53 protein-coding genes, 4 tRNA genes and 2 rRNA genes (1 of these 59 running past the window's edge) are annotated in these 46345 nt (G+C 52.5%); 11 read left to right on the forward strand and 48 right to left on the reverse strand.

Going from position 1 to position 46345, the window contains the following annotated elements:
• The 4 genes from CPA50_RS18910 to CPA50_RS18925 all read left to right on the forward strand — a co-directional run.
• Positions 1-102: the 3' portion of a glycosyltransferase family 9 protein gene (locus tag CPA50_RS18910; RefSeq protein ID WP_096784108.1), read on the forward strand. Its footprint begins 945 nt before the window's first position; 102 of the gene's 1047 nt are visible here — the last part of the coding sequence; the start codon falls outside the window, past its left edge; the stop codon is at positions 100-102.
• Complete coding sequence (locus CPA50_RS18915) at positions 99-1487, forward strand: O-antigen ligase family protein (RefSeq protein WP_096784109.1); 1389 nt, start codon at positions 99-101, stop codon at positions 1485-1487. The genes CPA50_RS18910 and CPA50_RS18915 overlap by 4 nt, the downstream gene beginning before the upstream one ends.
• Positions 1488-1596: 109 nt before the next feature.
• Positions 1597-2532: a glycosyltransferase family 8 protein gene (locus tag CPA50_RS18920; RefSeq protein WP_096784110.1), complete on the forward strand. Its 936-nt coding sequence runs from the start codon at positions 1597-1599 to the stop codon at positions 2530-2532.
• Positions 2529-3503: a glycosyltransferase family 8 protein gene (locus CPA50_RS18925; protein ID WP_096784111.1), complete on the forward strand. Its 975-nt coding sequence runs from the start codon at positions 2529-2531 to the stop codon at positions 3501-3503. The genes CPA50_RS18920 and CPA50_RS18925 overlap by 4 nt, the downstream gene beginning before the upstream one ends.
• Before the next feature lie 209 nt (positions 3504-3712).
• Here CPA50_RS18925 and CPA50_RS18930 read toward each other — a convergent pair whose 3' ends face one another.
• The 3 genes from CPA50_RS18930 to glnE all read right to left on the reverse strand — a co-directional run bounded on the left by CPA50_RS18930 (position 3713) and on the right by glnE (position 8116).
• Complete coding sequence (locus CPA50_RS18930; RefSeq protein WP_096784112.1) at positions 3713-4117, reverse strand: DUF6165 family protein; 405 nt, start codon at positions 4115-4117, stop codon at positions 3713-3715.
• A gap of 89 nt (positions 4118-4206) precedes the next feature.
• Positions 4207-5133 carry a branched-chain amino acid transaminase gene (locus tag CPA50_RS18935; RefSeq protein ID WP_096784113.1) on the reverse strand — a complete coding sequence of 309 codons (927 nt, stop codon included), beginning with the start codon at positions 5131-5133 and terminating at the stop codon, positions 4207-4209.
• 79 nt (positions 5134-5212) lie between these two features.
• On the reverse strand, positions 5213-8116 hold the full coding sequence (gene glnE / locus CPA50_RS18940) for a bifunctional [glutamate--ammonia ligase]-adenylyl-L-tyrosine phosphorylase/[glutamate--ammonia-ligase] adenylyltransferase (RefSeq protein WP_096784114.1): 2904 nt from the start codon (positions 8114-8116) through the stop codon (positions 5213-5215).
• Positions 8117-8194: 78 nt separating this feature from the next.
• Here glnE and CPA50_RS19825 point away from each other — a divergent pair, with 78 nt between their 5' ends.
• Complete coding sequence (locus tag CPA50_RS19825; RefSeq protein WP_096784115.1) at positions 8195-9364, forward strand: potassium channel family protein; 1170 nt, start codon at positions 8195-8197, stop codon at positions 9362-9364.
• 73 nt (positions 9365-9437) lie between these two features.
• Here the strand turns inward: CPA50_RS19825 and CPA50_RS18950 are convergent, their stop codons facing one another.
• The 5 genes from CPA50_RS18950 to typA form a co-directional block, all read right to left on the reverse strand.
• The gene (locus tag CPA50_RS18950; RefSeq protein ID WP_096784116.1) at positions 9438-10328 is read right to left on the reverse strand and encodes a CYTH domain-containing protein; all 891 of its coding nucleotides are present in this window, start codon (positions 10326-10328) and stop codon (positions 9438-9440) included.
• Positions 10329-10424: 96 nt separating this feature from the next.
• Positions 10425-11402 carry a porin gene (locus CPA50_RS18955; protein WP_096784117.1) on the reverse strand — a complete coding sequence of 326 codons (978 nt, stop codon included), beginning with the start codon at positions 11400-11402 and terminating at the stop codon, positions 10425-10427.
• A gap of 358 nt (positions 11403-11760) precedes the next feature.
• The gene (gene dtd, locus CPA50_RS18960; protein WP_096784118.1) at positions 11761-12222 is read right to left on the reverse strand and encodes a D-aminoacyl-tRNA deacylase; all 462 of its coding nucleotides are present in this window, start codon (positions 12220-12222) and stop codon (positions 11761-11763) included.
• 97 nt (positions 12223-12319) lie between these two features.
• A complete protein-coding gene (gene pip / locus CPA50_RS18965; RefSeq protein WP_096784119.1) occupies positions 12320-13282 on the reverse strand; it encodes a prolyl aminopeptidase in 963 nt (320 codons plus the stop codon).
• Between the two features lie 131 nt (positions 13283-13413).
• Positions 13414-15225 (reverse strand): translational GTPase TypA, encoded by a 1812-nt coding sequence (gene typA, locus CPA50_RS18970; protein WP_096784120.1) that lies wholly within the window; start codon positions 15223-15225, stop codon positions 13414-13416.
• 621 nt (positions 15226-15846) lie between these two features.
• Between typA and glnA the strand changes: the two genes are divergently transcribed.
• From glnA to CPA50_RS18995, 5 genes are all read left to right on the forward strand, one after another.
• A complete protein-coding gene (gene glnA / locus CPA50_RS18975; protein WP_096784121.1) occupies positions 15847-17250 on the forward strand; it encodes a glutamate--ammonia ligase in 1404 nt (467 codons plus the stop codon).
• 194 nt (positions 17251-17444) lie between these two features.
• Positions 17445-17969 carry a DUF4124 domain-containing protein gene (locus tag CPA50_RS18980; RefSeq protein WP_096784122.1) on the forward strand — a complete coding sequence of 175 codons (525 nt, stop codon included), beginning with the start codon at positions 17445-17447 and terminating at the stop codon, positions 17967-17969.
• 280 nt (positions 17970-18249) lie between these two features.
• Entirely contained in the window at positions 18250-19347 is a 1098-nt protein-coding gene (gene glnL, locus CPA50_RS18985; RefSeq protein ID WP_096784123.1) for a nitrogen regulation protein NR(II), read from the forward strand.
• Positions 19344-20768 (forward strand): nitrogen regulation protein NR(I), encoded by a 1425-nt coding sequence (gene glnG / locus CPA50_RS18990; RefSeq protein WP_096784124.1) that lies wholly within the window; start codon positions 19344-19346, stop codon positions 20766-20768. Before glnL ends, glnG begins: the two co-directional genes overlap by 4 nt.
• Positions 20769-20809: 41 nt before the next feature.
• Complete coding sequence (locus tag CPA50_RS18995; protein ID WP_096784125.1) at positions 20810-21556, forward strand: ParA family protein; 747 nt, start codon at positions 20810-20812, stop codon at positions 21554-21556.
• Positions 21557-21689: 133 nt separating this feature from the next.
• On the opposite strand, the gene ssb is transcribed toward CPA50_RS18995, so the two are convergent.
• Positions 21690-22244 (reverse strand): single-stranded DNA-binding protein, encoded by a 555-nt coding sequence (gene ssb / locus CPA50_RS19000; protein ID WP_096784126.1) that lies wholly within the window; start codon positions 22242-22244, stop codon positions 21690-21692.
• Between the two features lie 57 nt (positions 22245-22301).
• The gene (locus CPA50_RS19005; RefSeq protein WP_096784127.1) at positions 22302-23672 is read right to left on the reverse strand and encodes an MFS transporter; all 1371 of its coding nucleotides are present in this window, start codon (positions 23670-23672) and stop codon (positions 22302-22304) included.
• 177 nt (positions 23673-23849) lie between these two features.
• Here CPA50_RS19005 and uvrA point away from each other — a divergent pair, with 177 nt between their 5' ends.
• Positions 23850-26684: an excinuclease ABC subunit UvrA gene (gene uvrA, locus CPA50_RS19010; RefSeq protein WP_096784128.1), complete on the forward strand. Its 2835-nt coding sequence runs from the start codon at positions 23850-23852 to the stop codon at positions 26682-26684.
• A 58-nt stretch (positions 26685-26742) separates the two neighbouring features.
• Here the strand turns inward: uvrA and rplQ are convergent, their stop codons facing one another.
• From rplQ to CPA50_RS19200, 38 genes are all read right to left on the reverse strand, one after another.
• Positions 26743-27141, reverse strand: coding sequence for a 50S ribosomal protein L17 (gene rplQ / locus CPA50_RS19015; protein WP_096784129.1), 399 nt, complete (start codon positions 27139-27141; stop codon positions 26743-26745).
• Between the two features lie 33 nt (positions 27142-27174).
• Entirely contained in the window at positions 27175-28179 is a 1005-nt protein-coding gene (locus CPA50_RS19020; protein WP_096784130.1) for a DNA-directed RNA polymerase subunit alpha, read from the reverse strand.
• A gap of 35 nt (positions 28180-28214) precedes the next feature.
• Entirely contained in the window at positions 28215-28835 is a 621-nt protein-coding gene (rpsD, locus tag CPA50_RS19025; protein WP_096784131.1) for a 30S ribosomal protein S4, read from the reverse strand.
• An 18-nt stretch (positions 28836-28853) separates the two neighbouring features.
• Positions 28854-29243: a 30S ribosomal protein S11 gene (gene rpsK, locus CPA50_RS19030; RefSeq protein ID WP_044387623.1), complete on the reverse strand. Its 390-nt coding sequence runs from the start codon at positions 29241-29243 to the stop codon at positions 28854-28856.
• A gap of 13 nt (positions 29244-29256) precedes the next feature.
• Positions 29257-29613 carry a 30S ribosomal protein S13 gene (rpsM, locus tag CPA50_RS19035; protein ID WP_096784132.1) on the reverse strand — a complete coding sequence of 119 codons (357 nt, stop codon included), beginning with the start codon at positions 29611-29613 and terminating at the stop codon, positions 29257-29259.
• A 142-nt stretch (positions 29614-29755) separates the two neighbouring features.
• Positions 29756-29869, reverse strand: coding sequence for a 50S ribosomal protein L36 (gene rpmJ / locus CPA50_RS19040; protein WP_008174902.1), 114 nt, complete (start codon positions 29867-29869; stop codon positions 29756-29758).
• 30 nt (positions 29870-29899) lie between these two features.
• Positions 29900-31222: a preprotein translocase subunit SecY gene (gene secY, locus CPA50_RS19045; protein ID WP_096784133.1), complete on the reverse strand. Its 1323-nt coding sequence runs from the start codon at positions 31220-31222 to the stop codon at positions 29900-29902.
• Between the two features lie 17 nt (positions 31223-31239).
• The gene (gene rplO, locus CPA50_RS19050) at positions 31240-31674 is read right to left on the reverse strand and encodes a 50S ribosomal protein L15 (protein WP_096784134.1); all 435 of its coding nucleotides are present in this window, start codon (positions 31672-31674) and stop codon (positions 31240-31242) included.
• 1 nt (position 31675) lies between these two features.
• Entirely contained in the window at positions 31676-31864 is a 189-nt protein-coding gene (gene rpmD, locus CPA50_RS19055; RefSeq protein WP_012139786.1) for a 50S ribosomal protein L30, read from the reverse strand.
• A gap of 4 nt (positions 31865-31868) precedes the next feature.
• Positions 31869-32369 (reverse strand): 30S ribosomal protein S5, encoded by a 501-nt coding sequence (gene rpsE / locus CPA50_RS19060; RefSeq protein ID WP_096784135.1) that lies wholly within the window; start codon positions 32367-32369, stop codon positions 31869-31871.
• A 12-nt stretch (positions 32370-32381) separates the two neighbouring features.
• On the reverse strand, positions 32382-32729 hold the full coding sequence (gene rplR / locus CPA50_RS19065; protein ID WP_096784136.1) for a 50S ribosomal protein L18: 348 nt from the start codon (positions 32727-32729) through the stop codon (positions 32382-32384).
• Between the two features lie 9 nt (positions 32730-32738).
• Positions 32739-33272: a 50S ribosomal protein L6 gene (rplF, locus tag CPA50_RS19070; protein WP_096784137.1), complete on the reverse strand. Its 534-nt coding sequence runs from the start codon at positions 33270-33272 to the stop codon at positions 32739-32741.
• 9 nt (positions 33273-33281) lie between these two features.
• Complete coding sequence (gene rpsH / locus CPA50_RS19075; RefSeq protein ID WP_096784138.1) at positions 33282-33674, reverse strand: 30S ribosomal protein S8; 393 nt, start codon at positions 33672-33674, stop codon at positions 33282-33284.
• Positions 33675-33763: 89 nt separating this feature from the next.
• A complete protein-coding gene (gene rpsN / locus CPA50_RS19080; protein WP_048497748.1) occupies positions 33764-34069 on the reverse strand; it encodes a 30S ribosomal protein S14 in 306 nt (101 codons plus the stop codon).
• A gap of 13 nt (positions 34070-34082) precedes the next feature.
• Positions 34083-34622, reverse strand: coding sequence for a 50S ribosomal protein L5 (gene rplE / locus CPA50_RS19085; protein ID WP_096784139.1), 540 nt, complete (start codon positions 34620-34622; stop codon positions 34083-34085).
• Positions 34623-34637: 15 nt separating this feature from the next.
• A complete protein-coding gene (gene rplX, locus CPA50_RS19090; RefSeq protein WP_096784140.1) occupies positions 34638-34958 on the reverse strand; it encodes a 50S ribosomal protein L24 in 321 nt (106 codons plus the stop codon).
• A 17-nt stretch (positions 34959-34975) separates the two neighbouring features.
• Positions 34976-35344, reverse strand: coding sequence for a 50S ribosomal protein L14 (rplN, locus tag CPA50_RS19095; protein WP_012139776.1), 369 nt, complete (start codon positions 35342-35344; stop codon positions 34976-34978).
• 18 nt (positions 35345-35362) lie between these two features.
• The gene (gene rpsQ / locus CPA50_RS19100; protein WP_096784141.1) at positions 35363-35629 is read right to left on the reverse strand and encodes a 30S ribosomal protein S17; all 267 of its coding nucleotides are present in this window, start codon (positions 35627-35629) and stop codon (positions 35363-35365) included.
• Position 35630: 1 nt separating this feature from the next.
• Positions 35631-35822: a 50S ribosomal protein L29 gene (gene rpmC, locus CPA50_RS19105; RefSeq protein WP_096784142.1), complete on the reverse strand. Its 192-nt coding sequence runs from the start codon at positions 35820-35822 to the stop codon at positions 35631-35633.
• Complete coding sequence (gene rplP, locus CPA50_RS19110; protein WP_072799767.1) at positions 35822-36235, reverse strand: 50S ribosomal protein L16; 414 nt, start codon at positions 36233-36235, stop codon at positions 35822-35824. The genes rpmC and rplP overlap by 1 nt, the downstream gene beginning before the upstream one ends.
• 12 nt (positions 36236-36247) lie before the next feature.
• Positions 36248-36931, reverse strand: coding sequence for a 30S ribosomal protein S3 (gene rpsC, locus CPA50_RS19115; protein ID WP_096784143.1), 684 nt, complete (start codon positions 36929-36931; stop codon positions 36248-36250).
• A gap of 11 nt (positions 36932-36942) precedes the next feature.
• Positions 36943-37275, reverse strand: a complete 333-nt coding sequence (gene rplV, locus CPA50_RS19120) for a 50S ribosomal protein L22 (protein ID WP_096784144.1) — start codon at positions 37273-37275, stop codon at positions 36943-36945.
• 17 nt (positions 37276-37292) lie between these two features.
• The gene (gene rpsS / locus CPA50_RS19125; protein ID WP_096784145.1) at positions 37293-37568 is read right to left on the reverse strand and encodes a 30S ribosomal protein S19; all 276 of its coding nucleotides are present in this window, start codon (positions 37566-37568) and stop codon (positions 37293-37295) included.
• 23 nt (positions 37569-37591) lie between these two features.
• The gene (gene rplB / locus CPA50_RS19130; protein ID WP_096784146.1) at positions 37592-38419 is read right to left on the reverse strand and encodes a 50S ribosomal protein L2; all 828 of its coding nucleotides are present in this window, start codon (positions 38417-38419) and stop codon (positions 37592-37594) included.
• Positions 38420-38436: 17 nt separating this feature from the next.
• Positions 38437-38730: a 50S ribosomal protein L23 gene (gene rplW / locus CPA50_RS19135; RefSeq protein ID WP_096784147.1), complete on the reverse strand. Its 294-nt coding sequence runs from the start codon at positions 38728-38730 to the stop codon at positions 38437-38439.
• On the reverse strand, positions 38727-39332 hold the full coding sequence (gene rplD / locus CPA50_RS19140; RefSeq protein ID WP_096784148.1) for a 50S ribosomal protein L4: 606 nt from the start codon (positions 39330-39332) through the stop codon (positions 38727-38729). The genes rplW and rplD overlap by 4 nt, the downstream gene beginning before the upstream one ends.
• Before the next feature lie 11 nt (positions 39333-39343).
• Entirely contained in the window at positions 39344-39982 is a 639-nt protein-coding gene (gene rplC, locus CPA50_RS19145; RefSeq protein WP_096784149.1) for a 50S ribosomal protein L3, read from the reverse strand.
• 75 nt (positions 39983-40057) lie between these two features.
• Positions 40058-40369: a 30S ribosomal protein S10 gene (gene rpsJ, locus CPA50_RS19150; protein WP_007350503.1), complete on the reverse strand. Its 312-nt coding sequence runs from the start codon at positions 40367-40369 to the stop codon at positions 40058-40060.
• Positions 40370-40556: 187 nt separating this feature from the next.
• Positions 40557-41753 (reverse strand): elongation factor Tu, encoded by a 1197-nt coding sequence (gene tuf / locus CPA50_RS19155; RefSeq protein WP_096784150.1) that lies wholly within the window; start codon positions 41751-41753, stop codon positions 40557-40559.
• A gap of 51 nt (positions 41754-41804) precedes the next feature.
• Positions 41805-41880, reverse strand: a tRNA-Thr gene (locus CPA50_RS19160).
• Between the two features lie 14 nt (positions 41881-41894).
• Positions 41895-41969, reverse strand: a tRNA-Gly gene (locus CPA50_RS19165).
• Positions 41970-41980: 11 nt separating this feature from the next.
• Positions 41981-42064 (reverse strand) — tRNA-Tyr (locus CPA50_RS19170).
• Between the two features lie 40 nt (positions 42065-42104).
• Positions 42105-42180 (reverse strand) — tRNA-Thr (locus CPA50_RS19175).
• Between the two features lie 31 nt (positions 42181-42211).
• Positions 42212-42907, reverse strand: a complete 696-nt coding sequence (locus CPA50_RS19180) for a hypothetical protein (protein WP_096784151.1) — start codon at positions 42905-42907, stop codon at positions 42212-42214.
• Complete coding sequence (locus CPA50_RS19185; RefSeq protein ID WP_096784152.1) at positions 42904-43638, reverse strand: type III pantothenate kinase; 735 nt, start codon at positions 43636-43638, stop codon at positions 42904-42906. The genes CPA50_RS19180 and CPA50_RS19185 overlap by 4 nt, the downstream gene beginning before the upstream one ends.
• Positions 43635-44600 carry a biotin--[acetyl-CoA-carboxylase] ligase gene (locus tag CPA50_RS19190; protein ID WP_096784153.1) on the reverse strand — a complete coding sequence of 322 codons (966 nt, stop codon included), beginning with the start codon at positions 44598-44600 and terminating at the stop codon, positions 43635-43637. Before CPA50_RS19190 ends, CPA50_RS19185 begins: the two co-directional genes overlap by 4 nt.
• A gap of 112 nt (positions 44601-44712) precedes the next feature.
• Positions 44713-44827 (reverse strand): 5S ribosomal RNA (gene rrf / locus CPA50_RS19195).
• An 84-nt stretch (positions 44828-44911) separates the two neighbouring features.
• A 23S ribosomal RNA gene (locus CPA50_RS19200) occupies positions 44912-46345 on the reverse strand; the annotation flags it as partial.

Below are 46345 nucleotides of genomic sequence, written 5' to 3' on the forward strand. Positions count from 1 at the left end.
AAAGCAGAATTTGAAGGCGCCATGGATCTGATCTCGGCGGATGAAGTCTGTGCAAAGCTTGACGAGTGGATAGCCCAGCGGAGCTGCGGAAACATCCAATGACCAGCGTCGCGCCGACATCAACATTCAGGGCCTGGCTGTCCCTGAAGAGCCGCGCCGAAATGCTGTTCATCGCAGCCCTTGTGACCTATATATTCTGCTACCTCCCGGTCCTGGCAGCATACAGAGGCGCAGAGAGTGTAATGATTCTGACCTTTATCTGGCTGGTTTTCATTTCAGGCAGAAAAACAGGTTTGAGATCCCGTGTTATCCATGATCCTCTGTTCCTCTCATGCACAGTGATGCTGGGATTCCTCGGTCTTGCAAGGCTATGGTATTCCTACACTTTACCGCCGGGCATCGATCCGGGAATTCGTGAAACACGGTATTTCCTGAAGCCGGCAATGGTATTTCTCGTCGCCTTAGGTATGGGAGTGCTTGCGCGTCCTTATCGCTGGCACCTTCTGCTACTGAGTATGTCAGGGCTTGCTACCTACTTACTGACAACCGTTGGAACTGGCTACTGGACTCAAGCCTGGGAAGGAAAACGGACGGACTTTGGCATTCACAATGCCCAGCACACCGCCATGTTCCTGGGAACAGCCTTGATAGCCATGGTTTGTTTCACATCCCGGCTCGTTAAAACCTGCCCACCTCGTGGGCTCCGTACAGTGGCATTAGCTCTTGTTGTTATCACGTTTGCCATAGCGGCTTTCGTGTTTATCAGCACCCAGACTCGCGCAGCCTGGCTCGGCATCCTCACAGGCGGCACTATTGGCGTCGCAACCACTGCATGCCTCATATGGAAGAAAAAAGACTCTGCCCATGACCAGCGGAACAGTAAACCTGTTTTTATTCTGGTCTTATTGCTCTTGTTTGGCACCGTGCTTGCCAGCCTGAGCACTTCAGAACGGATTAAAGAATCCTATAACAGTCAAACGCTTTCTCTGGGTCAATACATCACCCTGGATAGCTCCCCTCCTGACCCACAGACCAGCCATGGTATTCGGCTACTGTCCTGGCGAGTCGCTCTGGAATGGTTGAAAGAACGCCCGCTGGTGGGTTGGGGGCCGGGCAGTGTCAAAGACCTGATTGACCAGTCCAGCTTTTTCTCAGACGGGTTCAAGCACAACTTTGGCCATATGCACAATTCGTTGGTTGAAAGCCTCGTCGCGAACGGATTGACAGGGACGTCAATTCTGCTGTCCATGATAATTTGGCTGGGCATAGCGACATTTATCGCCCATCGAAGAGGCCGGATGCCCGACGATGTTTTCATTTTCGCTCTCAGTTTTTTCGGATTCTGGACCCTCATAAACCTCTTTGAATCATACGTCCTTTACACCACAGGGCATTATATCAATGCCGTATTCGGTGGATTCATATACTCGTTCTATCTTCAACCGCAAGACGAGGAAGCCAGCAACCTGATGGGCTGTCACAATTGACTCAGGGTAATCAATACACTTAAATCGTATCTCTAGTATGCTTGCGGCCGCTACCCGATCACGATCATCTGTAGGTCTATCTATTCATTCTATCTGCGAGGAAAACCACATGGCTGACACACCTCAGGTGGCAGCATGCTGTGACGAAAACTACGCAACCTATGCAACAGTGATGATGCTTTCAGCGCTCCATTCCTGCCAGGGCAGCATTGATTTCCACCTCATCAATTGCGGGATCAGTCCGCACACCGTTGACGCGATGCAACAATGCATCGAAGATCACGGCGGCACTCTCATGGTTTATCAGCCAGATGACTCGTTGTACGAAGGGATTCCGGCAAGCAGATACGGAATTGCAACTTACCAGCGCATTAACCTTCCGGAATATATCCCGAGTCATATAAAAAAAATTATATATATCGACTCAGACACTCTGGTACTGAATGACCTGTCCGATCTTTGGCTGACCAATATGGAAGGCCAGCCTGTCGCAGCGGTAGAAAACCTGTCACCCAAAGCATGTATTGGCATCGGTGTTGAAAGAAGTGACTACTTCAATGCAGGCATATTAGTGATGGATCTTGAACAATGGCGAGCAGAAAACATTCATCGTGATGTAACAGAATATGCCCGTGAGCACGCGGGCAAACTTCAGTTTCACGACCAGTGCAGCCTGAACGCTGTGCTGCAAGGCCGCTGGACGAGGCTGCCAGTGCGCTGGAACATGCAGTCTGATATTTACAAGGTGGCGACCAAGTATGCTGATGGTTGCAGCTACTCCGTAGAAGAGCTTGAAGCAGCTATTCTGACTCCAAGCATTGTTCATTTTACGGGCAAAAAGAAACCCTGGAAAATTGTCTGTTTTCACCCATTTAAGGATTACTATCGGTTGTTTATCGGGAAGACACCCTGGGCTGATCAGCGCCCCCCTGACGATACCTTGCAGGCCCGGTGGACGTTTTTCACCGCATTTCGCCAGAACTGGAAATATTGGCGGCGCAAGAGTCAACTTTCAGAACGCTATCGGGTTAACCAAGTATTATGAGTAACTCAGAAATCAGAACAATCGCCACAGATCATGTCGGTATTGTGGCAAGCGCGGACGAGAACTATGCCCCCCACCTGGCAGTTCTGTTCACGTCTATCCTGAAAAACTGTCCAACTCCTCACCGGCTTCGACTGTTTTGTATCGACGGAGGCATCCATCCTGAAACACAGAGCTGGATGCAGGAGGAGGTGAAAAGGGCTGGCGGCGAAAATATCGACTTTGTGCGCATCGACAGAACCAAATACGACAATCTGCCTACGATCAAACACATAACTTCATCCGCCTACTACCGCATTTCAATCCCCGAGATTTTTGACAGCCAGGTTAAAAAAGTCATTTACCTGGACTGCGACATGATCGTGAGGGGCAACATTATTGATCTGTGGTCTATTGATATAGACGGCTACCATATCGGCGCAGTGGAGAATTTGTCGGGCCATACTTATCAGAAGCTTGGAATTCCCCAGAATGAATACTTCAACTCTGGAATGTTGCTGATAAACCTCGATCTATGGCGCCGGGACAAGATTCCCGAAAAGGTTTTCGCTTTCAAGCGGGATAACCCTCACCGCATCAGCACCAATGACCAATGCGCACTAAACGGCGTACTACACAAGTCATGGAAACACCTTGCCCTGACCTGGAATCATCAGACTGGTCTTTATCGTCCGGATGAGCAGATATGGGCTTTTGCGGAGCAGGATGTCAACGACGCCCTTATCGACCCCAAAATCATTCACTATATCGGGTGGGACAAGCCATGGCGAAAAGTCCGGTTCCACCCGCTTGCAGGCGAGTATGACCGCTATGCTGACCAGTTAACGCGTTCACCACGGGCGCAGCCTACAGCAAAAGATTATTGGTCAGCGTATTGCTCTGTCTCTCGACTGAAAAAACTAAAAAGGAGGCAATACTGGCGGAAGTGGTATGCAAGCAAAGGGTTTTCGTTATACCCGGCCAAACCATAAGGCTCAGCGTGTTGTGCAACAGCTGCCCGTGCATTGAGCATAATTCTGCAGGGCATGTTCCAGACAGGGATTGTCTGGCAAAGCTCGCGGCGCAATCGAATTGCCTGTGCGACTTTGTTGGGGCCATTCGCCCAAAAAGCATCGGCGACTAAAGAAAGTGACCGGCACAAAGTGGAGGGGGGAGCAGAGGATTAAATGCCCCCCGACATTCAACTACGGGCGGTATAGTCCTGGTAGGACTTCTCTTCTACAAACCTCGACCCGAGCGCAAGATTAATGTCTTTCTTCAGCGCTGCCCGCTTATCATTCGTAACATATACGGCACGAGCCAGCTCAATGAATCTGGGCCCAAAATTCTGTGCAGCCTCTTCATCCCGGATATCATCCTCAATAACCCAAAGCTCTTCATTAACCGCTTTCAGCTGTTTACGCAGATCGGCAATGGCGTTCTGATCCTTTACTGCCTCGTTCCAGGTCGCACTGAGTTCATCCAGTTCGAGCCGAACATTATGCAGCTTGGCTTCATCCTTGATACGTTCGGATTTGATTTCCAGAATAGTGATCTTATCGAGAACTTCGCCGAAAGAAACCGGAACTTTAATGACATCAGCCATTTTCTGCACCTGCCAATTTGATGAATTTAAAAACAAAGAAGCCGCCCGACTACCTGACAGCAGCGGACGGCTACAAAAAAAATTTACTCTCAGCTTTTGACCGACGTCAGCCAGTCGCTATGCTGCGGGAGCTTTCCTTTAACCGCATCGAAATACATTGCCTGCAGTTTTTCAGTAACCGGTCCGCGCTTACCTGCGCCAATAACACGACCGTCCAGCTCACGAATTGGTAACACTTCAGCTGCTGTGCCCGTAAAGAAGGCCTCGTCAGCAATGTATACTTCATCACGGGTGATGCGTCGTTCTTTCACAGGGATACCAAGGTCGCCTGCAAAGTCCAGGATCGTCTGACGGGTAATGCCTTCAAGGCAAGATGTCAGCTCGGGCGTATGCAAGACGCCATTACGCATGATGAAGATATTCTCACCGGAACCTTCCGCTACATAGCCTTCATTATCCAACAAGAGCGCTTCTTCACAACCACTGGCAATAGCTTCATTCAACGCCAGCATGGAGTTGATATAGTTGCCATTAGCCTTGGCCTTACACATGGTGATGTTGACATGGTGGCGCGTATAAGACGATGTGCGCACTTTGATGCCGATTTCTTTGGCTTCTGGCGACATATATGAAGGCCAGCTCCAGGCGGCGACCATCACATGAACTTTCAGGTTATCTGCACGCAGTCCCATTCCTTCTGAACCCAGAAAAACCATCGGACGCAGATAAGCTTCGTCGAGGTTATTCTCCCACACGGCCGCACACTGAGCTTCATTGAGCTCTTCTTTGCTGAAGGGGATTTTCATGTTCAGAATATGGGCAGACCGGAACAGTCGATCCGTATGGTCCTTCAGGCGAAAAATAGCCGCGCCATTCGCAGTGCTGTAGGCTCGCACCCCTTCAAAACAGCCCAGGCCGTAGTGCAGAGTGTGGGTCAGGACGTGGGTTTTGGCTTCGCGCCAGGGAACCATTTCACCATCCAGCCAAATAACGCCATCGCGATCAGCCATCGACATTCTTCGTTGCTCCTAAAAAAGCAGTTTTCGGGGATCGGATATTCTAGCAGGATTTTTTGGTAGAACGACACCCAGAGCGCTATCCCACCATGATTTTCTGCCAGACTGACCGGATATGCCGCCGCTCGTCCATAAATGCATCACCTGCCACCTGGCTGTTAAGGTTCTGGAGCGCCCGCCGGTGAATGCTTGAACGCAGGGCAATATAGGCTTCTCGTAGCCTTTCTGCATCTTCCACCGACAATACGCCGGCACTGCCCAGCTCTTCGAGTTGCCGGATATTGTCAGACCAGCGGGTCAATTCCGGATATGTTTCACACCATGCAAGTACGAGATATTGCACCATAAATTCGATATCCACTATTCCGCCAGCATCGTGCTTTATGTGAAAAACTTCCTTGCGCTGGCTTTCCGGGGTACCCAGGTTCGATCGCATTTTTTCACGCATATCCAGCACCTCCTGTCGCAGCGTGTTTTTGTCACGATGCTGGCAAAGAATATCGTGCCGGATTGCCTCAAAAGCCGCGAGTGTGTTGCGGCACCCTGCGACACCCCGGGCCCGGGCAAGCGCCTGGTGCTCCCATGTCCAGGCATCGCTACGCTGATATTTTTCAAAGGCCTGCAGAGAACTTACCAGCAGCCCCGAATTACCCGACGGCCGCAACCGCATATCGACATCATACAGCTGCCCCGAAGGAGTCTGTGCATTGAGTATATGAACAATTCGTTGCCCAAGGCGCGTATAGAACACTGCGTTGTCAATGGACTTGTCACCATCAGTTGCCAGCTCCGGGTCCGCATTATGAACAAATACCAGGTCCAGATCAGACGTGTAGCCCAGCTCAATCCCGCCCAGTTTTCCGTAACCAATGACTGCAAAATCCGTTTCATTGGATGCACCGTCAATCCCGCCCGGGAGGCCATGACGTGCGACCAGATTGGCAAAGGCCACATCAACAACGTGATCGAGAACAACCTCGGCAATCCATGTCAGGTAATCACTTACCTTCATCAATGACAAAGTGCCCTTCAGCTCAGATGCGGCGACGCGGAGCGAGTGGGCCTTTTTGAAATGCCTCAGAGATTCCATCTGGTTTTCCAGATCATCGTAGGAAATCCGAAGCATCTGCTGGCGCAGATCGTCCTGAAGCTCTTTTTTTGCGGGTGGGGTATACAGGCTTTCAGCATTAAGCAATTCATCCAGCAGAAGCGGCGTCTCCGCCAGCTGCCGCGCTATCCAGGGACTCTCGCTGCAGAGCTTGACCAGCTGGGCACGAGCCCCGGGATTCTCAAGGAGCAGAACCATGTATGCAGTTCGGCGCAAAATAGCTTCCACCAGCTGTAGCACCCGGGACAGGGTTTCTGAAGGATTCCTGACCTCGGCCAGTGCCGCCAGCAACACTGGCATGAACTGATTCAGCCGCGTACGCCCTTGCGTCTGCATTGTTTGAACCGTGCGACTGTCTCGCAAGCTACCAAGCAGAGCCAGGCTGCCAGCCGGGTCTTCGTATCCGTGCTGTTTCAGCCACTGCGCATCAGAGACCTCGTCAGCCTCTGCGAGCCAGAGTTCAAACCAGCCTTCATCAAGAGGCGACTGCGCGCCCTCCTCATCCTCTTCGGTGGCAATAATATTGGCGAAATGTGCGGCAACTTTTTCACGATGATGCGCCAGTTCTTGCCGACAGCCCTCCCAGTCTTCAAAGCCCATGATCAGCGCAACCCGCATTCTTGAAAGCTCATCTTCAGGCAACAGCTGGGTCTGTTTGTCTTCCATTCCCTGCAGGGCATGCTCCAGATTGCGGAGAAAAACGTAGGCGTCACGAAGTTCTTTAATCACCTGCGAGGGCAGAAGCTCAAGTGCCTCGAGTTCACTCAGGATTATCAGCAGCTCCCGCTGCTGCAACTCCCTGTCACGACCACCACGGATAAGCTGAAATGCCTGAACCACAAACTCGATTTCACGGATGCCCCCACTACCAAGCTTGATGTTGTCTTCCAGCCCTTTTCTCCGGACTTCACGGCTTATCATCGCTTTCATACTGCGCAGAGATTCAAATGCGCTGAAATCAATATACCTGCGATAGACAAATGGCCTGAGGCTTGCCATAAGAACCCGGCCGGCTGCCGGATCACCGGCCACCACCCTCGCCTTCACCATTGCGTAACGCTCCCAGTCACGCCCCTGGTCCTGGTAATAGGTTTCCAGTGCTGCAAAGCTCAGCGCAAGAGCACCACTCTGGCCATAGGGTCGGAGACGCATATCAACACGAAACACAAAGCCGTCGGCGGTAATCTGATCGAGAGCCTGAATCAGGCGCTGTCCCAGACGGATAAAAAACTGCTGATTATCGAGAGAACGCTTTCCACCTCGGGTTTCGCCATTTCCCGGAAAAGCGAAAATCAGGTCAATATCAGAGGACACGTTCAGCTCTCGCCCACCCAGCTTCCCCATTCCAATCACGATCAGCGACTGGGGCACGTCTGAGCCTGATACCGGGTCCACACCCCAGGGAGTACCGTACTGTTCACACGCCGCACTGTGCAGCCAATCAAGAGCCCCTTGAATGCACACATCGGCAAACGCGCTTGTTGCAGCCATGGTTTCCGATAAATCAGCCCAGCGCATCAGGTCCCGCCAGATAATGCGGAACTGTGTTTCCCTGCGGAAACGGCGCAATGCGGCATGCAAAGAGGGTTCGTCTGTTACATCCCTCAGGTATTCATTCAGCCGCGCCTGAAGAAAACCCGGAGTGGTCGGTTCACTCAGCGCCCGCGACTCCAACAGAAGTCGCACCTGTTCCTGGTGCCTCTCAATTGTCTGGCGCAGAAACAGGCTCCGGGCCATTGCCTGAGCGATTACTTCAGCCGATATGCAGGCATCTCCTTGCAGCCAGTCGGGCAGACCAGCCGGAAATACCGACGGCCAACTGGCAGCGACATCGGCTGCCAGATGCGACGGAAGGCAACTCCACGGCTCAGACATAATGCAAACCCCTGTTTCTCTGTTATATTTCCGTTACTGTATAACGAACTTACCCCAGACTGAACAGGCTAACACCGGATGCTGAAAAACCGCTTTCCTCTTAACGCCGAACATGGGCAGAGCCAGGTACCCAGAGGCGGACTGATTCGGAAGCGGGTAAAGCGCCTGTTCATGATCTTGATGGGACTGCTGGCCACCCAAATATTGATTATCTGGTCCGTTGAAGACCTGACTCTTTTTGAGTCACTGTGGATGACGATGACCACCATCGCCACGGTAGGCTACGGCGACTTCGCTCCCGTTACCTACGTCGGGCGGATCAGCACCATCCTGCTGATGTTCGTGGGCGCAATCACCATGCTGACACTGATTGTCAGCGATTTTATCGAATACCGGTTCTACCGCCGGGAACGCATTCTCACCGGACGCTGGATTTATAAAATGAACAACCACATTGTTATCATAAATACCCCGAAACACGGCGGCGTGACCTACTTCATGCGCTTCGCAACGCAGATCCGTTCGGTTGAAGGTTATGAAACCATTCCCATCATGCTACTTACCCGCGAATTTCCGAACGGCCTTCCTGCCGAACTGTCCGACCTGGGCATAGTTCACTTTCATGGATCGGGATTCGATCCCGAAGCCCTGAAAGCCGTGCACGCAGGAAGTGCAAAGTACATTGTTGTGCTGGCAGCCGATGAATCCGATCCTCACTCAGACAGCCTCACATTCGATATAGCCCACCGTCTGGGCGAGCTCAACCTTGGCCCGAAAACAACAGTAGAATGTGTAACAGACACCAACCGAAGCCGTTTCAAAGCGCTCGGGGTTCAGGCCGTTATACGTCCCGTTCGCACCTATCCTGAAATCATGGTACGCGCTGTGGTTGCGCCGGGGTCGGAAAAAGTGCTGGAAGACATGTTCAACTATGAGCAGGACCATCCGCACAGGTACGACCTGAAGCTGGACGACCTCAACTGGGCTGACATAGTCAGTGCTTTGATTCGCCACGGCATAGGCACTGCGCTGGCGTACATCGATGAGAATGATGAAGTCATCTGCCACCCACCCGTGACAGGTGAAATTCAAGGCAAAGGGCTTATCGTACTGGTCAGATCAAGTGACACACCGGACCTTGAAGTAGTTAAAGAGGCACTGCAGCGCTATCGTACTTTTATGGAGAAATGGAGAAATATGCAGGACACCACAGCGACATCCAAGGCATCTCCTCCCGCAGCTAACTGAGTATTCTTCCGGTTTTTACCTGTTTCCGGCAAACCTCAAACTGCCGCAGTTGTTAATAAAGCCCGGACTGGGTTTATCCGCTCGCCTGACGACTCAGCAGCATACCAAGCTGACACTGGCCCATTTCAGGATCGCTCAACACACCACTTAAAGATTCGCCCCCGGCCAGACGCCCGGCAACACGGGAAAAAGCCTGCCCCAACCCGCAGGCTTCAGCTTCGGCATGAAGCGCCTGAACATCCACACCGTCAAAAGATACAACACTCTCCGTCAGCCATGCTTTACTGAGCTGCCGCAAGAAACAATCAAAGTCATCGTGCCTGGCATCGGTAGAAACAGCACTATCTGTAACTGACAGCTCTGCCGCCCTGATCCCCGCAAGATAGTATCCCTGCTCGGCTTTGCTGATCAGGTTCAGGAAAACAGGACAATGCCGGGCAAGCCTTTCAGCCCAGACCAGAAGACGGGAAGGATCACCGGATTTGAGCTCGAACTCTACTTCATTAAGCGGCTTTTGATGGCCTGCACTCTTAATGACACCGCTATCCAGCGCACATTCGATCACGGCCTTGCCATCATCCAGCATGACAATCTGCCGGGTAAAATTGGTTTCAAACACGGGGGCCAGACGAGCCAGGTTAATATTATCCCCAAGCGGCGTGTCTGCAAGCAGGCCCAGAGATAACGAAGCTTCAGCAACGGGCCATTCCCATTCCTGGCGGCGATGAGCCCCACCGACGAACTCTCCCCGGGTTTTTAGCGTCTGAATAAAATGGCTTCCAGCCTGACGCACACGAAGAGCTGCGTGCTGACGATTCAGCTCTGCCTCTGGCGTATCGTAATAGCAATTCACCAGAAGCTTCTTGCCCCCTTTTGCAGCTTCAGGATGGGTCAGCAGCCAATTCAGCACCGTTTTGATGCAGTCCGGATCAATACTCAGCTTGATTTCCAGCTCTTCAGCCATACCTCTTGCACCTTTAATTCCGCAAACCCAAAAAACAAAAACCGGTGACCCTGAGGTCACCGGTTTTCAATACTGACTGACTAGCTGGTTAGCTGATCAGAAGTAGTATACCGCACCAACTGCTGCGATAGTGCGCTCGTCACCAGTAGCGACGGTGCCGTCAGGATCAGCATAGATTGAGCTGTCAGCGTTAGACAGGTAACCTTCGAAATAAACGTACATGTTGTCTGATACGTTGTGCAGCGCCTGCAGAATGATGGTGTCATTCTTGTCGTCAGTTGCGTCAACATCTTGCACCTGGTAAGACAGCGCAAACTGGTTCGCGCCCAGAGTGTACACACCCATCACGCCCATGAGGTCATCAACGTCCTTGCGAGTCTGATATTCACCAATCAGGCTGAAGTCACCCATGCTATAGGTTGCAGTCAGACCATAGCTGTTTTCATTGTTCGGGCCTGCACCACCATCGTTAGAGTCCATAGCAGCAGAGATTTCAAGAGCGTCTACTGCGTAAGTGGCCACCAACTGGTAAGGATAAGACTTGTCTGCGCCGCCTTTAGTATCGTTGTCACCATTGATCTGAACAGCAGCTGCCAGAGTCAGGCCACCGAAGGACGGAGACATGTATTGAACCAGGTCGCCTTCGCCGGTTTCGTAATTGGCGAAAATGTCAGAACCGTATTCGTGGAAGTTACCGATTTTAACGATAGCACTCTCGTATACGGAGTCATCAGAACCAACCCATACCTGACCGAAGCTGTCGCCTTTCACACCAATGTAGGCTTCGTCCAAAGAGTCGATACCGTTGCTGCTGGACTTGTCGTCAGCGTTGATGCCTTCGAGCTCCAGCTTGAAGAAACCAGTGATGCCCGGAGCAATTTCGTGGTCATGCTTGATGCCCAGAGTAGAACCGTTATCAGCGTGCTCAATAGCAGAACCTGCACCGTCAACATTGGTGTGCGTTACCACGTACTGGATATTACCGTACACAGTCGGCAGGTTGCTTTCCTGAGCCAGCGCGGTGCCAGAAAAAGTGGCTGCAGCGATAGCTGATGCAATGAGTGTTTTCTTCATGTTGTATGTCCTTTTGCGAGTTAATTCAGTTTTTAGCAACGGGTCAATCCCGATTTCTATAAGGCGCCCCAGCACGACTGGATGGCTCCGATTCTACGATTACCGTATGTCAGGTTTGTGACATAACAGCAACTTTTCTTATTGTTGAGGTCTGAGCTTTGCCAGATCTTTATAGTTCATAGACTTACGGCACTCTCTTAAAGCACCAACTAATGAGTCTTTTGTAATACAACATCGCTTCGTTTGCAAATTTTTAATGCCAAACTATTAGCTCATTTGGAACCAGAAGCGCAACCCTTTATTCCTCTGTGCGCTTCGAGCATGACCCGGGAGCAAAAAATCCTTGGTTTTCGCCGACCTATCTCTCGTGCCTGTCACGAGTTGAAAGCATAAAAGTCACTGGCCCATCATTAATCAGACTCACTTTCATATCGGCACCAAAGCAACCCTCCGCCACCCGGTCAGCACCCATGTCAGCACGGGCAAACTGGAGGAACGCAGCATAGCGATCTATAGCAAAATCCGGGCCAGCAGCCCGGGAAAAGCCCGGACGCGTACCAGAAGAAGTATCTGCAGCGAGAGTAAACTGGGGAACAACCAAGAGGGCACCATCAGTGTCTAGAACACTTCGGTTCATACGGCCTGTGTCATCGGGAAAAATACGATAAGTGAGAACTTTTCGGCACAGATCCTTCGCCTCTTTATCCCCATCCCCCTGCTCCACGCCCAGCAGCAACAGAATGCCAGCACCTATCCGGGAAATCTCACGGCCCCCGACCTCGACACTCGCTTCCGATACCCGCTGGACAAGTCCTTTCATCCGCTATGCTGATCGCTCTGGCAAAATGGAAATTAAAACCGCGTAAGATTGTATCCATGCTCAAAGGTCCCCGCAACCTTTGTTACGCCACATAGCGTCAGCCCGCACGCTCCACCGTTTTCGCCATCACTTCATCAACGCCCCGGATAAGAGCATCCACAATGGCCGGTTCAGAGGCGGAGTGCCCTGCATCGCGGATAATTCGCAAATCTGCTTCGGGCCAAGCCTTACTGAGAGCGAGAGCATTGTCCAGCGGACAGACCATATCGTAACGGCCATGCACAATAACCCCCGGAATATCCTTGAGTTTGTGTGCGTCCCGTACAATCTGGTTATCTTCCAGAAAAGCAGAGTTCATGAAGTAATGGCACTCGATACGCGCCAACGCGATTGCAACATGGGGGTGGCCAAAGTGCTCAACAACCCGTGGATTAGGATGCAGAGTTGCGCAGCGACCTTCCCAGACCGACCAGGCCTTTGCCGCCTGAATCTGTTCCAACTCATTGTCACTGGTCAACCGGCGATAGTATGCGCTCACCATATCTCCACGCTCGCTTTCGGGTATCTGCGCCTCAAACTCCAGCCAGTAATCCGGAAACACCCGACTTGCGCCGTCCTGATAGAACCAGGAAATGTCTTTGGGACGACACAAGAAAATCCCTCGAAGAACAAGCCCCAACACCCGCTCTGCATGGGTCTGAGCGTATATGAGACAGAGAGTCGAGCCCCAGCTTCCACCAAACAGCAGCCAACGCTCAATGCCCAGAAACGTGCGTATGGTTTCCATATCCTGAACCAGCTTGTCCGTACTGTTTCCTTCCAGCTCGGCGAGAGGCGTAGAACGACCCGCCCCACGCTGATCCATCAGGATAATCCGGAAGCGCTCAGCATCAAAAAAACGCCGATGGTAATCCTCGCACCCACCCCCGGGGCCACCATGAACGAAAAGTACAGGGATACCGTCAGGGTTTCCGCTCTCTTCAATATAAAGCTCGTGAGGCAAGTCGACCGCCAGCTTATGCCTGGCATAGGGTTTAATATCCGGGTACAAATTGAGCATTCGCCTCTCCACCGATCAGATAGATTTCAACGGTATTGTAGCGGAGTTGGCCGCATGGTGGGCGAGCTTTGCGAAAAGCACAAAAAAGGCCGGAGCTGTTACCAGCGCCGGCCTTGTTCAACACACAAGCATTACTTCTTGCCTGCGCGCTTACGCTCATTCTCTGTCAGGTGCTTCTTGCGCAGACGAATGGACTTGGGCGTCACTTCAACCAGCTCGTCGTCGTCAATAAACTCAAGCGCCTGCTCCAGAGTAAACTTGATAGGAGGCACCAGGGAAATAACCTCATCCTTGCCCGAAGCACGCATGTTGTCGAGCTTCTTGCCTTTTGTGGGGTTAATCACCAGGTCATTGTCACGGCTGTGAATACCACAGAGCTGACCTTCATAGACTTCCTGACCAGGGTCAAGGAACAACTTACCCCGACTCTGGAGCGTCTCCAGGGAGTAGGTCAAAGCCGTACCCTTAGCCATAGAAACCAGAACGCCATTCTGACGATTGGTCACATCACCAACCTTGATTGGACCGTAATGACTGAAAGTTGAGGTAAGAATACCTGTACCGGACGTCATGGTCAGGAAGGTATTACGGAAGCCAATCAGACCACGTGCCGGAATGGTATATTCAAGGCGCATACGGCCCTTGCCATCCGGAACCATGTTGGTCAGATCGCCTTTACGCAACCCCATCTGCTCCATCAGAGGGCCCTGGTGCTGCTCTTCAATGTCTACGATGACGTTCTCGTAAGGCTCTTGCTTCTCGCCGTCCACTTCCTTGATAACTACTTCAGGACGGCCTACTGCGAGCTCAAAGTTTTCGCGACGCATGTTTTCAATCAGAACTGACAGATGCAGCTCGCCACGACCAGAAACTTTGAACTTGTCCGCGGAATCGCCTTCTTCAACGCGCAAGGCTACGTTGTGCAGCAATTCTTTCTCCAGACGATCTTTAATATTCCGGCTGGTTACAAACTTGCCTTCCTTACCACAGAAAGGTGAGTCGTTAACCTGGAAGGTCATGGATACAGTAGGCTCGTCTACCGTCAATGGCGGCAGAGCCTCAACGTTATTCATGTCGCACAGGGTGTCGGAAATGAACAGCTGATCAAGGCCGCTCACGCAGACAATATCACCAGCCTGAGCTTCATTAACTTCCACACGCTGCAGACCAGAGTGGCCCATGATCTTCAGAATCCGGCCCTGACGCTTCTTGCCATCAGCACCAACGGCAACCACTGGCGAGTTGGTTGTGATCTTGCCGCGAGCGATACGACCAATACCAATTACACCGAGAAAGCTGCTGTAATCGAGCTGGGACACCTGCATCTGGAAGGGGCCGTCCGGATCCACCGCCGGGGCTGGAACGTGGTCGACAATTGCCTGGAATACAGCATCCATATTGTCACTGAGATCTTCATGATCCAGACCAGCAATACCATTCAGCGCACTGGCATAAACAATAGGGAAATCCAGCTGCTCATCGGTTGCACCAAGGCTGTCAAACAGATCGAAAACCTGGTCTACAACCCAGTCCGGCCGGGCACCAGGGCGGTCAATCTTGTTGACTACCACAATCGGGCGCAGACCGGCCGCAAAGGCTTTTTGTGTCACGAAGCGGGTCTGAGGCATCGGGCCGTCGATGGAATCAACCACCAGCAGCACGCAATCTACCATGCTCATTACCCGCTCCACTTCACCACCAAAATCAGCGTGGCCCGGGGTGTCCACGATATTGATATCGTAGCCATTCCATTTCAGTGCGGTGTTTTTGGCCAGAATGGTAATGCCACGTTCTTTTTCCTGGTCATTGGAGTCCATAACCCGCTCGTTCTCGAGCTCTTTACGATCCAGTGTGCCGGACAAACGCAACAACTTGTCTACGAGGGTGGTTTTACCATGGTCAACGTGGGCGATAATGGCGATATTTCGAAGTTTTTCAATCACAAAATTAATCCTGCGGCATGCACTAAATGACCTGAGAGGGTCGTTCACGGGCTAAAAGCCCGCACATGCCATCTCAAATCTGTAAAATGAACTCATCCACTCGAAGCCTGATGGCCCCCGGTGCCTCACATATGCCAACCAGATCGATGGTCCGGACAGATGCGGAGAAAATGAAGCGGCGCGCAGTATATCGAAAACTCCGCAACGTTTATATGAAGAAAAACGCCTATTTCTTAATCAATTCCGCCTGACAAACGCTGTGCACCAAATTAGAGCAAATCAGTGGCCACTCTTTCTCGGACGCACCATTATGGAGCGAAACCTTGCCGTCGCAAACATTAGTTTACAGGATCTCACCCACACAAGCCGGCTCCAGATGCCTCATCTGCGCTAAATAAAGCTGCTGCCAGGAAGCAAGCCGTAAAACTGGCAAGCACCTTGCTTTGATTCCATCACCAGGTTTTCGGGCACTTGTAAATCCGAAATGTGAAGGTAAGCATCAGCAGCTTTTGCTAAGCTGCATGGGCCCGAACAAGAGACCGGAATCCAGCCCCCCAGAGCAATCCGGGATATGATCACGAATACACCCGCAACGCGGGATTACTTTATGGAGCATCCACAATGTCCAAGACAGTTGATTTGATTAAAGAACACGAAGTCAAATGGGTTGATATGCGCTTCACCGACAGCCGGGGCAAAGAACAGCACGTCACCATCCCCGCATCCGACATCGATGAAGACTTCTTTGCAGAAGGTAAAATGTTTGATGGTTCCTCCATCTCTGGCTGGAAAGGCATCAACGAATCCGACATGATTCTGATGCCGGATGACACCAGCTCAGTTCTTGATCCGTTCACAGAAGAAAGCACCATCAACATCACCTGTGACATTGTTGAACCATCTACCATGCAAGGCTACGAGCGGGATCCACGCTCTGTTGCCCGCCGGGCTGAAGAGTACCTGAAATCAACAGGCATCGCTGATGGCGCCCTGTTTGGCCCTGAGCCCGAGTTCTTCGTTTTCGATTCTGCCAAGTGGAAAACCGACATGCAGGGCTCCATGTACGAGCTCTACTCCGAAGAAGCAGCCTGGGTTTCCGGCGATGACTTCGACCGCAACAACACGGGCCATCGCCCTGGTGTGAAAGGCGGTTATTTCCCGGTTCCACCAGTAGACAGCCTGCACGACCTGCGGGGCGCAATGTGCGCAGCCATGGAATCCATGGGTCTGGTTATAGAAGTACACCACCACGAAGTTGGCACTGCAGGCCAGTGTGAAATTGGTGTTGGCCCCAACACTCTGACCAATAAAGCCGACGAAGTTCAGATCCTGAAGTACTGCGTGCACAATGTTGCACACGCCTACGGCAAGACAGCCACTTTCATGCCCAAGCCGGTAGTTGGCGATAACGGCTCTGGCATGCACGTACACATGAGCCTGAACAAAGACGGCAAAAACCTGTTCGCCGGCGACAGCTATGCTGGCCTGAGCGAAATGGCGCTGTTCTATGTTGGCGGTATTATCAAGCACGCCAAAGCCATCAACGCATTCACCAACCCGGCCACCAACAGCTATAAGCGCCTGGTTCCCGGTTACGAAGCTCCGGTTATGCTGGCGTACTCTGCCCGCAACCGTTCCGCATCGATCCGTATTCCTTACGTGACCAGCCCCAAAGCCCGTCGCGTAGAAGTACGATTCCCTGATCCGGCAGCCAACCCGTACCTGGCATTTTCTGCTCTGATGATGGCCGGCCTTGACGGCATCCAGAACAAGATTCACCCTGGCGATGCCATGGACAAGGATCTGTACGACCTGCCCAAAGAAGAAGCCCTCAGCATTCCGAAGGTTGCTGAAACCCTGCAGGAAGCACTGGACTGCCTGAAAGAAGACCACGAGTTCCTGACCCGTGGCGGCGTATTTACTGAAGACATGATTCAGGGTTACATCGACCTGAAGCGTGGCGAAGTTGAACGCATCAACATGACTACCCATCCGGTTGAGTTTGAACTTTACTATTCTTGCTGATACCGGGCTGCACTGAATAGCAGCACGCAAAGCCCCGCTCCAGGTGAGCGGGGCTTTTTTATCTGGCCATTTTGTGACGTTCGGCACAATGCCGCCGCCCTTAACGATATGTAACCATCATCTCCCCTCTTGCACATTGAAAACGCCTGCCCGGCCATTGATAATCAATACAAACATTACTGCAGGTTGTACTTATGAATCCAAGGCTTGGAATCACCGTAGGACTGATGCTCCTGATCGCAGGGCCTGTCACCGCTGAGGTTTACCGCAACGTGGATGCCCAGGGCAATGTAACCTTCTCTGATGAGCCATCAAAAGGCGCAGAAACAGTAGAGGTTAAGCCTGTCACAACGATTACCTTACCCAAACCACAAAATGTCCGCGAAACCGACAAACTCCGGGAAGAAGTAAAACGCGAAGGCTCGATTTACGAGAGCGTCTCATTTATTTACCCCGAAGATGAACAGGCATTTCATAGTGGCAACGGCGATGTACAGTTTAAAATGCACAGTACCCCCGACCTGAAACGAAATCACAAATACGAAGTAACTCTGGACGGCCAACCGGTTGGACAGAGCACATCCGGCTCAATCACCGTTAATAATGTCTTTCGCGGAACCCATGAGGCCGGCATCCATATTGTGGACAGAAACGGCGTCCAGATTAAATCAGGAAGCTCAATTCGCTTCACTGTTCACCGTCCCTCAGCTCAGAACTGACAACGCAATCTGCACCATGTCGGTGCGCGCGCACAAGATGTGCGCGTCGATATGGGCAGCAACGGAGCAGCACGCTTACGCTGCCCGACTCCTTTCCCGAAATTCTCCCTGAAACGACGTATTTCGGGGCTACTTTACCCTTTCTTGCACCCGCACCCTCCCAACACTCCAAACTGGTTCGGTTTTTGCTGACTCCTGTTATAGCGGTTGAGTAAGATGCAAGGAGCGCATGGCGAAACACCATCCCGCTCTTCCGGCTTAAAACCAACAGGAAGCACGCATGGCACATCCATCAGCCAATACAGACAGATACAAGAACATGCTGGATAATCTCGCGACAGCGGTTCTTGTGCTTGAGAATAATCTGACCATCCGCTATCTGAACCCGGCGGCGGAGAGCCTGTTTGAAACAAGCATGACCCGCAGCGCAGGACTACCGCTCTGCAATATCCTTTTCGACGCCGAGAGCACTATCAGCATCCTCCGCACAGCTGCGGAAACCGGGCAGCCTTATACCCGCCGGGAGACAGAATTTGTGCTTGCCAGCGGTTCCAGAAGGGTGGTGGATTATTCTGTATCACTCCTTGAGCATAGCCCCCCAGCACTGCTTATGGAGGTGCAGCCTCAGGAGCGCCTGTTGCGAATAAGCCGCGAAGAGGACCTCCTCTCACAACAGGAAACCACGCGAACACTTGTCCGCGGCATGGCCCATGAAATCAAGAACCCGCTTGGGGGCATTCGTGGCGCAGCTCAATTACTGGACAGGGAACTGAACAGTGAAGGCCAGCGAGAATACACCAAAGTTATCATTGAAGAAGCCGACCGCTTACGCAGTCTTGTCGACCGCATGCTTGGCCCTAACAAAGCCCTGAGACCAGCGCCGACAAACATTCACGAAATCCTTGAGCGTGTGCGCACGCTTTTGGAGGCAGAGAGCAAAGGCAGGTTATTGTTCCTGAGAGACTATGATCCCAGCCTGCCGGAATTTTCTGGCGATAAAGAACAGTTGATCCAGGCCTTCCTCAACATAGCTCGCAATGCTATGGAGGCAGCCTTTGAAAGCGAGGCCTCACACCCCGGCGGCAACAAAACCCCCACCATTACGTTCCGGACACGAGCCCTGCGGCAAGTCACTATCGGCCCCAGACGCCACAGACTCGTGTGCCGGATAGACATAATCGACAATGGCCCGGGGATCGCACCTGACCTCCGCCAGAATATTTTTTATCCAATGATCAGCGGTCGGGCTAACGGCACGGGGCTTGGACTTTCCATTACTCAAAGCATTATCAGCCAGCACCACGGCCTGGTTGAGTGTGAAAGCGAACCCGGCCAGACAGACTTCATCATCTTCCTGCCCCTGGAGGGCACCCCATGAGCGAACAAACCGCAAACGTCTGGATCGTCGACGACGACCGCAGCATACGCTGGGTGCTTGAACGCGCCCTGAGCCAGGCGGGCATGCAGCCCACTGTTTTTGAGAATGGCGAAAACATCATGAGACGTCTGGAGTGCGAGCAGCCTGACGCCATCATCAGTGATATTCGCATGCCTGGAGTGGACGGCATCACCCTGTTGTCACAAATTGTCGCGGCGTATCCGGACGTCCCCGTTATCATCATGACCGCTCACTCGGACCTGGAAAGCGCAGTCACCAGCTATCAGACTGGTGCTTTTGAGTATCTGCCAAAACCCTTTGATGTTGACGACGCCGTCGCCCTGGCAAAACGTGCTGTTGCTCACAGCCACGAAAAACGCGCAGTTTCTCAGCCTCAGGCAGAGACTATCCAGCAAAGCGCCGAAATTATTGGTGAAGCTCCGGCCATGCAGGAAGTTTTCCGCGCTATCGGCCGGCTTTCCCACTCCAACATCACCGTACTGATAAATGGTGAAAGCGGAACAGGTAAAGAGCTGGTCGCCCAGGCGCTGCATAATCACAGCCCCCGGGCACGGCATCCGTTTATAGCGCTCAACATGGCAGCCATTCCGCGAGATCTTATAGAATCTGAGCTTTTCGGCCATGAAAAAGGCGCATTTACCGGCGCAACCGCAGTGCGTCAGGGCCGGTTTGAACAAGCAAACGGAGGCACACTGTTTCTGGATGAAATCGGTGACATGCCAGGTGATACCCAGACCCGGCTGCTCCGGGTTCTGGCAGATGGCGAGTTCTACCGCGTTGGCGGCACAACCCCCATCAAAGTAGATGTCCGAATCATCGCCGCCACGCACCAGAATCTGGAAAAGCTCGTCCAGTCAGGCTCATTCAGGGAAGATTTGTTCCATCGCCTGAACGTTATCCGTGTGCATTTGCCAAAACTCGCGGAGCGCAGCGAAGACATTCCGCGGTTGATGCAGCACTTCTTGCAGCGGGCTGCCAGAGAACTTTCTGTAGAACCCAAGATCCTCCGGCCGGAAGCAGAAAACTATCTCACAACCCTACCCTGGCCTGGCAACGTACGCCAGCTTGAAAACACTTGCCGCTGGCTCACTGTCATGGCCAGCGGCAGAGAAATTCACATTGATGACCTGCCTCCTGAGTTGCGGCATCAGAGCGAGCCCGGCACTTCCGGAGTTACCTGGCAAGAGGGCCTCAGGACTTGGGCCGATCAGGCGCTAAAAAGGGGGGAACAGTCAATTCTGGAATCCGCAGTGCCGGAGTTTGAAAAGATCATGATAGAAACTGCCCTGAAGCACACGGGAGGGCGTCGCCGGGATGCATCGATTCTGTTAGGCTGGGGGCGTAACACTCTCACCCGCAAAATCAATGAACTGGGCATGGACAGCATTGAAGAGGAGTGAAGCGCAAGCTATAACTGCCAATCAGGAGGCACTCTCAGGACATGAGAACCATAGCTTTTTACAGCCCGAAAGGAGGCGTTGGGAAAACCGCCTCTGCAGTAAATATTGCCTATCTGGCAAGCCTCAGTGGGTACTCAACACTACTATGGGATCTGGACTCGCAAGGTTCTGCCAGCTTTTATCTGTCCGGGGGCAAGCCAGGCGAAGGCAAGAAAATTTCAAAACTGCTGGAAGGTCGTGTGCCAATCGCAGATTTTATAGAAGAGGATATCTACCCCAACCTGGATTTCATACCTGCCCACAAAAGCTTCCGGAACCTGGATATACGGCTTGAAGAAGACGAGCGCAGCCTGCCGTTAAAAGAAATGCTATCCCCCCTGTCTGAGGACACCAGCCTTGTTGTACTGGACTGTCCACCCGGCCAGTCCCGATTGACCGAACAAGTCCTGAAAATCGCCGATCTGGTCTACGTGCCGCTGGTTCCCACCTGGCTGTCGTTAAACAGCTGGAGGCAGTTTAACGAGCTTGTCTGCAACAAAAAACTAGGCGAAAAAAAGCTCCGGCCTTTTTTTACGCTGGTAGATAGACGCAAAAAACTCCACCGGGAACTCATAGAGCAGAACTCCGAACTGTTTGATAAACCGTCAAGAGCCATGATTCCCTACTCCAGTGCAGTAGAACGGATGGGGGAGGAAGGGTTACCCCTGGAATTACTCAGCCCGAAATCCCAGCCAGCGATTGCCTATCGGCGGCTATGGTCAGAAATTCAATCCGAACTCCGGATATAAAACCTCAGATAAACGAGCCCTTCATACTATCCCGAAGACCTGGTTAAACCATCCTGATATTGACTGATCCACCAATAAAAAACGGCCACCTTAGCAGCCGTTCCTTACAGACCAAACCACTCTCAGGTGAACCCTAGAACGGAATGTCATCATCAAAGTCATCAACCGGCTCAGGCATGCTGCCACCCTGTGCTGGCTGACCAGGGTTTTGATTATAACCTCCAGCCTGCTGGGGTTGCTGGGGTTGCTGGGGTTGCTGATTATTCTGAGCTGGTGCAGCTGGCGTCGCCTGCTGCTGAGGACGACCGGCAGGAGCACCTTGATTCATGCCGCCTTCACCACCACGACTGTCCAGCATCTGCATCTGGCCGTTAATATCAACAACCACCTCGGTTGTGTAAACGTCCTGACCTTCCTTATTCTGCCATTTACGGGTCTGTAGTTTACCCTCGATATAGACCTTGGAACCCTTTCGTAGGTATTGGCCGGCCACCTCAGCAATTTTTCCGAACATGACAATCCGATGCCATTCAGTTTTCGGAACCATCTGGCCTGTCTGGCGATCCTTGTAACTCTCATCCGTCGCAAGAGTCAGATTCACCACTGCATTTCCGTTCGGGGTATAGCGGGTATCCGGGTCCTGCCCGAGATTCCCGATAAGAATAACTTTGTTTACGCCTCGTGCCATGTTCTGCTCCCGATTCAGTTTTCAGCGACACCCGCTCTCCTTGCGGGCCTCCGGATTTCAAGAACTGCTACCCTGTCGGACAAAAGCAAAGTCCGCAAGTAACGCCTCATCAAAGTACTCCCGATCCACCTTCAGATAAGCGGTGGCAGCATTCTCAACAATGACTACATCCTGCACGCCCGGCAAGCGGCGCAGACTGCTATCAACTTCGTCGTACTTATCGTCGACCATATCCCGCAACTGTACCACGAAACCCGAGAAGTGGCCCGGCGCAGCCATTGTCAAAGCAACCAGTAACCAGAGTCCGAGAACAGTCACCATAAACCAGACAACACCTTCAGTTCCAACCTGCTGTAACAGGAAGCCGCCAAAGGCGCCTCCCAGAAAAGCACCCATGAACTGTGAAGTGGAGTAAACACCCATGGCGGTTCCCTTACTTGCGGCCGGCGCCTCCTTACTGATCAGGGACGGCAGGCTGGCTTCCAGTAGATTGAACGCCATAAAAAAGAAAAACAGCACCACCCACGCGACCGGCAGGCTCCCAGCTATTCCTGAAAGCCCCGCCGTCGCCAGAGTAAGCAAAGCGATAGCACCGCATAAAACAGGCTTCATTTTGCGCTTCTTCTCGCCAATGATGATGAATGGCACCATGGCGAAAAATGACGTAATCATCACAGTCAGATAGAACCACCAGTGCGAACCGCTGGCAAGCCCAAGCTGATCCTGCAACATAGACGGAAACACCAGAAACAATGAGGTCAACACCAGATGCAGTGAAAAAATACCAAAGTCCAGTCGCAGCAGGCGCTTGTCAGACAGAACCCGCCCCAACATGGCTTTCGCAGGATGCGTGTCAGCGCTTGTTTTATGCTGGTGCGGTGTAGGTACCACGCGACTGACTATGAACAAGGCCACTATGGCAAGTACTGCGGTTGCATAGAAAATACCGGACAACCCCCACACTGAGCCCAGCAAAGGCCCCAGAACCAGAGAAACCGAAAACGAAAGCCCGATGGAGATACCAACCGTTGCCATGGCCTTGGTTCGCTCTTCCTCTCGGGTCAGGTCACTGAGCAGCGCCATAAGCACACTCGCAACAGCTCCAGCGCCCTGAAGAATCCGGCCAGCAATAACTACGTATATAGAGTCTGTTGAACCTGCGAGAATACTGCCTGCTGCGAAAAGAATCAGGCCAATATAAATCATACGTTTACGGCCAACCCGGTCAGAAAGCAGGCCAAAAGGTATCTGGAGCAGAGCCTGGCTCAGGCCGTATGCACCAATAGCAAAGCCGAGCAGGGCCGGCGTTGCGCTCTTGAGTTCGCCGCCAAGCAACATAAATACAGGCATGACCATAAACAACCCAAGCATACGGATGGCGTAAACTGATGCCAACGCAGCTACGGAGCGTTTTTCCAGGGCGTTCATGGCGATTGGCTCCTCTTCCGGGGTTGAAAGCATGACCCTGCGCAAGAATATATGTTCAACAGGCGGCGCATTGTAGCAGAAGCTTCCCCAGCGGGGGACAGGTAGAACATTACCTGCATTTTCGCCGTGGCGGGCGTAACACGGTATAATTTCCGTTTTTTCTCCAAGTGAGGCGTTATGGATCATATCCAGATCAAAGGGGCACGGACCCACAACCTGAAGAACATAGACCTGGATATACCAAGGGACAAACTGATCGTCATTACCGGCCTGTCCGGCTCAGGCAAATCATCCCTGGCATTTGACACACTTTATGCCGAAGGGCAAAGGCGCTATGTGGAATCTCTATCCACCTATGCGCGGCAATTTCTTTCCATGATGGAAAAACCTGATGTTGATCACATTGAGGGCCTGTCTCCTGCTATTTCCATCGAACAAAAGTCTACCTCTCACAACCCTCGCTCCACCGTGGGAACCATCACCGAAATATACGATTACCTTCGGTTATTGTTTGCCCGGGCCGGGGAACCCAGGTGCCCCGATCATGGTCAGCCACTGGAAGCACAGACCGTAAGTCAAATGGTTGACCAGGTACTGGCCATGCCGGAAAACAGCAAGCTGATGATCCTTGCACCAGTTATCCGGGATCGCAAAGGCGAGCATATCCAGGTCGTGGAAACCATGCGAAGCCAGGGCTTTATCCGCCTGCGAGTGGATGGCACAGTTTATGACATCGACGACGTGCCTCCGCTCGACAAGAAGCGCAAACACCAGATCGACGTGGTTGTTGATCGCTTCAAGGTAAAGCCGGGCCTTGAACAACGACTTGCCGAAAGCTTCGAAACTGCCCTGGGCCTGGCCGACGGCATTGCTCTGGTCGCCGCGATGGATGGCGAAAAAAACAGCACAGACACAGAGCAAACCTTTTCCGCAAAGTACGCATGTACGCAATGCGGTTATGCCTTGAGCGAACTCGAACCCAAACTGTTTTCCTTTAATAACCCTGCAGGCGCCTGCCCTACCTGTGATGGCCTGGGTGTTAAACAGTTTTTTGATGCGGATAAAATTGTACAGCACCCTGAAGCTACACTCGCAGCCGGAGCTATCAAGGGCTGGGACCGCAGAGCGGTTTATTATTTTCAGATGCTCGGAAGCGTTGCCGAACATTATGACATCGACCTCGAAACTCCCTGGGATGAGCTTCCGGAGAGTTTCCGGACAACGCTACTGTTCGGATCCGGAACGGAGGAAATTCCGTTTCGCTACGTGAATTCCCGCGGCCACACCATGGAGAAGTCACATTCTTTCGAAGGGATTATCCCTAACCTTGAACGGCGCTACCGGGAAACTGATTCCCCAAGCGTTCGCGAGGAGCTTGCACGCAACCTCAGTACCCAGGCCTGCAAAGATTGCAACGGCTCCCGCCTGCGTCGCAGCGCCCGGCACGTTTTCATCGAAGAAAATAACCTTCCGGATCTGACCCACCTCCCTATCGGCGAAGCCTATTCCTACTTTGACAAACTTACACTGCCTGGCCGGCGCGGAGAAATCGCGGAGAAGATTACGAAAGAAGTGAGACAGCGGCTTCAGTTTTTGGTCAACGTAGGCCTGGAATACCTGACACTGGAACGCAGCGCAGATACGCTTTCCGGCGGAGAAGCCCAGAGAATAAGGCTGGCTAGTCAGATCGGTGCCGGATTAGTAGGCGTGATGTACATACTGGATGAGCCCTCCATTGGACTTCATCAACGGGACAACGATCGACTGTTGAGCACACTCACTCACCTTCGCGATCTTGGCAATACCGTAATAGTGGTCGAACACGATGAAGACGCTATTCGTGCCGCGGACTATGTTATTGATATCGGCCCCGGCGCCGGGGTTCATGGCGGGAAGATTATTGCTCAGGGAACGCCGGCACAAATTCTGGAAAACCCTGATTCCCTCACCGGTCAGTATCTCAGCGGCGTTAAAGAAATTGCTATTCCCAAAAGCAGAAACAAGGGTACAGGTCAAACTCTGACACTCAGCGGAGCTACCGGCAACAATCTTCAGAATGTCACCCTTTCCCTCCCCCTCGGCGTGATGACCTGTGTGACTGGCGTTTCAGGCTCTGGCAAATCGACACTGATAAACAGCACCCTCTACCCCGTCGCAGCGGCCAAGCTCAACAAGGCTACCAGCCTGAGCCACTCGCCCTATGAAGCCATGACCGGACTGGACCAGCTGGACAAGGTAATTGATATTGACCAAAGCCCCATAGGCCGGACGCCCCGTTCAAACCCGGCAACCTACACAGGTCTTTTCACCCCTATACGGGAATTGTTCGCAGGAACACAAGAGGCGCGATCAAGGGGGTACAAGCCCGGGCGCTTCTCTTTTAATGTCAAAGGTGGTCGCTGCGAAGCATGTCAGGGCGACGGGATGATAAAGGTAGAAATGCACTTCCTTCCGGACGTATACGTCCCCTGCGATGTCTGTAAAGCCAAACGCTACAACCGGGAAACCCTGGAAGTACGTTACAAGGGCAAAAACATCAATGAAGTTCTGAGCATGACTGTAGAAGAAGGCCGGGAATTTTTCGATGCAGTGCCCTTTCTCGCAAGAAAACTACAGACCCTCATCGATGTAGGGCTCTCCTACATTCGCCTGGGACAAAGTGCGGTAACTCTGTCCGGTGGCGAGGCTCAGCGTGTAAAACTGGCCAAAGAGCTCTCAAAAAGAGACACAGGGAAAACTCTGTACATTCTTGATGAACCCACAACTGGCCTGCATTTCTACGATATACAGCAATTACTGAATGTTCTTCAGCGACTGAGAGATCACGGCAACACCATCGTGGTAATCGAGCATAACCTCGATGTTATAAAAACAGCTGACTGGGTTATAGACCTGGGGCCGGAGGGTGGCTCTGGCGGGGGAAAAATTATCGCAGAAGGAACACCTGAACAAGTGGCGGCCAATCCTGTATCACATACCGGCCGCTACCTGAAGCAAATGCTACCCATCTGAAGGACACAAAAAAACCGGAGGCGTTACCGGCTCCGGTTTTTTTAACGATGCAACGATTTTACTCGTCGCCTTCGTCCACTTCTTCCGCTTCGATATCCAACGGACGACCTACCAGTTCAACAAATGCCATAGGAGCATTGTCACCAGCACGGAAGCCACACTTCAAAATACGAAGGTAACCACCCGGGCGTTCGTTGTAGCGAGGGCCAAGCTCATCAAACAGCTTGGCAACCGCTGCGTCGTCGCGCAGGCGAGAAAACGCCAGACGACGATTCGCAACCGAATCTTTCTTGGCGAGCGTGATCAAAGGCTCAGCTACCCGACGAAGCTCTTTGGCTTTCGGCAGCGTTGTTTTAATCAGCTCATGACCAACCAGTGACGCAGTCATGTTACGAAACATGGCCTTGCGATGCGCACTGGTCCTGCTGAACTTACGACCACTCTTACGATGACGCATTGCTCTGATTCCTTACCTTAAACTAATCGGCAATCAACCGCCCAAAACCCGGTCGTCGCCACGAAGGCTAGCCGGCGGCCAGTTATCAAGACGCATACCCAGAGACAAACCACGGGACGCCAAAACGTCCTTGATCTCGGTGAGCGACTTCTTACCAAGGTTAGGCGTCTTCAACAGCTCAACTTCTGTGCGCTGGATAAGATCGCCGATGTAGTAAATATTTTCAGCCTTCAAGCAGTTAGCTGAACGCACTGTTAACTCGAGATCATCAACAGGACGCAGGAGAATAGGATCAATTTCTTCCTCTTCTTCAACACGCTCTGGCTCTTTCTCATGATCAAAGTCAACAAATACCGCTAGTTGCTGCTGGAGGATGGTGGCTGCCCGGCGAATTGCTTCTTCCGGATCAATAGTGCCATTAGTCTCCAGATCAATAACCAGCTTGTCCAGGTCGGTGCGCTGCTCAACCCGTGCACTTTCCACGGAGTAGGCGACACGACGAACCGGGCTAAAGGTTGCGTCCAACTGCAGACGTCCGATTGCACGGGTTTCATCTTCATCGAGACCGCGCTGGTCAGCTGGCTCATAGCCACGACCGCGCGCCACACGCAAGCGCATGTTCACTTCACCCTTTTCACTCAGATGACAAATCACGTGATCCGGGTTAGAGATCTCAACATCATGATCCAGCTTGATATCACCGGCTGTAACGACGCCCGGACCTTTCTTGCTAAGCGTAAGCTCAGTGTCGTCCCGACCGTTCATCTTTACCGCGACGCCCTTGAGATTAAGAAGAATCTCAATAACGTCTTCCTGGACACCCTCGATTGCGCTGTACTCGTGCAAGACACCGTCAATCTGCGCTTCTGTCACGGCGCAGCCCGGCATCGAAGACAAGAGAATTCGACGCAACGCGCTTCCCAAAGTGTGGCCAAAGCCTCTTTCCAGAGGCTCAAGCGTCACCTTAGCGCGCGTAGCACCAGATTCCTTCACGTCAATGGTACGAGGTGTCAATAACTCTTGTACTGAACGCTGCATAGACGCCCCTATCTACTATCGTTGCTAACAGGGCTTTACTTGGAGTAAAGCTCGACGATGAGGTTCTCGTTGATGTCGGCCGGCAACTCAGTACGCTCAGGTACTGTTTTGTAAACGCCGGACATCTTAGTGGCGTCGACCTCTACCCAGCTCACCGGTGCACGGCTAGAAGACAGATCCAACGCGCCTTTAACACGCAGTTGATTTCTGGCCTTTTCGCGCACGCTCACAACATCACCTGGCTTGACTTTGTAGGAAGCAATATTCACTACCTTGTCATTCACCAGGATCGCTTTGTGAGAGACGAGCTGACGGGACTCAGCACGGGTCGAACCAAAACCCATGCGATATACAACGTTATCAAGGCGAGCTTCCAGAAGTTGCAGCAGATTTTCACCTGTAGCACCCTTCAGACGAGCGGCCTCTTTATAGTAGTTGCGGAATTGCTTTTCAAGAACGCCATAAATACGACGGACTTTCTGTTTTTCACGAAGCTGTACGCCATACTCGGACAGACGACCGCGACGCGCGCCGTGCATACCCGGCGGGGTCTCGATGTTGCACTTTGAATCCAGCGCGCGAACACCGCTCTTCAGAAAAAGATCTGTCCCTTCACGACGAGACAGCTTGCACTTCGGGCCTATATAACGAGCCATATTTCACTGTCTCCTGTGTTAGACGCGGCGCTTTTTGGGCGGACGACAGCCGTTATGAGGAATCGGCGTCACATCTGTGATGTTCGTGATTTTGTAGCCGCACGAATTTAACGCGCGAACTGCAGACTCACGTCCGGGCCCGGGTCCTTTAACCTCTACGTCCAGGTTTTTAAGGCCGTATTCAGCAGCCGCGTTACCGGCTCTTTCAGCTGCTACCTGCGCAGCAAAAGGTGTGCTTTTACGTGACCCGCGAAAACCAGAACCACCGGAGGTGGCCCAGGACAGGACGTTGCCCTGACGGTCTGAAATGGTCACGATAGTGTTGTTGAAGGACGCGTGAATGTGCGCGACGCCATCAACAACTGTCTTTTTCACCTTTTTACGGGTACGTGTACCTGGCTTTGCCATGTTTGCCTACCTGTTACTTACGAATAGGTTTGCGTGGACCTTTACGGGTGCGTGCGTTGGTCTTTGTGCGCTGACCACGGACTGGTAGTCCATGACGGTGACGCAGACCACGGTGACATCCGAGATCCTTCAAACGCTTGATGTTCATCTGTACTTCACGACGCAGATCGCCTTCAACGATAGCTTTACCCACTTCAGTACGAAGTGACTCAAGCTGCTCGTCGGACAGGTCTTTGACCTTGACGTCCGGCTTAACGCCGGTTGCATCGCAAAGCTTTTGGGCCGTTGTCTTGCCAACACCAAAAATGTAGGTGAGCGAGATAACAGCATGTTTGTGATCGGGTATATTGACACCGGCTATACGTGCCATCCAAATTACTCCGCGTTCAAAGCTTTGCTGTGTGAATTTTCCGCCTTTATAAAAGGGCGCGAAATAATAGCGCCTGACCCGCTACCGAGTCAAGCGCTATCATTAATACCCCTTTAACAGTCCAGGATGCTTCCCGAAGGAATCAGCCCTGGCGCTGCTTATGGCGAGGCTCCGAGCAAATGACTCTTACTGAGCCATTGCGACGAATTACTTTGCAGTTACGGCAAATTTTCTTTACCGAAGCGCGTACTTTCATTGTCGACTCCAGTTTTCAAGGGGAACGGGATTAACCGTTCCGACTATAGCCCTTGAGATTGGATTTCTTCATCAGTGATTCATACTGATGAGACATCAGGTGCGACTGTACCTGGGCCATGAAATCCATCACCACGACTACAACAATCAGCAGTGAGGTGCCTCCCAAATAGAAGGGCACATTCCCGGCAACCATCAGAAACTGAGGAAACAGGGAGACTGCTGCAATGTACATTGCACCGAACAATGTCAGACGGGTCAGCACGCCATCAATATACTTGGCAGTCTGATCGCCCGGACGGATGCCCGGAATAAACGCTCCAGAGCGCTTGAGGTTATCCGCAACTTCTTTCGGGTTGTACATCAACGCTGTATAGAAGAAGCAAAAGAATACGACTGCTGCTGCAAACAGGATAATGTACAACGGCTGGCTTGGAGCCAAAGCCTGAGAAACGTCGCTGAGCCATTCCATGCCTTCGCCCTGCCCAAACCACTGCCCCAGCGACGCCGGGAACAACAGAATAGAAGAAGCAAAGATAGGTGGTATCACCCCGGCCATATTCACCTTTAACGGTAAATGGCTGGACTGCTGGGCGAAAACCTGACGCCCTTGCTGGCGCTTGGCGTAGTTAATAGTCAGACGACGCTGACCACGCTCCATGAAAACCACGAAACCAACTACGGCAATTGCAAGAATGCCAATACCCAGAACAACCAACAAGCTCATTTCACCATTTCGAGCCTGCTCGAGCGTCTGACCAATCGCTCCGGGAAGTCCCGCAACAATACCGGCGAAGATCAGGAGAGAGATACCGTTTCCGACACCCCGCTCGGTAATCTGCTCACCCAGCCACATCATAAAGACTGCACCGCTAACGAAGGATACAACGGCCACAAAGTGAAAGCTGTAACTATCGTTGAAGGTTACACCCTGCGATGCCAACCCGACAGAGATACCAAAACCCTGAACCAACGCCAGGATAACCGTACCGTACCGAGTATACTGGCTGATCTTGCGACGCCCAGCCTCTCCCTCTTTTTTCAGCTGCTCAAGCTGCGGACTTACCGCAGTCATGAGCTGCATGATAATCGAGGCCGAAATATACGGCATAATACCGAGAGCGAAGATACTCATGCGCTCGAGCGCACCACCTGAGAACATGTTGAACATACTCAGGATAGTGCCCTGATTCTGCTCAAACAGTGCTGCCAGCCGGTCGGGATTTATACCTGGCACCGGAATGTGTGCACCTATCCGGTACACCAACAATGCCAGGAAAACAAACCAGAGCCGTGATTTCAGCTCTGCCAGTCCTTTTCCCGCGCCCGCAGGCAATGATGCGTTCTTGGCCATTTAGTCCTCGACTCGCCTTAGTCTTCGACTTTACCACCCGCGGCAGAAATTGCCTCGCGCGCGCCTTTGGTTACCCGAAGTCCTTTCACGGTCACTGCTCGGTCAAGTTCACCGGACAGAATAACCTTGGCTTCGCGAATTTCCTCACGGATGATGTCGGCCTTTTTGAGGGCGGCAAGATCCACAACATCGCCTTCAACCTTCGCCAGTTCATTAAGGCGAATTTCAGCAACGTAACGCTGCTGACGTGAAGTGAAACCGAACTTCGGCAGACGGCGAGCCAGAGGCTGCTGACCACCCTCGAATCCAGGTGCAACACTGCCACCGGAACGAGCTTTCAGACCTTTATGACCGCGACCACCGGTTTTACCGAGACCGCTTCCGATACCACGACCTACTCGCCTTGCGGCGGGACGTGAACCGGGTTCCGGACTAAGTTCGTTCAGACGCATCTTAGTTCTCCTCAACCCGAACCAGGTAATCTACCCGGTTGATCATGCCGCGAATAGAAGGTGTATCTTCCACTTCGACGGTGTGACCGATTTTACGAAGACCCAAGCCCTTTACACACAATTTGTGTTTCGGCTGACAGCCAATCGGGCTTCGGGTCAGAGTTACTTTGATCGTTTTTGCGTTCGCCATGACTTCAACCCAGAATCTCTTCGACGGATTTACCGCGCTTGGCTGCAATATCTTCAGGCGCCTGAGTGGCCTGAAGACCCTTGATGGTGGAACGTACCACGTTCACCGGGTTGGTAGACCCGTAACACTTGGACAGTACGTTCTGAACACCTGCAACCTCAAGCACTGCACGCATCGCACCACCGGCGATGATACCTGTACCTTCTGAAGCCGGCTGCATATACACCTTGGAGCCACCATGCTGGGCCCGTACAGCATACTGCAGAGTCGTACCATCCAGCGGTACATCTACCATATTCTTGCGTGCAGCTTCCATTGACTTCTGGATAGCGACCGGCACTTCACGTGCCTTGCCGCGACCGAAGCCAACGCGCCCTTTCCCGTCACCAACAACGCTCAGTGCGGTAAACGCGAAAACGCGACCACCTTTGACCACCTTAGCGACGCGATTCACCTGAACCAGCTTTTCCTGGAGCTCAGGCGCCTTCTGATCGTTAACGCTCATCTTCTCCACCTCTTAGAATTGCAAGCCAGCTTCACGAGCTGCATCGGCAAGAGCCTGTACACGCCCGTGATAACGGTAACCGGAGCGGTCAAATGCGACCCGCTCAACACCTGCTGCCTTGGCACGCTCAGCGATCAGCTGACCAACCTTTTTAGCAGCGTCCACGTTACCGGTTGCACCCTGGCGCAATTCCTTATCCAACGTGGAGGCAGTGGCAATTACTTTGCTGCCATCTGCGGATGTAACCTGGGCGTACATGTGACGCGGGGTGCGATGAACGCACAAACGTGTCGAGCCCAGCTCACGGATCTTCATGCGCACTTTGCGTGCGCGACGCAATCTTTCGTTATTCGCGCTCATAGTCCCGCCTTATTTCTTCTTGGCTTCTTTACGTCTTACCTGCTCATCCGCATACCGAACACCTTTGCCTTTATAAGGCTCGGGCGGACGGAACGCGCGGATTTCCGCAGCGACGTGGCCAACCTGTTGCTTGTCGATACCGCGAATAACTACTTCCGTATTGGACGGAGTTTCGGCGGTAATCCCCTCGGGCAGCTCATATTCTACCGGGTGAGAAAAACCCAGTGTCAGATTGAGCTTCTTACCTTGTGCCTGGGCCCGATAACCTACACCGATTAGCTGGAGCTTACGCTCGAAGCCAGCGGATACACCGGTCACCATATTATTGACCAGCGCGCGGGTCGTACCAGCAAGAGCGCGGGACTTTTGGGCACCATCGCGTGCTGCAAAGCGAAGAAGATTCTCTTCCTGCTTAACCTCAACCGCTTGGTGAATCGAAAACTCAAGTGCTCCTTTGGAGCCCTTTACACTAATTTCCTGTCCGTTTAGCTTAACCTCAACACCGGAAGGCAGCACGACAGGATTATTGGCAACCCTGGACATGTGATTCTCCTAGAATACGGTGCAGATGACTTCGCCACCCACGCCGGCAGCACGTGCAGCACGGTCTGTCATTACGCCCTTGGACGTAGAGACAATCGCGACTCCCAGACCACCGGATACTTTCGGTAGCTCCCCAGTGCCCTTGTACTGGCGCAGGCTCGGACGGCTAACCCGCTTGATCGACTCAATAACCGGCTTACCGCCGAAATACTTCAGAGTGATCGTAAGCTCAGGCTTTACGTCAGTTGTAACGGAAAAATCTGCAACGTAACCTTCATCCTTAAGGACTTGGGCCACGGAGATCTTCATCTTTGAAGACGGCATCGTAACGTCTGCTTTCGATGCCATCTGTGCGTTGCGTATACGGGTTACCATATCCGCAAGCGTGTCTTGCATACTCATTGGTATGAGGCTCCTGATCTTTTTAGTTGTGCAGCGGCGTGCCGCACCGCTTACCAACAGGCATCCCGACCGAAGTCAGGATACCTATCTTACCAGCTTGCCTTGGTCAGGCCCGGAACGTCGCCACGCATGCCGTACTCACGGAGTTTAATCCGGGAAAGTTCGAACTTGCGTAGAACGCCATGGGGACGACCAGTCACCTGGCAACGATTACGAAGGCGCGAAGGAGAAGCATCGCGAGGAAGCTGCTGGAGCTTCATCTGTGCATTCCAACGGTCATCATCGCTGGTATTTGGGTTCTTGATAATCGCCTTGAGCTCTGCACGCTTCGCTGCAAATTTCGCAACAGTTTGCTCGCGCTTGAGCTCACGGTTTTTCATGGAAACCTTAGCCATTACTCTCGTTCCTTTATTTCTTGAACGGAAAGCCGAAAGCTTTCAACAGCTCACGACCTTCATCGTCGGTATCGGCACTGGTGGTAATGGTGATATCCAGACCGCGGATCTTGTCGACTTTGTCGTACTCGATCTCAGGAAAGATAATCTGCTCACGCACACCCATGCTGTAGTTACCGCGCCCGTCAAAGGACTTGGGATTCAGACCGCGGAAGTCACGAATGCGGGGAACCGCAATGTGAACCAGACGATCAAAGAAGTCCCACATACGCTCACCGCGCAAGGTAACCTTACAACCAATCGGCCATCCTTCACGGATCTTGAAACCCGCAACAGATTTACGCGCCTTGGTAACAACAACCTTTTGACCTGCCAGGCGTTCGAGATCTGCCACAGCATTTTCAATCAGTTTTTTATCGCCAACCGCCTCACCGACACCCATGTTCAGGGTAATCTTTTCGATACGCGGTACCTGCATGATGTTCGTAAAACCGAACTCTTTCTGCAGGGCGGGTATCACTTCCTTGCTGTACTGCTCTTTCATGTTAAGCATCGTAACCACCACCGCTTACTGGTTATCGACAGCTTCTTTCGTCGCTTTGAAGATCCGCATCTTTGCGCCGTCTTCCTTGGTCTGGAAGCCGACACGATCGGCTTTGCCGGTCTGCGGATTAAAAATAGCCACGTTGGAAGCCTGGATAGGTGCTTCTTTTTCGACGATGCCACCTGGGGTGCCCAGCATCGGGTTAGGTTTGGTGTGCTTCTTCATCATATTGATGCCAGAAACAATCACTTTACCATCGTCCTGAACTTTCAGAACTTTACCACGTTTACCTTTGTCTTTCCCCGTGGTGACGATTACTTCGTCATCTCGTTTGATCTTTTTCATAACCGGCCTCTGGTCCTTTAAAGTACTTCGGGTGCCAGTGAGATAATTTTCATGAACTTTTCATTTCGCAGTTCACGGGTAACCGGTCCGAAGATACGGGTACCAATGGGAGCGTCCTGATTGTTCAGAAGTACCGCCGCATTGCCGTCAAAACGGATCAGGGATCCATCGGGACGGCGAACACCCTTGCGAGTGCGTACTACTACAGCCTTCAGGACCTGGCCCTTTTTCACTTTCCCGCGGGGGATGGCTTCCTTTACGGTAACCTTGATAACATCCCCTACGCTGGCATAGCGCCGGTGTGAACCGCCCAGGACCTTAATGCACATCACCTGACGCGCACCGCTGTTATCCGCGACTTCAAGCATTGTCTGAGTCTGAATCATGGTTGTTCTCCGGGCGCTTTACACCTTGGACGCATGTTCGGTAACTTCAACCAGGGCCCAACTCTTGGTCTTGGAGACCGGGCGGGTTTCCTGAATAGTCACTTTGTCACCGATATTGCATTGGTTGCTCTCATCATGAGCGTGGATCTTGGTTGAACGCTTCATGTACTTACCGTACAGAGGGTGCTTTACCTGACGTTCAACCAGTACCACGATGGATTTCTCCATCTTGTTACTCACGACCTTGCCGCTAAGAGTTCTGGCAGTTTGGTTAGCTTCAGTCATGTCACTTTCCTGCCTTTTCGTTCAAAACTGTTTTCACGCGAGCAATATCACGCTTCACCCCGGCGAGAAGGTGAGACTGATTGAGCTGACCTGTTGCCTTGCGCATACGCAGATTGAACTGCTCCTTCAGGAGATCGATCAGCTCCTTATTCAGCTCCGCGGCTGATTTTTCACGCAGCTCTGTTGCTTTCATCACATCACCGTCCTAGTTACGAAGGTGGTCTGTACCGGCAGCTTGGCCGCTGCGAGTGTGAAGGCTTCGCGTGCAACATCTTCAGCAACGCCTTCCATCTCGTAGAGCATACGGCCTGGCTGAATTTCCGCCACCCAATACTCAACAGAACCCTTACCTTTACCCATACGTACTTCAAGCGGCTTTCCGGTGATCGGCTTGTCCGGGAAAACCCGGATCCAGATCTTACCACCCCGCTTGATTTTACGAGTCATGGTACGTCGTGCCGCTTCAATCTGGCGAGCAGTTATACGTCCGCGACTCGTCGCTTTCAATCCGTATTCACCGAAGCTCACCTTGTTGGCACGGTGAGCAAGACCCGTGTTACGGCCTTTCATTACCTTGCGAAATTTGGTGCGTTTTGGTTGCAGCATAAGATTGCCCCTTTACTTAGAACCTTTCTTCCCAGAGGCTTTCTTGTCAGCACGGACTTGTTCCATACCACCAAGAATCTCACCTTTGAAGATCCATACCTTGACGCCGATTACGCCGTAAGTGGTATGCGCTTCGTAGGTTGCGTAATCAATATCTGCACGTAGTGTATGCAGCGGAACACGACCTTCGCGATACCACTCGGAACGCGCAATCTCAGCACCCCCGAGACGACCACCAACCTGAATTTTGATACCTTTGGCGCCTTGACGCATAGCATTCTGAACCGCGCGCTTCATAGCGCGACGGAACATCACACGACGTTCCAGCTGACCAGCAACGTTCTGCGCTACCAGGCGAGCATCAAGATCCGGCTTGCGGACTTCTTCGATGTTGATGTGCACAGGCACACCCATCATCGCGCCAACTTCACGACGCAAACGATCAACATCTTCACCCTTCTTACCGATAACTATACCGGGACGGGCAGTATGAATCGTGATACGGGCGTTCTGAGCAGGGCGCTCGATCACAATCTTGCTGACAGACGCTTTTACCAAGCGCTTGTCGAGGAATTCGCGAACCTGAATATCGTTCAACAGGTTCTTCGCGTATTCCTTTTTATCGGCATACCATACTGAGTTGTGCTCTTTGATCACACCCAGGCGCATGCCGGTTGGATTTACTTTATGACCCATCTGAGCATCTCCTACTTGTCGGCGACCTTGACGGTGATATGACAGGTGCGCTTCATGATTCTATCAGCGCGCCCCTTGGCTCGAGCTTTAATACGCTTGAGCGTCGGGCCCTCATCCACCATTACGGTGGAAACCCGCAGTTCGTCAACGTCCAGACCTTCGTTATGCTCAGCGTTGGCAATGGCGGACTCAAGAGCTTTCTTGATAATCACCGCTGCCTTCTTAGGGCTGAAAGTCAGAATGTTTAGGGCGTCCTCAACAGCCTTGCCGCGAACTTGATCGGCGACAAGACGAGCTTTCTGAGCTGAGAGGCGAGCGCCCTTATACTTGGCTGCTACTTCCATTTCTATTCCCCTCACAATCAGCGTTTAGCTTTCTTGTCGGCCGAATGGCCGCGATAAGTACGCGTCGCCGCGAACTCACCCAGTTTATGCCCGACCATATCTTCGGTCACATAAACCGGCACGTGCTGCCTTCCGTTGTGGACTGCAATGGTCAAACCTACGAACTCTGGGAAGATCGTTGAACGACGGGACCAGGTTTTGATCGGCCGCTTGTCGTTCGCTTCCAGAGCTGCTTCGACCTTCTTCAACAGATGCAGGTCTATAAAAGGACCTTTCTTTAAAGAACGTGGCACAGCATTTACCTCTATGTAGTCGTTTACTTGGCTGAACGACGACGTACTATCATTTTATCAGTACGTTTGTTCTTACGAGTCTTATGCCCTTTGGTCGGAACACCCCACGGAGTAACCGGGTGACGCCCGCCAGAGGTACGCCCTTCACCACCACCATGTGGGTGGTCAACTGGGTTCATAGCAACACCACGTACTGTTGGACGCTTGCCACGCCAACGTGATGCACCCGCTTTGCCAAGCCGCTTGAGACTGTGTTCACTGTTGGACACTTCGCCCAACGTAGCACGGCAATCTACAAGCACCTTACGCATTTCACCTGAGCGCAGGCGGATAGTCGCATACGCGCCTTCCCGAGCAACCAGCTGTACGGATGCGCCCGCAGAGCGAGCCAGCTGAGCACCTTTGCCAGGCTTGAGTTCAACGCAATGAACCACAGAACCCACTGGAATATTCCTCAGCGGCAATGTGCTTCCGACCTTGATAGGCGCGTCGATTCCTGAACGCACAGGCTCTCCGATCTGCATACCTTTGGGAGCGATAATGTAACGACGCTCGCCATCCGCATACTTGAGCAAAGCGATGTGCGCAGAGCGGTTAGGATCGTATTCAATGCGTTCTATTGTCGCAGGAATACCATCTTTGGTCCGCTTGAAGTCAATGATACGGTAGTGCTGTTTATGTCCACCACCAATGTGCCGGGTAGTAATGCGGCCAGCATTATTACGACCACCCGACTTGCTTTGTGACTCGACCAACGGTTCGTAAGGGCGCCCTTTGTGCAAATCCGGGTTGTAAAGCTTTACAACGTGACGGCGTCCGGCAGATGTTGGTTTGGTTTTGACGATCGGCATATTACGACCCCTTTACCTTATTCCACATCCAGAAAATCGATGTCCTGACCTTCAGCCAGCTTAACGTAAGCCTTACGAATGTCATTACGCTTGCCGAACCCGCGGGCTGTGCGTTTAAGCTTGCCCTTACGATTCAGAACCTGAACACCTTCTACGGTGACGTTGAACAACTGCTCAACAGCCTTCTTGATCTCCGGCTTGGAGGCATCCGGAGCAACCCGGAAAACAACCTGACCATGCTCGGCTACCAGAGAAGCTTTCTCCGATACGTGCGGCCCCAGAAGGACCTTATAAATACGTTCCTGATTCATCCCAGCATCTCCTCGATCTTCTTCAGAGCGGGAACAGTCACCACGACTTTCTCGAAGGCAACCAGGCTAACCGGATCCAGACCCGCAACATCACGTACATCGACGTGAGGAACGTTACGAGAGGCCAGATGCAGGTTTTGCTCAACGCTCTCCGTCAGAATCAATGCGTTCGAAATACCCAGATCTGCCATTTTGGCGGCAAACACCTTGGTCTTGGGAGCATCGATAGCGAAGTCATCTACCAGAACCAGACGATCCTGACGAACGAGCTCGGAGAAAATAGAGCACATCGCGGCACGGTACATCTTGCGATTAACCTTTTGCTCAAAGCTGCGAGGCTTTGCAGCAAAGGTCACACCACCAGAGCGCCAGATCGGGCTGCGGATAGTACCAGCACGAGCACGACCAGTGCCCTTCTGACGCCAGGGCTTCTTACCACCGCCACTGACTTCTGAACGGGTCTTCTGAGCCTTTGTACCCTGGCGACCGGCTGCCATGTAAGCAGTAACCACCTGATGAACCAGTGACTCATTAAAATCTTTCGCGAAAGCAGTCTCGGAAACTGTAACTTCCTTACCGCTACCTGTAATAGTCAATTCCATCGAACCGCTCCTCAGGCTTTAACAGCAGGCTTGATGACAACATCGCCGCCAGTTGCACCGGGAACGGCACCACTAACCAGCAGAAGGTTGCGCTCAGCGTCGACACGGACAATTTTCAGGTTCTGCACTGTAACTTGCGCATTACCCATCTGGCCCGCCATCTTTTTGCCTTTGAATACTTTGCCCGGAGTCTGGTTCTGACCAATGGAACCCGGAGCACGGTGAGACAGAGAGTTACCGTGAGTCGCATCCTGCATGGAAAAGTTCCAGCGCTTTACACCGCCCTGAAAACCTTTACCTTTGGATGTTCCGGTAGCATCAACAACCTGACCGTCTTCAAAGACTGACGCAGTAATTTCCCCACCAGCGGCCAGGTCTTCACCTTCACCGTCTGCCAGACGAAACTCCCATACGCTACGACCCGCTTCTACACCGGCTTTTGCGAAATGGCCTGCAGCACTCTTATTGACACGCGAGGAACGACGCGAACCGACAGTTACCTGAACTGCACGATAGCCGTCGTTTTCAAGAGTTTTGAGTTGGGTGATACGGTTAGGTTCAACCTCTATCACCGTCACGGGCAACGCTTGCCCATCTTCCGTAAAAATACGGGTCATACCGGCCTTGCGACCGACAATACCAATTGCCATGTTTCACCTCTAAGTGTACGGGGCTCTCACCCTCTATGGCCTTAGGACAGTTACACAGATTAATACCTGAAGGTATTAACCGAGGCTGATCTGAACGTCTACACCTGCTGCCAGGTCTAACTTCATCAAAGCATCTACTGTCTTTTCCGTTGGCTCAACAATGTCGAGCAAACGCTTGTGGGTACGAATTTCATACTGATCGCGCGCATCTTTATTGACGTGCGGTGAAACCAGAATGGTGAACTTTTCCTTGCGCGTAGGCAGAGGAATAGGTCCACGCACTTGAGCGCCGGTCCGCTTAGCGGTATCGACAATCTCCTGTGTGGACTGGTCGATCAGGCGATAATCAAACGCCTTCAACCGGATCCGAATCTTTTGGCTTTGCATGTTGCACCAAACTCCACTCGTAGCAGCGAAACTGTTCGCCGACCTTCAAAAAAAGGAGCCGCATTGTATGCAGAATAAACAACCCTGTCAACAGGCAAGCCAGACGACCGGACTGAAGCACACATTGCAACCGAAACAGAAAAAGGGGCTGATTAAATCAGCCCCTTTTTCAGATCAAACGAGTAGATCACTCGATAATCTTTGCTACCACGCCTGCACCAACGGTACGGCCGCCTTCGCGAATCGCGAAGCGCAGACCATCTTCCATGGCGATCGGAGCGATCAGCGTCACTTCCATCTTCACGTTATCGCCAGGCATAACCATTTCCACGCCTTCCGGCAATTCACAGGAACCGGTTACGTCAGTCGTACGGAAGTAGAACTGCGGACGATAGCCCTTGAAGAACGGAGTATGACGACCGCCTTCATCTTTGCTCAGTACGTATACTTCGCATTCGAACTTGGTGTGCGGCTTGATAGAACCTGGCTTACACAGAACCTGACCACGCTCAACATCATCACGCTTGGTACCACGAAGCAGTACACCCACGTTCTCACCAGCACGACCTTCGTCAAGCAGCTTGCGGAACATCTCAACACCGGTGCAGACAGTCTTGACGGTATCCTTGATACCAACAATCTCAACTTCTTCACCAACCTTGACGATACCGCGCTCTACACGACCGGTAACAACAGTACCACGACCCGAAATAGAGAATACATCCTCAATCGGCATCAGGAACGGCAGGTCAATCGCACGCTCAGGCTCAGGGATATACGAATCCAGAGCTTCTACCAGCTTCTTGACAGCCGTAGTGCCCATTTCGTTATCATCTTTACCTTCCAGCGCCATCAACGCAGAACCAGTAATGATCGGCGTGTCGTCAGCCGGGAAGTCGTACATGCCCAGAAGGTCACGCACTTCCATTTCTACCAGCTCCAGAAGCTCTTCATCGTCGACCATGTCCGCTTTGTTCATGAACACAACGATGTAAGGAACGCCTACCTGACGGGACAGCAGGATGTGCTCGCGAGTCTGAGGCATAGGGCCGTCAGCTGCAGACACAACCAGGATAGCNCCGTCCATCTGAGCAGCACCAGTGATCATGTTTTTCACATAATCAGCGTGACCCGGGCAGTCAACGTGCGCGTAGTGACGCATAGGAGAATCATACTCAACGTGCGAAGTCGCGATGGTTATACCACGCGCACGCTCTTCCGGTGCGTTATCGATCTGATCGAATGCGCTCGCAGAACCCGTGCCCCATACTTCGTGACATACACGAGTCAGAGCAGCGGTCAGAGTCGTCTTACCATGGTCTACGTGACCAATAGTGCCCACGTTCAGGTGCGGCTTTTTACGTTCAAACTTAGACTTAGACATTCGACCAATCTCCCTGATCAACCTGGATCGTAACGCTGACCGGATAAATAGTGGAGCTCATGACCGGAATTGAACCGGTGACCTCATCCTTACCAAGGATGTGCTCTACCGACTGAGCTACATGAGCATTGCAAATCAAATTGGAGCGGGCAGCGGGAATCGAACCCGCGTCATCAGCTTGGAAGGCTGAGGTAATAGCCACTATACGATGCCCGCGAGCAATTAAGTGGTGGAGGGGGCTGGATTCGAACCAGCGAAGCTTTCGCGTCAGATTTACAGTCTGATCCCTTTGGCCACTCGGGAACCCCTCCGAGTCAGGCGCGATCTTATGCACCTGTCACAACAAAAAAGTGGAGCTGGCGGACGGAATCGAACCCCCGACCTGCTGATTACAAGTCAGCTGCTCTACCAACTGAGCTACGCCAGCTCACAATCGCCTGTTCAGCGAGGGCGGTATACTACGGAGTTTTTTCTGACGTTGCAACACCTTTACAAGGGTTGATTTCGATGAAATCGAAATTATTGCCATAATCCGCTTCTACCGCACGAACCAGTTTTTCAACAAGCTCCGGCCTCGTCTCAAAAGACAGCGCGTAGCTTAGCTGATTTCGGGGGAAGTTTGCCAGTACCGCATTGAGATTCTGTCGTTTTTTTTCTTCAAGCACAGAAATTGCTGCTTCGCGCGACTCAAACAGGCCAAGAGAAATCGCATTCCGGTTTTCACCCCGGGCAATCAGATATGAGTCAATACCCTGTTCCTGGAGGCTTTTAAGTTGCTCCTGGGCGACATCTTCAGGCTGAGGGGGAATAATCACCCAATGCAGCGGCGGCAACTCCCTCTCAGTTTCCACTACCTGATATGCATTCGACCGGCCTGCCACCACCCTCTCTGCCAATGATTTCGCTACAGTATCGGACTCAAACCATCCGACACTGACGCAACTTCGTACCGACAACTCTTCAGAATCAGTAACACGCCCCGATCTATCGACTGAGGACAAGCTCTCTCTGCGCAGATCTGGTGTTTTAAGGCTCCCCACCCGTGGCAAGGTTCCGCTTGCCACGCTATTTGGCTGAAGATAGCCGGAAGGCCCGCTCAGCGCGTACCAGAACACCAGGTTCACGCACACGAGAATCAGCGCAAACCACCTCATTCTCCTGCCATCTCTCTATCAATGTAGCTGAGACCTTCCAGCACCAGGGAAGGATAATGAGCGCCCTCCAGCCCAAGCTGGAGAAGCCTACCAGCATCCCCTCCCGTTACCAGGGCCTGGGACAGACCAAGATCAGACATATCCCTCCCTACCCGCTCAATCATCGCCCGGGACAACCAGGACAAGCCTTGATTCACACATTCCGCGGTACTCTTTCCCGGGTCACTCCCCGAAAGCGCGCCCGCCTCAAACAGAATTCGCGCAGCGTCGCTTTTCAGGCTTCTCAACATCATTTTCAGGCCAGGAAGGATATACCCCCCAAGATGCTCTCCTGTGCTATTTACATAATCGACGGTAATCGCACTACCGGCATCTATAACCGCGTACCCACTCTTACAGCGCTTCCACGCTCCGTACATACCGTGCCAGCGATCAGCCCCCATCGTTTTGACATCAGCATATGAATTCTGAAGCCCGCAGCGCCGGGCCTCAGCCCAATGAAAATTAACCGGAGCAGATACCTTCTGCTGCAGATATGCCAAAAGTTCCAGCCTCTTTTCTTCCCGGATAACTGTAGACACTCCCACCCGGGAAACCGCATCCAGACGCCCCTCAATACCAACTAAAGGATCACCTCCGCCCAGGGCCGACCATCCTTCATCTAAAACCAATCCATCCTGTTCAAGGCGCCACTTCAATCGAGTGTTACCCGCATCGATCAGCAGCTTCATACAGCGACCCGCAAGCTAATCTCTCCAGCACGAACGGGAACAACACCCCCTTCAGCCCCGACAAGATAGTTCCCCTGTTCATCGACCCCACAACCAACCCCAACGACGCCGCCGCTCTGGGCAACCAACTGCCGCCCTCTGAACATATCCCGGGCCTGCCACGGGTCCCTGAATGCGGGAAAGCCTTTTCCAGCGAAGACTTCAGCACTCTCAAGCAAGGAGCCAATAAGAGCAGATGCGATTTGATTACGCGACCAGGCTGAGCGGGGGGAGTTTTTTGCAAGACTGGACCAGGGTTGATCGACATCGTCGGCGCGACTCATGTGTACATTAATACCGATGCCAACAATGACCCGAACAACGCCCTCCTGCAATTCGCCCTGCAACTCAACAAGTATCCCCCCAAGCTTGCCGTCGGGCAGAAAAATATCATTGGGCCACTTCAGACGCACTCCTGGCACACCGAGCTCCTCAAGAGTTTCAGCAACTGCAACGCCCAAGGCAAGACTGAGCCCATCTAGCGCCGAAAATCCACCCTGGAACGTCAGACCTGCGCTCAGATACAAATTCTCGCCCCGAGGACTACGCCAGGGCCTGCCACGCCGCCCGCGCCCCATGGTCTGACAATCCGCTATGGCAACCGGCACTCCCACCACCCCCATGGAAATCTGTCGCAGGACCTCAGTATTGGTTGAGTCCACCTCGTCCAGAACATTCAGGGAAATACTACTGCGGAATGGCGCGGCCAGCGCCCCGAGAATTTCGTCTGCATCCAGAAGATCTACCGGCGTTATAAGCCTGTAACCTCGCCCCCTGACAGTCTCTATCTCAAAGCCCTCATTAAGAGCCCGGTGCACCTGTTTCCAGACTGCAGTGCGACTCACACCAAGTTCTGCGGCCAGGCGCTCGCCAGAGTGAACCTGCCCATCACTGAGCAGGGATACAAGTACTTTGGATTTCATAAAATAGCATCCGGCCAGGAGAATGAGTAACGCGGGGATTAAACACCAGGAACGATGAAAAGACAAAAAAAAACCCCCTGCGGTGTTCCGCAGGGGGTTTTTTGTATTAAGAGTCTGACGATGACCTACTCTCACATGGGCAATGCCACACTACCATCGGCGCAGGCCTGTTTCACTTCTGAGTTCGGGATGGGATCAGGTGGTACCAGGCCGCTATGGTCGTCAGACAAAACGGTCGATCACTGGGGGATGAGAGAGAACAGNAATANTGATTTTTTCGTTGCGAAATCCGCAATTGTCTTGGGTGTTATATAGTCAAGCCGCACGAGCAATTAGTATCGGTTAGCTCAACGCCTCGCAGCGCTTACACACCCGACCTATCAACGTCCTGGTCTTGAACGGCTCTTCAGGAGGCTCAAGGCCTCAGGGAGATCTCATCTTGGAAGGGGCTTCCCGCTTAGATGCTTTCAGCGGTTATCCTGTCCGAACGTAGCTACCCAGCAATGCCTCTGGCGAGACAACTGGAACACCAGCGGTTCGTCCACTCCGGTCCTCTCGTACTAGGAGCAGCTTTCCTCAAATCTCCAACGTCCACGGCAGATAGGGACCGAACTGTCTCACGACGTTCTAAACCCAGCTCGCGTACCACTTTAAATGGCGAACAGCCATACCCTTGGGACCGGCTTCAGCCCCAGGATGTGATGAGCCGACATCGAGGTGCCAAACACCGCCGTCGATGTGAACTCTTGGGCGGTATCAGCCTGTTATCCCCGGAGTACCTTTTATCCGTTGAGCGATGGCCCTTCCATACAGAACCACCGGATCACTATGACCTACTTTCGTACCTGCTCGACGTGTCTGTCTCGCAGTTAAGCGGGCTTGTGCCATTACACTAACCGTACGATGTCCGACCGTACTTAGCCCACCTTTGTGCTCCTCCGTTACGCTTTAGGAGGAGACCGCCCCAGTCAAACTACCCACCACACAGTGTCCTCATCCCCGATAAGGGGACAGAGTTAGAACCTCAAACATGCCAGGCTGGTATTTCAAGGTTGGCTCCACGCAAACTGGCGTTCACGCTTCAAAGCCTCCCAGCTATCCTACACAAACATGTTCAAAGTTCACTGTGAAGCTATAGTAAAGGTNCACGGGGTCTTTCCGTCTAGCCGCGGATACACCGCATCTTCACGGCGATTTCAATTTCACTGAGTCTCGGGTAGAGACAGCGCCCCCATCGTTACGCCATTCGTGCAGGTCGGAACTTACCCGACAAGGAATTTCGCTACCTTAGGACCGTTATAGTTACGGCCGCCGTTTACCGGGGCTTCGATCAAGAGCTTCGCACGAATGCTAACCCCATCAATTAACCTTCCGGCACCGGGCAGGCGTCACACCGTATACGTCCTCTTACGAGTTTGCACAGTGCTGTGTTTTTAATAAACAGTCGCAGGGGCCTGGTATCTTCGACCGGCTTCTGCTCAACCCGCGAGGGGCGTCACATACCGCCGGCGTGCCTTCTCCCGAAGTTACGGCACCATTTTGCCTAGTTCCTTTACCCGAGTTCTCTCAAGCGCCTTGGTATTCTCTACCTGACCACCTGTGTCGGTTTGGGGTACGGTCTCAAATAGCCTGAAGCTTAGAAGATTTTCCTGGAAGCATGGCATCAATGACTTCGCTCCCGTAAAGGGTGCTCGTCGTCACGTCTCAGAATTATGGACCCGGATTTGCCTAAGTCCACTCCCTAC

Source organism: Marinobacter sp. ANT_B65, from assembly GCF_002407605.1.
Taxonomy (GTDB): Bacteria; Pseudomonadota; Gammaproteobacteria; order Pseudomonadales; family Oleiphilaceae; genus Marinobacter.

Coding starts and splice junctions, on each gene's coding strand:
- dtd (WP_096784118.1), bottom strand. CDS start 12,222: ATGAAAGGACTTGTCCAGCGGGTATCGGAAGCGAGTGTCGAGGTCGGG.
- CPA50_RS18935 (WP_096784113.1), bottom strand. CDS start 5,133: ATGTCGATGGCTGATCGCGATGGCGTTATTTGGCTGGATGGTGAAATG.
- rplE (WP_096784139.1), bottom strand. CDS start 34,622: ATGCTTAACATGAAAGAGCAGTACAGCAAGGAAGTGATACCCGCCCTG.
- secY (WP_096784133.1), bottom strand. CDS start 31,222: ATGGCCAAGAACGCATCATTGCCTGCGGGCGCGGGAAAAGGACTGGCA.
- rplW (WP_096784147.1), bottom strand. CDS start 38,730: ATGAATCAGGAACGTATTTATAAGGTCCTTCTGGGGCCGCACGTATCG.
- glnA (WP_096784121.1), top strand. CDS start 15,847: ATGTCCAAGACAGTTGATTTGATTAAAGAACACGAAGTCAAATGGGTT.
- uvrA (WP_096784128.1), top strand. CDS start 23,850: ATGGATCATATCCAGATCAAAGGGGCACGGACCCACAACCTGAAGAAC.
- rpsN (WP_048497748.1), bottom strand. CDS start 34,069: ATGGCTAAGGTTTCCATGAAAAACCGTGAGCTCAAGCGCGAGCAAACT.
- rpmD (WP_012139786.1), bottom strand. CDS start 31,864: ATGGCGAACGCAAAAACGATCAAAGTAACTCTGACCCGAAGCCCGATT.
- CPA50_RS19180 (WP_096784151.1), bottom strand. CDS start 42,907: ATGAGGTGGTTTGCGCTGATTCTCGTGTGCGTGAACCTGGTGTTCTGG.
- rplV (WP_096784144.1), bottom strand. CDS start 37,275: ATGGAAGTAGCAGCCAAGTATAAGGGCGCTCGCCTCTCAGCTCAGAAA.
- rpsJ (WP_007350503.1), bottom strand. CDS start 40,369: ATGCAAAGCCAAAAGATTCGGATCCGGTTGAAGGCGTTTGATTATCGC.
- rpsC (WP_096784143.1), bottom strand. CDS start 36,931: ATGGGTCATAAAGTAAATCCAACCGGCATGCGCCTGGGTGTGATCAAA.
- CPA50_RS18980 (WP_096784122.1), top strand. CDS start 17,445: ATGAATCCAAGGCTTGGAATCACCGTAGGACTGATGCTCCTGATCGCA.
- CPA50_RS18930 (WP_096784112.1), bottom strand. CDS start 4,117: ATGGCTGATGTCATTAAAGTTCCGGTTTCTTTCGGCGAAGTTCTCGAT.
- CPA50_RS19185 (WP_096784152.1), bottom strand. CDS start 43,638: ATGAAGCTGCTGATCGATGCGGGTAACACTCGATTGAAGTGGCGCCTT.
- rpmC (WP_096784142.1), bottom strand. CDS start 35,822: ATGAAAGCAACAGAGCTGCGTGAAAAATCAGCCGCGGAGCTGAATAAG.
- rpsK (WP_044387623.1), bottom strand. CDS start 29,243: ATGGCAAAGCCAGGTACACGTACCCGTAAAAAGGTGAAAAAGACAGTT.
- rpsQ (WP_096784141.1), bottom strand. CDS start 35,629: ATGACTGAAGCTAACCAAACTGCCAGAACTCTTAGCGGCAAGGTCGTG.
- CPA50_RS19825 (WP_096784115.1), top strand. CDS start 8,195: ATGCTGAAAAACCGCTTTCCTCTTAACGCCGAACATGGGCAGAGCCAG.
- rpsE (WP_096784135.1), bottom strand. CDS start 32,369: ATGAGCGTTAACGATCAGAAGGCGCCTGAGCTCCAGGAAAAGCTGGTT.
- CPA50_RS18950 (WP_096784116.1), bottom strand. CDS start 10,328: ATGGCTGAAGAGCTGGAAATCAAGCTGAGTATTGATCCGGACTGCATC.
- rplN (WP_012139776.1), bottom strand. CDS start 35,344: ATGATTCAGACTCAGACAATGCTTGAAGTCGCGGATAACAGCGGTGCG.
- glnL (WP_096784123.1), top strand. CDS start 18,250: ATGGCACATCCATCAGCCAATACAGACAGATACAAGAACATGCTGGAT.
- CPA50_RS19190 (WP_096784153.1), bottom strand. CDS start 44,600: ATGAAATCCAAAGTACTTGTATCCCTGCTCAGTGATGGGCAGGTTCAC.
- pip (WP_096784119.1), bottom strand. CDS start 13,282: ATGCTCAATTTGTACCCGGATATTAAACCCTATGCCAGGCATAAGCTG.
- glnG (WP_096784124.1), top strand. CDS start 19,344: ATGAGCGAACAAACCGCAAACGTCTGGATCGTCGACGACGACCGCAGC.
- rpsD (WP_096784131.1), bottom strand. CDS start 28,835: ATGGCTCGTTATATAGGCCCGAAGTGCAAGCTGTCTCGTCGTGAAGGG.
- rpmJ (WP_008174902.1), bottom strand. CDS start 29,869: ATGAAAGTACGCGCTTCGGTAAAGAAAATTTGCCGTAACTGCAAAGTA.
- rplF (WP_096784137.1), bottom strand. CDS start 33,272: ATGTCCAGGGTTGCCAATAATCCTGTCGTGCTGCCTTCCGGTGTTGAG.
- CPA50_RS18920 (WP_096784110.1), top strand. CDS start 1,597: ATGGCTGACACACCTCAGGTGGCAGCATGCTGTGACGAAAACTACGCA.
- CPA50_RS18955 (WP_096784117.1), bottom strand. CDS start 11,402: ATGAAGAAAACACTCATTGCATCAGCTATCGCTGCAGCCACTTTTTCT.
- CPA50_RS18915 (WP_096784109.1), top strand. CDS start 99: ATGACCAGCGTCGCGCCGACATCAACATTCAGGGCCTGGCTGTCCCTG.
- rplR (WP_096784136.1), bottom strand. CDS start 32,729: ATGAGCGCGAATAACGAAAGATTGCGTCGCGCACGCAAAGTGCGCATG.
- glnE (WP_096784114.1), bottom strand. CDS start 8,116: ATGTCTGAGCCGTGGAGTTGCCTTCCGTCGCATCTGGCAGCCGATGTC.
- CPA50_RS19020 (WP_096784130.1), bottom strand. CDS start 28,179: ATGCAGCGTTCAGTACAAGAGTTATTGACACCTCGTACCATTGACGTG.
- ssb (WP_096784126.1), bottom strand. CDS start 22,244: ATGGCACGAGGCGTAAACAAAGTTATTCTTATCGGGAATCTCGGGCAG.
- rplX (WP_096784140.1), bottom strand. CDS start 34,958: ATGAAAAAGATCAAACGAGATGACGAAGTAATCGTCACCACGGGGAAA.
- CPA50_RS18925 (WP_096784111.1), top strand. CDS start 2,529: ATGAGTAACTCAGAAATCAGAACAATCGCCACAGATCATGTCGGTATT.
- CPA50_RS18995 (WP_096784125.1), top strand. CDS start 20,810: ATGAGAACCATAGCTTTTTACAGCCCGAAAGGAGGCGTTGGGAAAACC.
- rpsM (WP_096784132.1), bottom strand. CDS start 29,613: ATGGCACGTATAGCCGGTGTCAATATACCCGATCACAAACATGCTGTT.
- rpsH (WP_096784138.1), bottom strand. CDS start 33,674: ATGAGTATGCAAGACACGCTTGCGGATATGGTAACCCGTATACGCAAC.
- rplP (WP_072799767.1), bottom strand. CDS start 36,235: ATGCTGCAACCAAAACGCACCAAATTTCGCAAGGTAATGAAAGGCCGT.
- rplC (WP_096784149.1), bottom strand. CDS start 39,982: ATGGCAATTGGTATTGTCGGTCGCAAGGCCGGTATGACCCGTATTTTT.
- rplB (WP_096784146.1), bottom strand. CDS start 38,419: ATGCCGATCGTCAAAACCAAACCAACATCTGCCGGACGCCGTCACGTT.
- rplO (WP_096784134.1), bottom strand. CDS start 31,674: ATGCGTCTGAACGAACTTAGTCCGGAACCCGGTTCACGTCCCGCCGCA.
- rplQ (WP_096784129.1), bottom strand. CDS start 27,141: ATGCGTCATCGTAAGAGTGGTCGTAAGTTCAGCAGGACCAGTGCGCAT.
- rplD (WP_096784148.1), bottom strand. CDS start 39,332: ATGGAATTGACTATTACAGGTAGCGGTAAGGAAGTTACAGTTTCCGAG.
- CPA50_RS19005 (WP_096784127.1), bottom strand. CDS start 23,672: ATGAACGCCCTGGAAAAACGCTCCGTAGCTGCGTTGGCATCAGTTTAC.